This window comes from Stappia taiwanensis (assembly GCF_014635285.1).
In the GTDB taxonomy this organism is placed as follows: domain Bacteria; phylum Pseudomonadota; class Alphaproteobacteria; order Rhizobiales; family Stappiaceae; genus Stappia; species Stappia taiwanensis.
This window is the reverse complement of sequence record NZ_BMCR01000005.1, coordinates 57672-114138: the sequence shown is the minus strand read 5'-3', so window position 1 is coordinate 114138 and position 56467 is coordinate 57672. Positions and strand designations below refer to the sequence as shown.

Annotated in this window: 50 protein-coding genes and 1 pseudogene (2 of these 51 only partly in view); 34 read left to right on the top strand and 17 right to left on the bottom strand. The window is 66.1% G+C overall.

Annotated features, from left to right (window positions below):
• The 3 genes in view from IEV83_RS20255 to IEV83_RS13150 are tightly spaced (at most 60 nt apart) and all read right to left on the bottom strand, a layout consistent with a single transcriptional unit that may run on beyond the window.
• Window positions 1–2715: the 5' portion of an efflux RND transporter permease subunit gene (locus IEV83_RS20255; RefSeq protein ID WP_181759887.1), read on the bottom strand. Its footprint begins 858 nt before the window's first position; only the first 2715 of its 3573 coding nucleotides appear in the window; the start codon lies at window positions 2713–2715; the stop codon falls past the left edge of the window.
• A complete protein-coding gene (locus IEV83_RS13155; protein WP_181759888.1) occupies window positions 2712–3815 on the bottom strand; it encodes an efflux RND transporter periplasmic adaptor subunit in 1104 nt (367 codons plus the stop codon). The genes IEV83_RS20255 and IEV83_RS13155 overlap by 4 nt, the downstream gene beginning before the upstream one ends.
• 60 nt (window positions 3816–3875) lie before the next feature.
• Window positions 3876–4427, bottom strand: coding sequence for a PadR family transcriptional regulator (locus tag IEV83_RS13150; RefSeq protein WP_181759889.1), 552 nt, complete (start codon window positions 4425–4427; stop codon window positions 3876–3878).
• Between the two features lie 297 nt (window positions 4428–4724).
• Between IEV83_RS13150 and IEV83_RS13145 the strand changes: the two genes are divergently transcribed.
• The 7 genes from IEV83_RS13145 to paaE all read left to right on the top strand — a co-directional run bounded on the left by IEV83_RS13145 (window position 4725) and on the right by paaE (window position 10140).
• Window positions 4725–5138 carry a hypothetical protein gene (locus IEV83_RS13145; RefSeq protein WP_181759890.1) on the top strand — a complete coding sequence of 138 codons (414 nt, stop codon included), beginning with the start codon at window positions 4725–4727 and terminating at the stop codon, window positions 5136–5138.
• A 98-nt stretch (window positions 5139–5236) separates the two neighbouring features.
• Window positions 5237–6181, top strand: coding sequence for a PaaX family transcriptional regulator (locus IEV83_RS13140; RefSeq protein ID WP_181759891.1), 945 nt, complete (start codon window positions 5237–5239; stop codon window positions 6179–6181).
• Window positions 6182–6337: 156 nt separating this feature from the next.
• Window positions 6338–7339, top strand: coding sequence for a 1,2-phenylacetyl-CoA epoxidase subunit PaaA (gene paaA / locus IEV83_RS13135; RefSeq protein WP_181759892.1), 1002 nt, complete (start codon window positions 6338–6340; stop codon window positions 7337–7339).
• Window positions 7340–7430: 91 nt separating this feature from the next.
• Window positions 7431–7718: a 1,2-phenylacetyl-CoA epoxidase subunit PaaB gene (gene paaB, locus IEV83_RS13130; RefSeq protein WP_181759893.1), complete on the top strand. Its 288-nt coding sequence runs from the start codon at window positions 7431–7433 to the stop codon at window positions 7716–7718.
• 9 nt (window positions 7719–7727) lie between these two features.
• The gene (paaC, locus tag IEV83_RS13125) at window positions 7728–8480 is read left to right on the top strand and encodes a 1,2-phenylacetyl-CoA epoxidase subunit PaaC (protein WP_181759894.1); all 753 of its coding nucleotides are present in this window, start codon (window positions 7728–7730) and stop codon (window positions 8478–8480) included.
• Window positions 8481–8484: 4 nt separating this feature from the next.
• Window positions 8485–9012, top strand: a complete 528-nt coding sequence (gene paaD, locus IEV83_RS13120) for a 1,2-phenylacetyl-CoA epoxidase subunit PaaD (RefSeq protein WP_181759895.1) — start codon at window positions 8485–8487, stop codon at window positions 9010–9012.
• 48 nt (window positions 9013–9060) lie between these two features.
• Window positions 9061–10140, top strand: a complete 1080-nt coding sequence (paaE, locus tag IEV83_RS13115; RefSeq protein ID WP_181759896.1) for a 1,2-phenylacetyl-CoA epoxidase subunit PaaE — start codon at window positions 9061–9063, stop codon at window positions 10138–10140.
• A 206-nt stretch (window positions 10141–10346) separates the two neighbouring features.
• Here the strand turns inward: paaE and IEV83_RS13110 are convergent, their stop codons facing one another.
• From IEV83_RS13110 to paaN, 6 genes are all read right to left on the bottom strand, one after another.
• Complete coding sequence (locus IEV83_RS13110) at window positions 10347–11069, bottom strand: ABC transporter ATP-binding protein (protein WP_244628184.1); 723 nt, start codon at window positions 11067–11069, stop codon at window positions 10347–10349.
• Window positions 11056–11844, bottom strand: a complete 789-nt coding sequence (locus tag IEV83_RS13105; protein WP_181759898.1) for an ABC transporter ATP-binding protein — start codon at window positions 11842–11844, stop codon at window positions 11056–11058. Before IEV83_RS13105 ends, IEV83_RS13110 begins: the two co-directional genes overlap by 14 nt.
• The gene (locus IEV83_RS13100; protein ID WP_181759899.1) at window positions 11841–12785 is read right to left on the bottom strand and encodes a branched-chain amino acid ABC transporter permease; all 945 of its coding nucleotides are present in this window, start codon (window positions 12783–12785) and stop codon (window positions 11841–11843) included. The genes IEV83_RS13105 and IEV83_RS13100 overlap by 4 nt, the downstream gene beginning before the upstream one ends.
• 2 nt (window positions 12786–12787) lie before the next feature.
• Window positions 12788–13660: a branched-chain amino acid ABC transporter permease gene (locus IEV83_RS13095; protein WP_181759900.1), complete on the bottom strand. Its 873-nt coding sequence runs from the start codon at window positions 13658–13660 to the stop codon at window positions 12788–12790.
• Window positions 13661–13803: 143 nt separating this feature from the next.
• Window positions 13804–14937, bottom strand: coding sequence for an ABC transporter substrate-binding protein (locus IEV83_RS13090; protein WP_371873459.1), 1134 nt, complete (start codon window positions 14935–14937; stop codon window positions 13804–13806).
• Window positions 14938–15049: 112 nt separating this feature from the next.
• Window positions 15050–16711 carry a phenylacetic acid degradation protein PaaN gene (gene paaN / locus IEV83_RS13085; RefSeq protein WP_181759901.1) on the bottom strand — a complete coding sequence of 554 codons (1662 nt, stop codon included), beginning with the start codon at window positions 16709–16711 and terminating at the stop codon, window positions 15050–15052.
• Window positions 16712–16955: 244 nt separating this feature from the next.
• Between paaN and paaG the strand changes: the two genes are divergently transcribed.
• From paaG to IEV83_RS13050, 7 genes are all read left to right on the top strand, one after another.
• Entirely contained in the window at window positions 16956–17819 is an 864-nt protein-coding gene (gene paaG / locus IEV83_RS13080) for a 2-(1,2-epoxy-1,2-dihydrophenyl)acetyl-CoA isomerase PaaG (protein ID WP_371873451.1), read from the top strand.
• Between the two features lie 56 nt (window positions 17820–17875).
• Window positions 17876–18295, top strand: a complete 420-nt coding sequence (gene paaI, locus IEV83_RS13075) for a hydroxyphenylacetyl-CoA thioesterase PaaI (protein ID WP_181759983.1) — start codon at window positions 17876–17878, stop codon at window positions 18293–18295.
• Window positions 18296–18331: 36 nt separating this feature from the next.
• Window positions 18332–19642, top strand: coding sequence for a phenylacetate--CoA ligase PaaK (gene paaK / locus IEV83_RS13070; RefSeq protein WP_181759902.1), 1311 nt, complete (start codon window positions 18332–18334; stop codon window positions 19640–19642).
• Window positions 19643–19737: 95 nt separating this feature from the next.
• On the top strand, window positions 19738–20337 hold the full coding sequence (locus IEV83_RS13065) for a TetR/AcrR family transcriptional regulator (protein WP_181759903.1): 600 nt from the start codon (window positions 19738–19740) through the stop codon (window positions 20335–20337).
• A gap of 206 nt (window positions 20338–20543) precedes the next feature.
• A complete protein-coding gene (lhpI, locus tag IEV83_RS13060) occupies window positions 20544–21527 on the top strand; it encodes a bifunctional Delta(1)-pyrroline-2-carboxylate/Delta(1)-piperideine-2-carboxylate reductase (protein WP_181759904.1) in 984 nt (327 codons plus the stop codon).
• 122 nt (window positions 21528–21649) lie between these two features.
• Window positions 21650–22696, top strand: a complete 1047-nt coding sequence (locus tag IEV83_RS13055; protein ID WP_181759905.1) for a YeiH family protein — start codon at window positions 21650–21652, stop codon at window positions 22694–22696.
• A 25-nt stretch (window positions 22697–22721) separates the two neighbouring features.
• Complete coding sequence (locus IEV83_RS13050) at window positions 22722–23609, top strand: LysR substrate-binding domain-containing protein (RefSeq protein ID WP_181759906.1); 888 nt, start codon at window positions 22722–22724, stop codon at window positions 23607–23609.
• A 6-nt stretch (window positions 23610–23615) separates the two neighbouring features.
• Here IEV83_RS13050 and IEV83_RS13045 read toward each other — a convergent pair whose 3' ends face one another.
• Entirely contained in the window at window positions 23616–24617 is a 1002-nt protein-coding gene (locus IEV83_RS13045; protein WP_181759907.1) for a LysR family transcriptional regulator, read from the bottom strand.
• Between the two features lie 88 nt (window positions 24618–24705).
• On the opposite strand from IEV83_RS13045, the gene IEV83_RS13040 reads away from it, so the two are divergent.
• The 10 genes from IEV83_RS13040 (at window position 24706) to IEV83_RS12995 (ending at window position 34024) form a co-directional block, all read left to right on the top strand.
• Window positions 24706–25572: an ABC transporter permease gene (locus IEV83_RS13040; protein WP_181759908.1), complete on the top strand. Its 867-nt coding sequence runs from the start codon at window positions 24706–24708 to the stop codon at window positions 25570–25572.
• Window positions 25572–26357: an ABC transporter permease gene (locus IEV83_RS13035; protein ID WP_181759909.1), complete on the top strand. Its 786-nt coding sequence runs from the start codon at window positions 25572–25574 to the stop codon at window positions 26355–26357. Before IEV83_RS13040 ends, IEV83_RS13035 begins: the two co-directional genes overlap by 1 nt.
• A gap of 61 nt (window positions 26358–26418) precedes the next feature.
• Window positions 26419–27558, top strand: coding sequence for an extracellular solute-binding protein (locus IEV83_RS13030; protein WP_181759910.1), 1140 nt, complete (start codon window positions 26419–26421; stop codon window positions 27556–27558).
• Between the two features lie 87 nt (window positions 27559–27645).
• The gene (locus tag IEV83_RS13025) at window positions 27646–28746 is read left to right on the top strand and encodes an ABC transporter ATP-binding protein (protein ID WP_181759911.1); all 1101 of its coding nucleotides are present in this window, start codon (window positions 27646–27648) and stop codon (window positions 28744–28746) included.
• On the top strand, window positions 28743–30098 hold the full coding sequence (locus tag IEV83_RS13020) for an aminotransferase family protein (RefSeq protein ID WP_181759912.1): 1356 nt from the start codon (window positions 28743–28745) through the stop codon (window positions 30096–30098). The genes IEV83_RS13025 and IEV83_RS13020 overlap by 4 nt, the downstream gene beginning before the upstream one ends.
• 14 nt (window positions 30099–30112) lie before the next feature.
• A complete protein-coding gene (kce, locus tag IEV83_RS13015; protein WP_181759913.1) occupies window positions 30113–31039 on the top strand; it encodes a 3,5-dioxohexanoate:acetyl-CoA acetone transferase in 927 nt (308 codons plus the stop codon).
• Complete coding sequence (locus tag IEV83_RS13010; RefSeq protein ID WP_181759914.1) at window positions 31036–31527, top strand: GNAT family N-acetyltransferase; 492 nt, start codon at window positions 31036–31038, stop codon at window positions 31525–31527. The genes kce and IEV83_RS13010 overlap by 4 nt, the downstream gene beginning before the upstream one ends.
• The gene (locus IEV83_RS13005) at window positions 31524–32546 is read left to right on the top strand and encodes a histone deacetylase family protein (protein WP_181759915.1); all 1023 of its coding nucleotides are present in this window, start codon (window positions 31524–31526) and stop codon (window positions 32544–32546) included. Before IEV83_RS13010 ends, IEV83_RS13005 begins: the two co-directional genes overlap by 4 nt.
• Complete coding sequence (locus tag IEV83_RS13000; RefSeq protein ID WP_181759916.1) at window positions 32543–33649, top strand: NAD(P)/FAD-dependent oxidoreductase; 1107 nt, start codon at window positions 32543–32545, stop codon at window positions 33647–33649. Before IEV83_RS13005 ends, IEV83_RS13000 begins: the two co-directional genes overlap by 4 nt.
• A 21-nt stretch (window positions 33650–33670) precedes the next feature.
• Window positions 33671–34024, top strand: coding sequence for a RidA family protein (locus tag IEV83_RS12995; protein ID WP_181759917.1), 354 nt, complete (start codon window positions 33671–33673; stop codon window positions 34022–34024).
• A gap of 94 nt (window positions 34025–34118) precedes the next feature.
• Here IEV83_RS12995 and IEV83_RS12990 read toward each other — a convergent pair whose 3' ends face one another.
• The 3 genes and pseudogenes from IEV83_RS12990 to IEV83_RS20370 all read right to left on the bottom strand — a co-directional run.
• Window positions 34119–34706, bottom strand: a complete 588-nt coding sequence (locus IEV83_RS12990; RefSeq protein WP_280514002.1) for an acyl-CoA dehydrogenase family protein — start codon at window positions 34704–34706, stop codon at window positions 34119–34121.
• A gap of 56 nt (window positions 34707–34762) precedes the next feature.
• Window positions 34763–35479 carry a LysR substrate-binding domain-containing protein gene (locus IEV83_RS12985; protein WP_244628193.1) on the bottom strand — a complete coding sequence of 239 codons (717 nt, stop codon included), beginning with the start codon at window positions 35477–35479 and terminating at the stop codon, window positions 34763–34765.
• A 12-nt stretch (window positions 35480–35491) separates the two neighbouring features.
• Window positions 35492–35683, bottom strand: a pseudogene (locus tag IEV83_RS20370) (LysR family transcriptional regulator); the annotation flags it as partial.
• Window positions 35684–36020: 337 nt separating this feature from the next.
• On the opposite strand from IEV83_RS20370, the gene IEV83_RS12980 reads away from it, so the two are divergent.
• The gene (locus IEV83_RS12980) at window positions 36021–36314 is read left to right on the top strand and encodes a thioesterase family protein (RefSeq protein ID WP_181759920.1); all 294 of its coding nucleotides are present in this window, start codon (window positions 36021–36023) and stop codon (window positions 36312–36314) included.
• Window positions 36315–36393: 79 nt separating this feature from the next.
• Window positions 36394–37335 carry a DMT family transporter gene (locus tag IEV83_RS12975; protein WP_181759921.1) on the top strand — a complete coding sequence of 314 codons (942 nt, stop codon included), beginning with the start codon at window positions 36394–36396 and terminating at the stop codon, window positions 37333–37335.
• A gap of 302 nt (window positions 37336–37637) precedes the next feature.
• On the opposite strand, the gene IEV83_RS12970 is transcribed toward IEV83_RS12975, so the two are convergent.
• On the bottom strand, window positions 37638–38372 hold the full coding sequence (locus IEV83_RS12970) for an IclR family transcriptional regulator (RefSeq protein WP_244628183.1): 735 nt from the start codon (window positions 38370–38372) through the stop codon (window positions 37638–37640).
• Between the two features lie 211 nt (window positions 38373–38583).
• Here IEV83_RS12970 and IEV83_RS12965 point away from each other — a divergent pair, with 211 nt between their 5' ends.
• The 8 genes from IEV83_RS12965 (at window position 38584) to IEV83_RS12930 (ending at window position 49020) form a co-directional block, all read left to right on the top strand.
• Window positions 38584–40098, top strand: a complete 1515-nt coding sequence (locus IEV83_RS12965) for an ABC transporter substrate-binding protein (protein ID WP_181759923.1) — start codon at window positions 38584–38586, stop codon at window positions 40096–40098.
• 128 nt (window positions 40099–40226) lie between these two features.
• Entirely contained in the window at window positions 40227–41144 is a 918-nt protein-coding gene (locus tag IEV83_RS12960) for an ABC transporter permease (RefSeq protein WP_181759924.1), read from the top strand.
• 1 nt (window position 41145) lies between these two features.
• The gene (locus tag IEV83_RS12955) at window positions 41146–42042 is read left to right on the top strand and encodes an ABC transporter permease (RefSeq protein WP_244628182.1); all 897 of its coding nucleotides are present in this window, start codon (window positions 41146–41148) and stop codon (window positions 42040–42042) included.
• Window positions 42043–42055: 13 nt separating this feature from the next.
• On the top strand, window positions 42056–43057 hold the full coding sequence (locus tag IEV83_RS12950) for an ABC transporter ATP-binding protein (protein ID WP_181759926.1): 1002 nt from the start codon (window positions 42056–42058) through the stop codon (window positions 43055–43057).
• On the top strand, window positions 43054–44046 hold the full coding sequence (locus IEV83_RS12945) for an ABC transporter ATP-binding protein (RefSeq protein WP_181759927.1): 993 nt from the start codon (window positions 43054–43056) through the stop codon (window positions 44044–44046). Before IEV83_RS12950 ends, IEV83_RS12945 begins: the two co-directional genes overlap by 4 nt.
• Before the next feature lie 79 nt (window positions 44047–44125).
• Entirely contained in the window at window positions 44126–45673 is a 1548-nt protein-coding gene (locus IEV83_RS12940) for a gamma-glutamyltransferase (protein ID WP_244628181.1), read from the top strand.
• Between the two features lie 2 nt (window positions 45674–45675).
• On the top strand, window positions 45676–47067 hold the full coding sequence (locus IEV83_RS12935) for a M20 family metallopeptidase (protein ID WP_181759929.1): 1392 nt from the start codon (window positions 45676–45678) through the stop codon (window positions 47065–47067).
• 435 nt (window positions 47068–47502) lie between these two features.
• A complete protein-coding gene (locus IEV83_RS12930) occupies window positions 47503–49020 on the top strand; it encodes a GMC oxidoreductase (RefSeq protein WP_188478605.1) in 1518 nt (505 codons plus the stop codon).
• Between the two features lie 25 nt (window positions 49021–49045).
• On the opposite strand, the gene IEV83_RS12925 is transcribed toward IEV83_RS12930, so the two are convergent.
• The 3 genes in view from IEV83_RS12925 to IEV83_RS12915 are tightly spaced (each overlapping or abutting the next) and all read right to left on the bottom strand, a layout consistent with a single transcriptional unit that may run on beyond the window.
• The gene (locus IEV83_RS12925; protein ID WP_244628180.1) at window positions 49046–50716 is read right to left on the bottom strand and encodes a glucosamine inositolphosphorylceramide transferase family protein; all 1671 of its coding nucleotides are present in this window, start codon (window positions 50714–50716) and stop codon (window positions 49046–49048) included.
• Entirely contained in the window at window positions 50700–53507 is a 2808-nt protein-coding gene (locus tag IEV83_RS12920) for a condensation domain-containing protein (protein ID WP_244628179.1), read from the bottom strand. The genes IEV83_RS12925 and IEV83_RS12920 overlap by 17 nt, the downstream gene beginning before the upstream one ends.
• Window positions 53507–56467 carry the 3' end of a non-ribosomal peptide synthetase/type I polyketide synthase gene (locus IEV83_RS12915; RefSeq protein WP_181759931.1) on the bottom strand. 5145 nt of this gene lie beyond the right edge of the window, so 2961 of the gene's 8106 nt are visible here — the last part of the coding sequence; the start codon falls outside the window, past its right edge — the gene reads right to left on this strand; it ends in the stop codon at window positions 53507–53509. Before IEV83_RS12915 ends, IEV83_RS12920 begins: the two co-directional genes overlap by 1 nt.

Below are 56467 nucleotides of genomic sequence, written 5' to 3'. Positions count from 1 at the left end.
GGTGACCGTCTCCGTTTCAATGATGTTGGCCTTCACCTCCATGGAATAAAGCCCATCGCGGCGGGTGATCGACGACACCTTCTGCTGCGGTGCCCGGTCGATGAAGTTCGACAGGGGCACCTGTCCGAGCGGGGTCTGCAGGCGCAGGCTGTCGAACCGGTCAAGGGTGCGTTCCGCCTCCGGCAGGCGGACGCGGATATCCACCTCGTCCTCGCTGTCATCTGGGCGGTACTTGCCGATCAGCACGCCATTGGTGACGAGCTGCACCATGGAGCCGACCGAGCCGATGCCGGCCTGGAAGCGGCCCGCCTGTTCCCGGTCGATGCTGATCTGCCACTCGATGCCCGGCAGCGGCCGGCTGTCCTCGCGGTCGCGCAGGCCCTCCATCTCGTCCACATGGTCGCGCACCCGGGCCACCGCCGCCGTCAGGGTGTCGTAGTCGGTGGAGGTGACCTGCAGGCGCACATCCTTGCCGGTGGGCGGACCGCCCTCGATCTTGCGCACCTCCACCTTGATGCCGGGAAGCATGGCGGTGCGCTGCCGGATCTCGGTGAAGATCTCCTCGGCCTTGCGGCGGCAGCAATAATCGGCCAGCTCGATGTTCAACTCGCCGATCACGTCGGCGGGCTTGTCCTGGCCGCCGCCGATCAGACCACCGCCGGTCGAGCCGCCGGCGGAGGTGACGGCCATCACCACGTTCTCGATGCCGGGGACGGCGAGCACCTCCCGCTCCACCGCGCCGACGATCCCCAGTGCCTCATGCACGGAGAAATTGCCGCGTCCGGAGACAAGGACGATGGCCGCTTCCGGTTCGTCCTCGATGAAGAACTCTCTGCCCTGATTGTGCTGCAGAAAATAAACGGTGATGCCGGCGGCGATGATGGCGACGCTGGCCAGCGTGATCACGTTGCCGAGCGGCGTGCCAGCGCAGAAGCTGAGCATCCGCACATAGGCGCCGGTTGCGCCCTTGACCTTGGCGGGCTCGAAATGCTCGCCGGCGGACAGCAGTTGCGCCGCCTTGCGTTCCTCCTCCGCCATCTGGCGGGAGCGGGCGCGCAAGCGGGCGACCAGCGGGCGCAAGGGACGGTGAACCGCCGCGCCGATGAGCACAGCGGCCAGGAGCAACAGTGGCAGCTTCGCGATGATGGGCAGCGCGGCCAGTACCGGCAGAGCCGAGAGGGCGAGTGCGGCGCCGATGCCGACCAGGGCGCTCGTCACAAGACTGGCGTGACGCCCGAGCACGGTGATCAGGCTGGAGAGGGCGGCACCGGTCGCCGGCAGGAACACCAGCGCGGTCAAGAGCGAGGCGCTGAGCACGATGATCACCATGATCGGCAGGTAGCTCATGAACTCCCCGGCGACACCGGGCCACAACAGCATCGGCAGGAAGGCGGCGAGCGTCGTCGCCGTGGAGGAGACGATCGGCCAGAACATCAGCTTGGAGGCCCGGATATAGGCCTCCTGCGTGGGCATGCCCTCGGCGATCTTGCGGTCGGCGTATTCCACCATGACGATGGCGCCATCGACCAGCATGCCGACGGTCAGCACCAGGCCGAACATCACCATGGTGTTCACGGTCATGCCGATGGTCGAAAGGATCAGGAAGCCGACCATGAAGGAGGTGGGAATGGCGATGCCGACGAGCAGCGCCGACTTCGGTCCCAGTGCCCAGATGACAAGGATCATCACCAGGAAGATCGCCGTCATGATTGAGGATTGCAGCGAGCCGAGGATCTCGAAGATGCTGCGCGACTTGTCGAGCAGGTAGTCGATGCGGATCGGCGCCGGCCAGTTTGCGGTTGCCTCCTCGACCACCTGGCGCACCGCCGCGTTGTTCTCGACGATGTTGGTGCCCTTGCGCTTAACCACGTTGATGGTGATCGCCGGCTGGCCGTTGACTCGGGTGAAGGTCTCCGGGTCCTTGAAGGTGCGGCGGATCTCGGCGATGTCGCCGAGGGTGACCACCCCTTCGCCGCTCTGCTTGACCGGCAGGTTGTAGACATCCACCGCGTTTTCGACGAGGCCGGGCACCTTGACGTTGAACCGGCCCTGGCCGTTGTCGAGGAAGCCGGCGGGCACCAGCTGGTTGTTCTGGGTCAGCGAGGTCAGGAGTTCCTGCTGGGTCACCTGATAGGATTCCAGCTTCATGGAATCGATGATGACTTCGAGCATCTCCTCCCGGTGGCCGGAGAGATTGGCCTCCAGCACGGTCGGGATCGCCTCGATCTGGTCCTTCAGCCGCCGCGCATGGCGGTAGAGCGTGCGTTCGGGCACCGCGCCGGACAGAGCGACATAGATGGTCGGCTGCAGGGATAAGTTGGTCTCGATGATGGTCGGTTCCTCGGCTTCGTCCGGCAGTTTCGCCTTGGCCTGGTCGACCTTGTCGCGCACATCGGCGAGCGCCTTGTCCTTGTCGAAGCTGATGTCGAATTCCAGCAAGACGCTGACATGGCTTTCCGCCGAGATGGTGGTGATTTCCTTCAGCCCGTCGAGACCGCGCAGGGCGGTTTCCATCGGCCGGGCGAGCAGCCGTTCCGCGTCTTCCGGCGAAATGCCCTGCTGGGTGATGGAGACGTAGAACACCGGAATGTCGATGTCCGGGTCGGCCTCCTTGGGGATGGCGATGTAGGACAGCACCCCGGCCACCACCATCACCAGCATCAATGTGAGGACGGTGCGCGGCCGGCGCAGCGCGGATTCAAGCATGGAGATCATTGGGTGGCCTCCGCCATCTTCACGACCGGTTCGACGGTCTGCCCCTCAATCACATAGTCCTGACCGACGACAATCACGCGAAGGGTCTCGGGCAGACCGCCCACCCAGATGCCGTCCGTGTCGCCGCCGAGAATTTGGGTCGGATAGAAGCTGACCGTGTTGTCCGGCCCGACCGCGCGCACGCCGACGGTGCCCGCGTCGTTGAGGGTCAGGATGCCGGAGCTGATGCGGTGGGCGCGCTGTTCGAGCAGCGGCACGCGGGCGGTGGCGGTGATGCCGTCACGCACGCGGCCGTCAGTGTTCGGGACCTCGATCTCCACCCGGAAGGTGCGGGTCGCCGGATCGGCCGCCGGGGCGATATAGCGGACCTTGCCGGACACGCTGCCGCCGGTGGCCAGCTCCACCTCGGCCTGCTGACCGATGCGCAGGGCGTTGATGTCGCGTTCTGACACCTGGCCGATGGCGAGGATCGGGTCGGCGTCGATCAGGGTGGCGCAGACTTGCCCGGTGGCGAGGATCGTGCCGGTTTCCGCCATTGGGCTTTCGACGACGCCGGTGATCGGCGCGTGGATGATCGTGCGCGACAGCTCCAGCTCCTGCTCCTCCAGCTTGGCGGCGGCGGCATCCATCGCCGCCTTGAGCGCGGCAACCCGGGTCTGGGCGGCAAAGCCCTTTTCGTTGAGCTGGGTGACGGCGGTGTGATCGAGCCGGGCCTGGGCGAGCAGGGCTCTTGCCTCGGCCACCTTGGCCTCGCGCGCGCCTTTGTCGAGCACGCAGAGCACATCGCCGGCCTTGGCCAACTGGCCTTCGCTGACGCGCCGTTCGGCAACCCGGCCGCTGGTCTCCGCGCGCACGGGAACCCGGGCTTCCGCCTCGGTCCGGCCGCGAATGATCAGCACCGAGCGGCGCGGCTCGGCGGAAATCTCGCGCACCTCGACGCGAAACAAGGCGGCATCGGCCGCCTGGCTGCGTTCGGCCGGGGGCGGGGTGCTGCCCTCGTTCTCGCCCAGTCCGCCCTCGATATAGGTTCCGGTCCACATCCAGCCGGCGACACCGGCGAGGATGCCGATGGCGAGGAAGTAGGAAAAGCGCAGTTTCATCGTGTCGGTGCTCCGGATTGAGCGCTGCCTGGGGCGTTGGCCGGTGGGTTGCGCATCTGGCTACTCGGCTGCCTGGGGCAGATCTCTGGTCGGGCTGGCGGCAATTTCCTCCAGCCGCGCCCTGTTGCTTTCGAGAAAGGCAATGTCATGGGCGACACAGGTGCGCCCATAGTCGAGGGTGAAGCGGGTCGCCTCGTTCGGGCAGTCCCCTTGCATGCTCTCCATCAGGTCGAGTTCCTCGCGCAGGTACCCGAGCCGCGCGTCTATGGCATTGCGGATGACGTCCACGCCGACCTGATCGGCGCACATGGCCACCAGCAGAAAGGGGGAACGAAAGGTGTCGCGCGCCACCGGTTCGCCGAGGGCGGCAATGAAGGCGGCCCGGCCCGCCGGCGTGATCGAATAGACCTTGCGGGAGGGTTTGCCGCTTTGCGCTTCCTCGCGCACGGTGACCAGCCCTTCCGCTTCCAGCCGCGCCAGCGTCGGGTAGATCGAGCCGTAGCTGGCGTCGAAAAAATAACGATACTTGCCCTCCGTCGACTGTTTGCGGATCTCGTATCCGGTCGCGTCCTCGAAGTTGAGAATGGCGAGGCACAGGGTTCTGACGCTCATGATCGCTCTTGTCTCCGCCACTTGACCGCCACCCCTGCCGGGCGCGGGTGCTGGCTTTGATTTGTATGTTCGTAAATCTCTATATATCGGTTTGATATATTGCTGGCCAATATAAGCGCGCCATATGTCATCTGCAAGACTTGACGTTGGGGAATTTCAAGTTTGCAACCGGCTGGGGTCCTGGCTGGGCGCTGGCCTGCGCCGATCCGACGCGTGGACAAGAGCCGCCGGAGCGGTCATTCTGGAGGAGGTCGCGGCCCTGGTCCGTGGCCCCCGGCAAAAATGGGCGGAGAGCGCATGAGCATTGATAATTCGCGCAAGGACGACACGGTGTTCGAGGCAGGCTCTGGAGTGCGGGGCCTGTGGCGCCTGCCGTTGTTCCGCATGCTGGCGATCAACTGGCTGATCGGCGCCTTCGTCTCGGTAATGGTGCTGGGCGGCCTGCTGTGGTTCGACACCGGCAACCTGCGCAGCCTGATTCTCAATTCCCAGGAGCCGCTGGTGCCGATTCTCGTTCTGCTGTTCGGGCTGATGATCACCTTGTGTTCGGCGGCAATGGGCGCGGCGGTCATGGCGCTGCCGACTGCCAAGGATGACGATGCAGGCGGGTCGAAGCGCCGGCAGGGGTCGCTGCGCTGGCTGATGCCGCGTCAGGCGCTGGTTCCGGCGCGGGTTGCCGCCGGTGGCCGCAAGCCGGATGGGGACAGGTAGCGGCGTTCCGGATCGAGGGGCGTTTTTGCTGTTTCAAGGCTTGTGTCAATCTGCTTAATGGGCCGGAGATCCTTTTGCCGGCAACGGGAAGCAGTGGCATGAGCGAGAGCCAGTCGGGCGAGGCGGCCGCGCCCTCTTGCGCGGAGCGGGGTAGCGACCACGGGGCGGCGGAAGCTGCGCTCGCGGTGCTGCTCGACCGGCTGCATGACGCCCAGCCGCTGCGGGTCTGGTCGCTCATCATCACCTTCTTCGGAGATGCTATCGCCCCGCGCGGCGGCGAGGTCTGGGCCGGCACGGTCTCGGAACTGCTCGGCGCCATGGGGGTCGACGCGGCCGCCGTGCGGGCGGCGCTGTCGCGGCTGGCGCGCGATGGCTGGCTGGAGCGCACTCGGGTCGGGCGGCTCAGCTACTACGCGCTGTCGGGGGCCGGGCGCGAGGCGTTCGGCCCGGCGATTGCCCGGGTCTATGCCACTCCGAGGCAGTCCTCGGCCTCGCGGCTGCGCATCGTCTGCCTGCCCGATGGCGATCCGCGCGGGGGCTTGCGCGATGCGGCGCTCAAATCCGGCTATGGCCAGCTTGCGCCCGGCGTGCTGCTGGGAACCGATGTCAGCCCGCCGCTTGCCGGGGAGGGGGCGGCGCGCTGCACGGTGCTGGCCGCCGATATCCTCAGCGGGCCGCGCCGGGAGCTGGTGGAGCGGGCCTTCGATCTGGCGCCGCTGGCCCGGCGCTATCATCAGTTCATCGAGGGCTTCACACCGCTGGCCGAGGCGCTGGAAAGCGCGCCGCCGGTGGTGGGCGAACAGGCGATGGTGGCGCGGCTTCTCCTGATCCATGCCTATCGGCGGCTGATCCTGCGCGATCCCGCGCTGTCGCCGGAGCTTCTGCCGGGGGACTGGCCGGGGCTGGCCGCCAATGCGCTGTGTGCCCGGCTCTACCGGCTGCTGTTGCCGGCCTCCGATGAGTGGCTGTCCCAGCGGGCACTGTGCCGCGATGGCGCCCTGCCGGCGCCGGACGCCAGCTACTTCGACCGATTTCCCGACTGAAGCTCCTTTTGTCTTCAAGCGCTTGCCGCATTGCGGCGCAATGTGTGACAAAAAATGCTTGAAGAATAAAATTATCGTCACTTATAATCATTCCAGACACCGCCCGGCAGGCGGGGAGCGACCGTGGTGAGGCGGGGTCGAGGAGGAAGAGCCAAGATGTACACCCAGGCACTCAATGCGCGTGAGACCGAGACATCCGCACCGGAGGATGCGGAGCGTCTTGCCGCGTTTCAGGCGCGGATCGATGCGGAAGAGAAGATCGAGCCGAACGACTGGATGCCGGCGGCCTATCGCAAGACATTGGTGCGGCAGATTTCCCAGCATGCCCATTCGGAGATCGTCGGCATGTTGCCGGAGGGTAACTGGATCACCCGCGCACCGACCCTGAAGCGCAAGGCGGCGCTGCTGGCCAAGGTGCAGGACGAGGGCGGGCACGGGCTCTATCTCTATTCGGCGGCCGAAACCCTTGGCGTCTCGCGCGAGGAGCTGACCGAGCAGCTCCTGTCGGGGCGGGCGAAATACTCCTCCATCTTCAACTATCCGACCCTGACCTGGGCCGATATCGGGGCCATTGGCTGGCTGGTCGACGGCGCGGCGATCATGAACCAGATCCCTCTGTGCCGCTGTTCCTTCGGGCCGTATGCGCGGGCGATGATCCGGGTGTGCAAGGAGGAGAGCTTCCACCAGCGCCAGGGCTACGAGCTGCTTTTGGAGATGTGCCGCTCCTCCGAGGAGCAGAAGGCGATGGTGCAGGACGCGCTTGACCGCTGGTGGTGGCCGTCGCTGATGATGTTCGGTCCCTCCGACACCCACTCCACCCATTCCGCGCAGTCGATGGCCTGGAAGATCAAGCGCTTCACCAATGACGAGCTGCGGCAGAAATTCGTCGATGCCACCGTGCCGCAGGCGCATTTCCTCGGGCTGACGATCCCGGACGACAAGCTCGCCTTCGATGCGGAGAGCGGCCACTGGACCTTCGGCGAGATCGACTGGGACGAGTTCTCCCGGGTGATCGCCGGCGATGGCCCGTGCAACCGGGAACGGCTGAGCGCGCGGCAGAAGGCGCATGAGGCCGGGGCCTGGGTGCGCGAGGCGGCGCTGGCCCATGCGGAAAAGCGGGCCGCCCGGCGCGCGGCGGCGCAGGTCGCCGCCGAATAGGTTCGTCCGGCGCCAGAGGCAATTCAGCAATTCCGGCGCGGAGGGCGCCGCAGGTGAATTTACGGCGCGGAGGCGCCGCAGGGAGAGCAACATGACCGAGAAAACCACCCCGCTTTGGGAAGTCTTCATTCGTTCGCGTACGGGCATGGCCCACCGCCATTGCGGCTCTGTGCATGCGGCGGATGCGGAAATGGCGCTGCAGGCGGCGCGCGATGTCTACACCCGGCGCGGCGAGGGGCTGTCGATCTGGGTCGTGCCCTCGGCGGAGATCATCGCCTCCGACCCGTCCGAGAAGGGGATGCTGTTCGAGCCGACCGCCTCGAAGATCTACCGGCATCCGACCTTCTACGAGATCCCCGAAGACGTCGGCAACATGTGAGGACGGGCCATGACGGATGCGCTTTTCACCTATGTGCTGCGGCTCGCCGATGACGCGGCGATCCTCGGCCAGCGCCTTGGCGAGTGGTGCGGCCACGCGCCGACGCTGGAGGAGGATATCGGCCTTGCCAATGTGGCGCTCGACCATGTGGGCCAGGCGCGGGCGCTCTACAGCTACGCCGCCGAGGTGGAAGGCAAGGGCCGGGACGAGGATCAGCTCTGCTTCCTGCGGGTCGAGCGGGCCTTCCGCAACTGCCTGCTGGTGGAACAGCCCAATGGCGATTTCGCCCAGACCATCGCCCGCCAGTTGTTCTTCTCCGCCTTCATGCTGCCCTTCTGGGAGAAGCTGACCGGCTCCAGCGACGCGACCCTGTCGGCGATTGCCGCCAAGGCGGAAAAGGAGGCGGCCTATCACCTGCGCCATGCCAGCGAATGGACGATCCGGCTCGGTGATGGCACGGCGGAAAGCCACCGGCGGATGCAGGAGGCGATCGACCTTCTGTGGCCCTATACCGGCGAGCTGTTTGAGGCGGATGACACGGTTTCGGAGCTGGTGGCGGCCGGCATTGCGGTCGATCCGCAGGGCTTGCGCGCGGGCTGGCTTGCGACCCTCAGCCGGGTGCTGGAGGAAGCGACGTTGACCCTGCCGGCACAAGGCTGGATGCAGACCGGCGGCCGCGACGGGCGCCATTCGGAGAGCTTCGGCCACCTTTTGTCGGAGATGCAATACATGCAGCGGGCCTATCCCGGGCATACGTGGTGAGAGCATGAGCGCGGCAGGGGATACCGACACGGTGCAGGCGCTGCCGCTGGGGGAGCAGCGGCGGCGGGCGCTGGAGGTGGCCGGCCGGGTACCCGATCCGGAGGTGCCGGTGCTGACCATCGCCGACCTTGGCGTCCTGCGCGATGTGCGAGTGCAGGAAGGCGGCGTTGTCGAGGTCGACATCACCCCGACCTACACCGGCTGTCCGGCGATGGCGGTGTTCACCATGGACATCGAGACGGCGCTCTTGGCGGCCGGGTTCTCCTCTGTGCGCATCAATACGGTGCTGTCGCCGGCCTGGACCACCGACTGGCTGAGCGCGGAGGCGCGCGAGAAGCTGAGGGCCTATGGCATCGCCCCACCGGCGGGCAAGGCCTCGCGCCGGGCGCTGTTCGGCGACGATCAGGTCGCCTGTCCGCGCTGCGGTTCGCTGGAGACGGAGAAGGTCTCCGAATTCGGCTCGACCGCCTGCAAGGCGCTGTGGCGCTGCCGCGCCTGCGCCGAACCGTTCGATTATTTCAAGTGTCACTGATATCGGCCCGGACCGCCCGTGTCCGCCGACCGAGGGAGGAGCCTCAGCATGTCGCCGCGATTTCATGCGTTGAAGGTCAGGGAAGTGAAGCGGGAGACCGCCGATGCCGTCTCGATTTCGTTCGAGGTGCCGGAGAGTTTGCGCGAAAGCTACCGCTTTTCCGCCGGCCAGTATCTGACCCTGCGCGCCACCATCGATGGGGCCGACGTGCGCCGCTCCTATTCGATCTGTGCGGGCGAGGATGATGGCGAGTTGCGGGTTGCGGTGAAGAAGGTGGAGGGCGGCGCGTTTTCCGCCTATGCCAACGAGAACATCCGCGCGGGCGACGAGATCGACGTGATGACCCCGTCGGGCCGCTTCCTGCTGCCGGCGTATGAGGGCGGCGGGCGCATGCTGGTGGCGATTGCCGCCGGCTCCGGCATCACCCCGGTGCTCGGGATGATCCGCACGGTGCTGGCCCGCGAGCCGGAGAGCGAGTTTTTCCTGCTCTATGGCAACAAGACGGCGCAAAGCATTATCTTCAAAGAGGAAATCGAGGATCTGAAGGACCTGTTCCCGGGCCGTTTTGGCATCTTCCATGTGCTGTCGCGCGAGACCCAGGATGTGGAGATGTTGTCCGGCCGGCTCGATGCGGACAAGCTCACGCCGCTGCTGACCCACGTGGTTCCGGCGGTGGAGGCCGATGGGGTGTTCCTGTGCGGCCCGGGCGAGATGATCGAGACCGCCGGCGCGGTGCTTGCCGGGCTCGGGGTCGATCCGGCCCGCATTCACCGGGAGTTCTTCACCCCCGCCGACGGGTCGCCGGCCCATGCCCCCAAGCCCGCTCACGCGGATGCGGATATCGACCATGCGGCCAGCGCCGAACTGGTGATCGACGGGGCGCGGGTCAGCGTGCCGGTGGCCGCCGGCGAGACCATCGTCGATGCGGCGATCCGCGCTGGGGTGGAGGCGCCGTTTTCCTGCAAGGGCGGCATGTGCTGCACCTGCCGGGCCAAGGTCGTCACCGGCGAGGTGGACATGGCGGTGAACTATTCGCTGGAGCCCTGGGAGGTGGAGGCCGGTTTCGTGCTGACCTGCCAGTCGCGCCCGGTCACCGACAAGGTGGTGCTCGACTACGACGCCATGTAAGGCGAGGGGCGGGCGTTTCCAAACCGGGCACCCTTGCCCCACACCTGTTCCTCTGCAGGGGGCGTCCTCCCGGACGGAGCGTCAGCGCGACCCGGGAGGCACCGCCTGTCGGCTTATCCTCCGCCGGAGCTGTTCATTCTTCGGTGCACGCGTGACCGGAACCGGAGTCGCATCAATGGCTTCGACCGGTTTGTTCGTAAGGTGATTCAGACCCCGAGATAGGCCTCGCGTACCCGCTCATCGGTGAGGAGCTCACGGCCGCTGCCGGTCATGGCGATCTCACCGGTCTCGATGACATAGCCCCGGTCGGCAATCGACAGGGCGGCAAAGGCGTTCTGTTCCACCAGGAACACCGTCACCGCCTCTTCCTCGCGCAGGCGGGCGATGATGGCGAACACCTGATCGACCAGCACCGGCGCCAGCCCCATGGAGGGCTCGTCGAGCAACAGGAGCTTCGGCCGGCTCATCATGGCCCGGCCGATGGCCAGCATCTGTTGCTGGCCGCCGGAGAGGCCGCCGGCCGGGTTCCTGCGCCGCTCCTTCAGCACCGGGAACAGGTCGTAGACCCGCTCAAGATCGGCGGCGATTTCCGCATCCTTGCGCAGGTAGGCACCGAGCCGCAGATTGTCCTCGATCGACAGCGGCGAGAAGATCTGCCGCCCCTCCGGCACCTGGGCGATGCCGGCCTTGACCCGGGCATGGGCGCTGGCGCGGGTGAGATCCGTGCCGGAGAACCGGACCCCGCCGGCGGTGACCGGCTGCACGCCGGAGATGGCGCGCAGCAAGGTGGTCTTGCCGGCGCCATTGCCGCCGACCAGCGCCACCACCTCGCCGGGGCGCACCTCCAGCGAGACCCCGTGCAGGGCTTCGATCCGGCCATAGCCAGAGCGCAGCCCCTCGATTTTCAAAAGGGGATCATCCGAGCGCAAGGGAGGCCTCCCGGGTGCCATGGGTGCCGAGATAGGCCTCGATCACCTTGGGGTTGGCGCGAACCTCGTCCGCGCGTCCTTCCGTCAGGGTCTGGCCCTGTTCGAGCACATGCACCCGGTCGGAAATCCGCATCACCAGCTTCATGTCATGTTCCACCAGCACCACCGTCATGCCTTCATCGGCAATCCTGCGGATCAGGGTTTCGATCTCTTCCGTCTCCACCGGGTTGCAGCCGGCGGCCGGCTCATCGAGCAGCAGCACCTGCGGCTCGGCGGCCAGGGCGCGGGCGATCTCCAGCCGTTTCAGCGCGCCATAGGGCATGGCGCTGGCCGGGGTCTCTGCATACTCGGCGAGCCCGACACGCTCCAGTAACTGCCGGGCGATCTCCGCGCTTTCCCGGTTCTGCCGGGCGGTGGAGGGCAGCGCCAGAAGATGTGCCAGCAGCCCGCGCCGTTCCTTCAGGTGGCGGCCGACCATGACGTTTTCCAGCGCAGTCATGCGGAAGAACACCTGCAGGTTCTGGAAGGTGCGCGACAGGCCGCAGCGGGCGAGCCGGTTCGGCTCCAGGCCGGTGACGTCCTCGCCTTGCAGGATCACCCGGCCCCGCCGAGGGCGGTAGACGCCGGAGACGAGGTTGAACAGGGTGGTCTTGCCGGCACCGTTCGGGCCGATGATCGAGAACACCGTGCCGGCCTCGACCGAAAAGGAGACATTGTCGACCGCCTTGACGCCGCCGAAGGCAATGCCGATCTCCTCGACCTTGAGAATGCTCATGGCCGGGTCCTCCGGATCAGGGCGGCAAGGCTGGGCACGATGCCGCTGCGCAGCACGATCATGATGACCATCATCATCAGGCCGAGCAGCAGGTGTTCATAGTCGTGGAAGGTGGTGAGCACCTGCGGCAGCACGACGAGGATCGCCGCGCCAACCAGCGAGCCGAACACCGAGCCCATGCCGCCGAGCACCACCATGGTCACCAGCTCGATGGAGTGGATGAAATTGGCACTGTCCGGGGTGACGAAGCCGTTGACCAGCGCCAGCGCCGAGCCGGCGACCGAGGCGTAGACGGCGGAAATGACGAAGACGATCAGCTTGTAATGGGCGACGTCGACGCCGGCGACCCGGGCCGCCACTTCGGAATCGTGCAGTGCCCGCAGCGCCCGCCCGGTCGGGCTGGCCACCAGATTGACTGCCAGCCAGGCGCCGAGCACCAGCAGCGCGCCGGTGATCCAGTACCAGGTGCTTGCCCCGCGCACGCGCCAGCCGAACAGGGTCAGGCGCGACACCGGCATGCCGTCGGGGCCGCCGGTGAGCCAGCTTTCATTGGCAATCGCCATGGCGATCAGGATGCCGAAACCGAGGGTGGCGACCGCGAGGTAATGGCCCTTGAGGCGCAGGATCGGCCGGCCGACGACAAAGGCGATCAGGCCGCAAACCAGCGCCCCGGCCAAGAGCGCCAGCAGAGGATGCAGCGAAAACTGCGCCGGCAGCACGGCGACCGCATAGGCGCCGAGACCGAAGAACCCGGCATGGCCGAGGCTGACCTGGCCGGCGAAGCCCATCAAAAGGTTGAGACCGATCACCGCCAGGGCGGAGATCCACACCAGCGCGGCGACCCGCAGGTAGAAGTTGGAGGGCAGGACGAAGGCGAGGGCGACGACGATCAGCGCGATGGCGACCGGCGCGGCGAGACGGTGGGCAAGAAGCGCGCGCATGGTCAGACCCGCTCCGTGCTGGCGCGGCCGAAGAAGCCGCCGGGCAGGACGAACAGCACCGCGAGAATGACGATGAAGGCGATTGCATCCTTGTAGGTGGAGGAGATGTAGCCGGCGCCGAGCGCTTCCAGCAGGCCGACGGCAAGACCGCCGACGATGGCGCCGAGCGGGTTGCCCATGCCGCCGAGCATCGCCGCAGCGAAGCCCTTGAGCGCCAGCAGGGCGCCGATGTCGTAGCTGGTCAGGGTGATCGGCGCGACGAGAATGCCGGCAATGGCGCCGATGGCCGCCGAGAGCACGAAGGAAAAGCCGACGACGAAGGAGGTGTTGATGCCGACCAGCCGGGCCGCCAGCCGGTTGGCGGCGGTGGCCAGCACCGCCTTGCCGAGGAGAGTGCGGTTGAAGAAGAACCACAACAGGGCGACGATCACCGCCGCGCCGCCCAGCACCCAGAAGCTTTGCGGCAGCACCGCCGCGCCGCCGATCATCACCGGCGTGTCACCGGAGAAGGCGGGCAGCGAATGGAACTGCTTGTCGAAGACGATCTGGGCACCGCCGCGCAGGAAGATCGAGGCGCCGATGGTGATGATGATCAAGGTGACGGCGGAGGCGCCGCGCGCCGGCTCGATGGCCAGCCGGTGCAGCAACAGGCCGATCACCATGGCGGCGAGGATCGCCGCTGGAATGGCGAAGTGCAGCGGCACGCCGGCGGCGGTGATGAACACCGTGGTCATGCCGCCGATCATGACGAACTCGCCTTGGGCGAAATTCACCACGTCCGAGGCGTTGTAGATGATGGTGAAGCCGAGCGCGACCAGCGCGTAGACCGCGCCGACGGTCAGGCCGGAGACACAAAACTGCAGAAAATCGGGCATGGGTTTCTTCGCCGATCATGCGGCGGCGGCGATAGCGCGCCGGTGCCGCGAAAGGGACCATCCAGGAGGGCGGCTCCCGCACCCGGCGCCGCCCGGATCAGCTCCGGACGGCGTCGGCAATGCGCGGAGGAAGCCCCGGGAGCTTAGTCGGCCAGGACCCAGTCGCCGTCGCGGATTTCCAGCATCCGGAAGGCGGTGAGGTCGAGACCGAGATGGTCGCTCGGCGACATGTTGACCACGCCGGCGGTGCCCATGAAGCCGCTGGTCTTCTCCAGCTCATCACGGATCGCCTGAGGATCCTCCGAGCCGGCGCGCTGCATCGCTTCCACCAGCATCATCAGCCCGTCATAGGCATGGCCGCCGAAGGTGGAGACCGGCTGGCCGGTGGCTTCCTCATAGGCCGCCTTGTAGCCGGTCACGACCGCCTTCTGCGGGTCGCTGTCCGGCAGCTTTTCGGCAACCAGCAGGGCGGAGGCGGGCAGACGCACCCCCTCGGCCGCATCGCCGGCCAGCTCGATGAAGGACTTCGAGGCCACGCCATGGCTCTGGTAGAGCGGCACGTCAAAGCCGAGCTGCTTGAAGTTGCGGGTGACGATGGCCGGCCCCTGGCCGAAGCCCGGGTTGACCACCGCCTGCAGGCCCGGCGCGCTCTTGATGTTGGTGAGCTGCGGCGTCATGTCCGAATCCTTCGGACCATAGGTCTCGTCGGCGACGATCTCGATGCCGTAGTTGCCGGCAACGCCAAGGCACTGACCGTGCATGGACTTGCCGAAGCCGCCGGTGCCGGAAATCATGCCGACCTTGGCAATGCCCTTGGCCTTCATGTCCTCGAAGATCTTCTCGCAGGCCATCTTGTCGGTATGCGGGGTCTTGAACACGAAGGGCTTGACCGGGTCGACGATCACCACCGCGCCGGCGAGCGAGATGAACGGAATGCCCGCGTCCTCGAACACCGGGATCATCGCCATGGTCGCGCCGGTGCTCGATCCGCCGATCATCGCCACGATGCCGTCGTCCTCCACGAGGCGGGTGGCGAAGGTCCGGGCCTTGTTGGCGTTGGCACCGTCGTCATAGACGACGAGTTCAAGCTGCTTGCCGTTGACGCCGCCGGCCTCGTTGATCTTCTTGACGTAAAGCTCCAGCGTCTTGGCTTCCGGATCGCCCAGGAACGAGGCGGGGCCGGTGATCGCCAGCGAAGAGCCGATCTTGATCGTGTCGGCGGCGCTCGCCGGGCTCGCCATCGCGGCGGCGCCGGCGACCAGCGCCGCCAGTCCCATCCGTTTCATCAGGGTCGTCATGGTTTCTCCTCCCATTTTCCCAGTCTTGTTGCCTGTTTTGTTGCCAGTCCCGTTGTAAGTCTCGTTGCAAGTCTTGCCCGCCGGCTCCGAGTCAGGCCGCCGCCGGGCGGCGCACGGTGGCCACCCGGAAGCGATTGGCGACAAAGGCGCTGTCGCACAGGCAGGCGTTGCCCGCCGGATTGGCGCCGGTCACGTGGTAGTCGGAAAAGGCCGCGCTCTGGTTGACGAAGACGCCGCCGGTCAGGTTGACCGAGAGGCTGACACCGGCCTCGGCGAAGGCATCCGCCGCCCGATCGATCACCGCTTCGTCGGTGGCATAGAGCGCGGCGGTGATGGCGCCCCGGTTGCGGGCCGAGGCAGCGGCACGGGTAATCGCGTCCTCCGCCCCATCGGTGGCTATGACGAAGCTCACCGGGCCGAAGCGCTCCTCCAGATAGGCGCTTTCGTCGGCGGCATCGACGGCCAGGATCAGCGGCGTGGCGGAGCGGGCATCCTCCATGCCCTCCACCGGTCCGCTGTCGCGCAGCACCTTGCCGAGCCCGCGCGCATTGGCGACACGGGCCAGGGTTGCCTCGTTCTGCACCGCGCCGAGCACGCCGGCGGCGCGCTGCGGGTCGGACAGCAGCTTGTCGACGGCACTGGCCAGCGCGCCGGCGATCTCGTCGAAGGACTTGTGGCCCTCATCGGTGTCGATGCCGCCGCGCGGCACGTAGATGTTCTGCGGCGCGGTGCACATCTGCCCGGAATAGAGCGACAGGGAAAAGGCGATGTTGCCGACCATGCCGCGCAAGGAATCCGTGCCGGTGACGACGATGGAGTTGACCCCGGCCTCCTCGGTATAGACCGGCCGGCCGCTGGCGTTTTCCCGGATCCAGGAGCCGAAGGCGGGCGAGCCGGTGTAGTCGATGATGGCGATGCCGGAATGGGTGACCAGCTCCTTGGTGATCGGTGCTTCGACCGTGTCGGCGGCGAGCAGCAGCACGTTCGGATCGAACCCGGCCTCAAGCAGCACCTCACGGCCGATCCGTACGGTCAGCGCCAGCGGCAGGATCGCGCCGGGATGCGGCTTGACGATCACCGGATTGCCGGTGGCGAGGCTGGCGAACAGGCCCGGATAGCTGTTCCAGGTCGGGAAGGTGGCGCAGCCGATCACCAGCGCCGGTCCGCGCGGAATGATGCGGAAGCGCTTGTCGAGAACGATCGGGTCCTTCGGGCCTTGCGGCTTTTCCCAGCGCACCGCGCCCGGCACCCGGCTCATCTCGTCATAGGCATAGGCAATGGCCTCAAGGCCCCGGTCCTGGGCGTGCGGGCCGCCGGCCTGGAAGGCCATCATGAAGGCCTGGCCGGAGGTGTGCATCACCGCATTGGCAAAGAGGAAGCTCTGGGCGTTGATGCGGGCAAGGATCTCCAGGCAGAGGCCGACCCGCTCCTCGGGGCTGGCCGCGCTCCAGCCGGTCATTGCCGTGCGGGCGGCCTCCACCAGCATGTCCGGAGTTGCCTCGGGATAGGTGATGGCGAGATCGGGGCCGAAGGGGCTGATCTCATGACCGACGCGCCCGCCGGTGGAGGGCTGGTCCAGCTCGAACGGCTTGCCGAGCAGCGCCTTGAAGGCTGCCTCGCCATCGGCCTTTGCGGTCTCGCCATAGATCTTGCCCGACGGCATTTCCGGATAGGCCGACCAGAAGCCCCGTTCCCGGATCGCCGCCACGGCCTTGTCGAGGGTTCCCCTGTGCTTGTCGAAAAAGCCGGTCATATCGTTCTCCCCGCGCTGCCGCGCCATCCGCCGGTCCCGGTTGGGCCGGGTGATTTGTGTGTCGCGCCGCGATTGACAGCGCCTGATTGACGATCATAATAATTAACCGACCGGTTGGTCAGTCAAGTAAAAAATGCAGCCGGCACTGGCCGGATGCGCCGGCCGCAGGCGGAGGGCGAGGAGGCTTTCCGGCGTGGCCGTGGAAAAAAGGGGCCGGCGTGGCCGAGGCAAAAGGGGAGTGGGTATGAGTGATGGGAACGCGGGCGCCATGGCGGCGCCGGTGCTGGTGGAGCGCGATGGCGGGGTTCTGGTCATCACCCTCAACCGGCCGGACAAGCTGAATTCCTTCAACGACGCGATGCAGGAGGCGCTGCGCGGTGCGCTGACCATCGCCGAGACCGAAGCGGAGATCCGTGCGGTGCTCCTGACCGGCGCCGGGCGCGGCTTTTGCGCCGGCCAGGATCTTGGCGACCGGAACATGTCCGGCGACGGTCCGCCGCCCGATCTGCGCGAGACCATCGGCACCCACTACAATCCGCTGATCCGGCGTCTGAAGGCGCTGCCCAAGCCGGTGATCGCCGCCGTCAACGGGGTTGCCGCCGGGGCGGGCGCCAATATCGCCCTGGCCTGCGACATCGTGCTGGCAGCGGAAAGCGCGAAGTTCATTCAGGCGTTTTCCAAGATCGGGCTCGTGCCGGATTGCGGCGGCACCTGGAGCCTGCCGCATCTGGTCGGCCTTGCCCGGGCCAAGGCGCTGGCGATGCTCGCCGTTCCGGTGCCGGCGGCGCAGGCCGAGGAATGGGGCATGATCTGGAAGGCGGTGCCGGATGCGGAGCTGATGGATCAGGCGCGCACGCTCGCCGCCGAGATGGCGGCGGCGCCGACCTTCGGCCTCGGGCTGATCAAGCAGGCGATTGAGGCGGCCGGCGACAACACGCTGGATCAGCAGCTCGACCTTGAGCGGGAGATGCAGGGGCGGGCCGGGCGTTCGCCCGACTATGCGGAAGGGGTTTCGGCCTTCATGGCCAAGCGTCGGCCAGCGTTCAGCGGACTTCCGCCGCAAGAGGAGACGCGGCAAGGGGAGACGACGCAAGGGGATGAGGCGTGAGCGGGCCCGGAGCCGCCGGCGATCCGGCGGCACTCGCCCGGGCCTGCGCCAATGCCATGTGGGCGGAGGACAAGGCGAGCCAGGGGCTTGGCATGGAGATTGTCGAGGTCGGCCCCGGCCATGCAGTGCTGGCGATGACGGTGACCGACACCATGGTCAACGGTCATGGCATCTGCCACGGCGGCTTCGTCTTCACGCTGGCCGACAGCGCCTTCGCCTTTGCCTGCAACAGCCACAACCAGAACACCGTGGCCAGTCATTGCGCCGTCTCGTTCCTGCGGCCGGCGCGGTTGGGCGACCGGCTGACCGCGACCGCGCATGAACGCTGGCGGGAGGGGCGCTCCGGGATCACCGACGTGACCGTGGCCAACCGAGAGGGCGAGACCATCGCCGAGTTTCGCGGCAATTCGCGCACCATCGCCGGCACCCTGGTGCCGGAGGCGGCGATGGCAGCGGCCGTTCAGGATTCGAAATAGGCCGCTCAGGCCAAGTTTTTTACCGGGAGGATACCTATGCTCAACCTGTCGCCGCGTCCGGGCGATCTCGACCCGATCGAAACCGCCTCGCGCGAGGAAATCGCCGATCTGCAGCTCGCCCGGCTGAAATGGTCGCTGCGCCATGCCTATGACAATGTCGCCCACTACCGCCAGAGCTTCGATGCGGCGGGCGTTCATCCGGACGACCTCAAGACGCTTTCGGATCTGTCGAAGTTCCCCTTCGCCACCAAGCAGACCCTGCGCGACAACTATCCCTTCGGCCTGTTCGCCGTGCCGCAGGAGCAGGTGGCGCGGGTTCACGCCTCTTCCGGCACCACCGGCAAGCCGACGGTGGTGGGGTATACCCGCAGCGACATCAAGGTCTGGGCGAGTGTGGTGGCCCGCTCGATCCGCGCCGCCGGCGGGCGTCCGGGTATGAAATGCCATGTGGCCTATGGCTATGGCCTGTTCACCGGCGGTCTCGGCGCCCATTACGGCGCGGAGGAACTCGGGCTGACGGTCATCCCCATGTCCGGCGGCATGACCGAGCGGCAGGTCACGCTGATTGAGGATTTCCGCCCGGACATCATCATGGTGACCCCGTCCTACATGCTGGCGATTCTCGATGAATACCGCTCGCGCGGTCTCGATCCGCGCAAGTCGCCGCTAAAGGTGGGGGTCTTCGGCGCCGAGCCCTGGACCAACTCCATGCGCGAGGAGATCGAGGAAGCGTTCGACATGCACGCCGTCGATATCTACGGCCTGTCGGAGGTGATGGGGCCGGGGGTCGCCAGCGAATGCGTGGAGACCAAGGACGGCTTGCATATCTGGGAGGATCATTTCTACCCGGAGATCATCGATCCGGACACCGGCGAGGTGCTGCCCGATGGCGAGGTGGGCGAGCTGGTCTTTACCTCGCTGACCAAGGAGGCCATGCCGGTTATCCGCTACCGCACCCGCGACCTGACCCGGCTGCTGCCGGGCACCGCGCGCAGCATGCGCCGCATGGAAAAGGTGACCGGCCGGTCGGACGACATGATGATCCTGCGCGGCGTCAATGTGTTCCCGACGCAGATCGAGGAACAACTTCTGCGGGTTCCGGCGCTGGCGCCCCATTATCTCGTGGAATTGACACGCGAGGGGCGGATGGACGAAATGACCGTCCACGTCGAAGCGCTTCCCTCCCATGCCGATGAGGCGCACCGGGCCGCCGCCGCCGCCGAGCTGCGGGCGCATCTGAAAAACGTGATCGGCATCAGCGCCCGCGTGCATGTCGCCGATCCGGGCGGAGTGGAACGGTCGATGGGCAAGGCGCGGCGCGTGATCGACAACCGGCCGAAGAGCTAGGCCGGTCCGGCCCTCATCCGTGCGCGTCGTGGCACGAGACTGACCCAGGGCGGGTGCGGCGCTGTCCGTTCCCGCTTTCCTTGACGGAGACGAACATGGCGCGACCGCGCGCGGACGACTACGACGACAAGCGCAAGGCGATCCTGAAGACCTCGGCGGCGCTGTTCGCCGAGCATGGGTTCGATCGCGCGTCGATGAACCAGATCGCGCAAGGGTGCGGTGTTTCCAAGGCGTTGCTGTACCACTACTACGCCAACAAGGACGCCCTGCTGTTCGACATCATCCGCGATCATCTCGACGAGCTGAACGCGGCGGTGGAGGAGGCGTCCGCGCCGGCGGCGCCCGGTGAGGCGCGGCTGGAAGCCTGCGTCGGCGCGCTGCTCGACGCCTATCGCGACGCCAATGCCGAACACAAGATCCAGATCAACGAGATGAAGCGGCTGCCGCCGGAGCAGCAGGAAGAGCTGAAGGAGCGCGAGCGGCAACTGGTCAAGGTATTTGCCGCCGCGCTGGCCGATGCGGTGCCGGCGCTGGGCGGCGGATCGGAGCTGTTGAAGCCGGTGACCATGAGCCTCTTCGGCATGGTCAACTGGCATTACATGTGGTTCCGCGAGGGCGGTCCGGTCAGCCGCGAGGACTATGCGCGCATCGCCACCCGGCTGATTCTCGACGGCGCCCGCAGCCTCGCCGGGTAAGGCGAGGGCCCACGGATCGGGTGCGCAAACGGTTTTCCGCCAAAAAATCCGGATCGCGCCCTGCGCCGGGTGCCTCTCGCCAGAGTTGAGGCCGACTGGGCTGGGTGACCGGACTGGATGACTGGGCTGCGTGACTGGACCGGGGCGGTGCCTGCGGTCATGATCGCTGCCGCCTTCCGATCCCGAATCCCTTGAAAGGACATGTCATGCTGCAACTCGACAAGGATGCCACGCGAGACGCGCTCGATTGGCCGCCGCTGATCGAGGCCCTGCGGACCATGTTTCGCGATGGCTGCGAAATGCCCGTGCGCCATCACCATGACTTCGAGGTGCCGGGGGAGGCGGACGGAACCCTTCTCCTGATGCCGGCCTGGGTGCCGGGGCGCTATCTCGGCGTCAAGCTCGCCACCGTCGTTCCCGGCAATGGGGGCCGCGATCTGCCGGCGGTGATGGCGAGCTACTGCCTGTCCGATGCCCGCACCGGGCAGATGCTGGCGCTGGTCGACGGCGGCGAGCTGACCGCCCGGCGCACCGCCGCCGCCTCGGCGCTGGCCGCCGACTATTTGGCGCGGGCGGACGCGCGGCATCTGGTGATCGTCGGCACCGGCCGGCTCTCGGCCAATCTGGCGGCGGCCCATGCGGCGGTGCGGCCCTTGTCGCGGATCTCGGTCTGGGGCCGGGACCTGGAAAAGGCCAAGGCGGCGGCCGCGGAGATTTCCGAAGCCCTCGACATCTATTGCGTGGCCGCGCCGGATCTTGAGGCGGCGGTGCGCGAGGCCGATATCGTCAGCGCCGCGACCTTGTCGGAAACGCCGCTGATTCATGGCGACTGGCTGCCCGACGGCTGCCACGTGGATCTGGTCGGGGCGTTCAAGCCGAGCATGCGCGAGAGCGACGATGCCGCTGTTGCCCGCGCCCGCGTCTTTGTCGACACAAGGGCCGGGGCGATGAAGGAGGGCGGGGATATCGTCCAGGCGCTGATGTCCGGGACGTTGCACGAGAGTGACATTCAGGCCGACCTTTTCGACCTGTGCCAGAACACCGCGCCGGGACGGCAGAGCGACAGCGAAATCACCCTGTTCAAGTCGGTCGGCGCCGCGCTGGAGGATCTTGCCGGGGCGATCCTGGCCTATGAGACCGCTTCAGCAAAGAACGCCGCCGAGATCACCCCGGTGATGCCGGTGATGTAACCGGCGGCAGCGCTGTCGCCTCATTCATTCATCGTTCCATGCGAATGAATTGAGCGAAATAATCCGTTTGTTCGAACGTTTCCTGCCTGCCATGTTGCCTTTCGGTACAACGAGAGGTCGACATGAGCAGGACGGATTCGATCGCCGAACGCGGGCGGATGGCGCAAATCTTCGAAAAATTGTTCGCGTTATTGCCCGGATTGTCGCTGGTTGCGGCAATTTCCGCCGCTGCCTATGCAGCCCGGCATCTGCCCGGTTTATCCTCCTTCAGTCCCATGATCATCGCCATTGCCCTGGCCATGGTCATCCGCAACACCGTCGGCCTTCCGGCACGGGCCGGACCGGGGGTGGTGTTCGCCATGCGCCGGGTGCTGCGCTTCGCGGTTATCCTCCTGGGGCTGCAGTTGACCCTGGCCGATGTGCTCGGTCTCGGCGGTGCCGGCTTTCTGGTGGTGGCGCTGTCGCTGGTCGCGACTTTCGCCTTCACTGTTTGGCTCGGTGCCCGCATCGGCGTCGACCGGAGCCTGGCCGAACTGATTGCCAGCGGCACCTCGATCTGCGGCGCCTCGGCGGTGGTGGCGGCCAATTCGGTCAGCCGCGCATCCCAGGCGGATGTTGCCTATGCCATTGCCTGCGTGACGGTTTTCGGCTCCATCGCGATGTTCGTCTATCCCTTGCTGCCGGTCGTTCTCGGCCTTGACGCGGACGGCTATGGCATCTGGGCCGGTGCCTCGATCCATGAAATCGCGCAAGTGGCCGCCGCCGGGTTCCAGGTGGGGCCGGAGGCGGGCGAGGCGGCAACGGTGGCCAAGCTGTCGCGGGTGATGCTGCTGGCGCCGATGGTGCTCGGGCTGGGGCTGATGGTTCGCCGTCGCGCGCGGAAAAACGGCGGCAGCGCGGAAACCGGCGGTGTGCCGATCCCGTGGTTCGTCGCCGGGTTCGTGGCGATGGTGGTGGTGGCGAGTATCATCGATATCCCCGTTCTCGTCCGCGAGGGCGCCAATCTGGTCACCACGGCCTTGCTGACGCTGGCGCTGGCGGCGATGGGGCTGGAAACGGATATCGCCAGCCTGCGGGCCCGGGGACCAAGGCCCTTTATCCTCGGCGCGGCGGCTTCCCTGTTCATTGCCGTGGTTAGCCTGTTGCTGGTCCATCTGGTGGCGGGCTAGGGTCCGGGCCAAACGGGGACAGGCCATGACACTGGAGCAGTTGCGGATCTTCGTCGCGGTCGCCGAACGGGAGCATGTCACCCGGGCGGCGGAGGCGCTCAACCTGACCCAGTCGACCATCTCGGCGGCGGTGTCGGCACTGGAGGCGCGCCACGATGTGGCCCTGTTCGACCGGGTCGGCCGGGGCATTCGCCTCACCGAGGCGGGCACGGTATTCCTCGATGAGGCGCGGGCGGTGCTCGCCCGTGCCGGGGCGGCGGAGGAGGCGCTGGCCGATCTCGCCGGGCTGAAGCGCGGGACCTTGCAGCTCGCCGCCAGTCAGACGGTTGCCAACTACTGGCTGCCGCAGCGGCTTTGCCGGTTCCGCGCCGCCTATCCCCGCATCGACATCGGTCTGACCATCGGCAACACCGAGCAGGTGCGCGGTTGGGTTTCGGAGGGGCGGGCGGCGCTCGGCTTCGTCGAGGGGCCGGTGGCCGATCCCCGGCTTTTGCCCGAACGGGTCGGCGAGGATCGGCTCGTGCTGGTGATGGCGCCGGATCATCCGCTCGCCCGGATGCCGGCCGTCGATGCAGCGGCGCTGATGTCTCTGACCTTCGTCACCCGGGAGCCTGGCTCCGGCACAAGGGTGATGCTCGACCGGCTGGCGGCCAGCGTCGGACTGGCGCTCGCCGACCTTCAGATCGCCCTGGAATTGCCGTCGAACGAGGCGGTGCGTGCCGCCGTCGAAGCTGGCGCGGGGGCTGCGGTTCTGTCGCGGCTGGTGGCCGATGCGGCGATCCGGCTCGGCACGCTGGCGGCAATCGAATTGCCGCTGGCGCCGCGGCCGTTCTTCCTTCTGCGCCATGCCACCCGCCGCCCCAGCCACACCGTCCGGGCCTTCATGGAGGGGATTGACGCGCCGCTTCCCTAGGGTTTTCTAGGCGTAGGTGCGCTCGGCGATGGGGGTTTCGTCGATCCGCCGCAGCAGTTCCTCCAGAAGCGCGGCCTCTGCCCGGTTCATCACCGCCTTCGGGTTCCAGACCACATGCACGTCAATGGCCGGCATGGCGTCATAGGGCGGCAGTGGCCACAACAGGCCGTCCTCGATGTCGCGCCGGACCACATGCACCGGCAGCGGGCCGATGCCGAGACCGGCGATGATCATCCGGCGCACCTCCTCAAGATGGGCGGAGGTGCCCACCACCTGATCCTCCAACTGGGCGTCGGCGCGCATCAGGGTGACCGGCCGCAAGGCATCGCTCATCTGGTCGGTGACGAAACTGACCGAGGAATGGCCGACAAGATCGGCTTTGGTCAGCCCTTCGCGGCCGAACAGCGGATGACTCGGGCCGCAGAACAGGCCGAAGAACTCCCGGTAAAGCCGGCGGTATTCCAGCTTCGGGCTCTTGTCATGAACAAGGCAGACGCCGATGGACGCGCGCCGGGCAAGCACTGCAGCTATCCCCTCCCGGCTGGCGGAAATGTCAATCGACAGGGTCGCGTGCGGGTGGGCGGTGTGAAAGGCGTTCAGCGCCGCGTCGAACAGCGGGCAGATCACATGGCTGGCCATGGCGATGCGCACATGGCCGCGCACCTCGTCGGCTACATCGCGGATCAGGGTGCCGAGCCGCAGCACCGCGCCGTGAATGTCGACCACCTCCTTGTGCAGCAGCTGGCCGGCCCGGGTGAGCTGGAAATGCCCGGGAGAGCGGTCGATCAGCCGCTTGCCGAGCCGGTCTTCCAGCCGCTTCAGCGCGCTGGAGACGGTCGGCTGCTTCAGCCCCAGCCGGTCGGCGGCATCGGTGATGCTGGCCGCCTCGGCGAGGACCAGAAAGGTGCGCAGCAGGTTCCAGTCGAGATCGCGGGCCAGCCGCTCCGGCGGCTGCTCGGCGATGCGGCGGGTGGCGGCGGGCGAAAGGGGCGGGGATGATTGAGTCATTGATGAAAACGATATCCATGATTGGGATTATCTATTTGAACAATGGTAGCGCGGGTGTCACCTTCCTTTCAAGAAACGGGGAGGTTGTATGTCACTGGAGGAACGCGAGGCGCGGCAGCCGGTTCTGCTGCTCACGCCGGCGATCACGGCGGTGGCGCTGCTGTTGGTGGTGCCGCTGGGCTTTATCCTGGTCTATTCCTTCTGGCTGCGCACCGCGACCGGCGCCGACCAGGCCGGCTTCTTCCTCGATAACTGGCGCGAAGCGCTGTTCGATCCGTTCTACCGGGACATTCTGCTCAACACGCTGAAGATCGCGGCGGTGACCACCATCGTCTGCGCGCTGACCGGCTATCCGGCGGCCTATTTCATCGCCCGCTCGCGCGGCAACAAGGCGCTTCTGCTCCTGTTGCTGATGCTGCCGTTCTGGATCAGTTACATCATCCGCACCATGTCGTGGATCAACATTCTCGGCGCGTCCGGGGCGGTCAATTCCGGCCTGATGGCGCTCGGGCTGATCAGCGAGCCGCTGCCGATGCTCTACAATGAGGCGACTGTCGTCCTCGGGCTGGTGCATTTCCTGCTGCCCTTCATGGTGCTGAACGTGTTCGTCAGCCTCGATGGTATCGACGCGACGCTGGAGGACGCGGCCTGTTCGCTCGGGGCGACGCGCTGGCGCTCGTTCCTGGAGGTGACCTTGCCGCTGTCACTGCCGGGGCTGGCCGCCGGCGGGCTGCTGTGCTTCGTGCTGGCGGCGGGCACCTACATCACGCCGATCGTTCTTGGCGGGCCGAGCGATGCCATGTTCGCCAATCTGGTGTTCGAGGCGATCATCACCCAGCTCGACTGGCCGATGGGCTCCGCCCTTTCGCTGATGCTGCTGGCGGTGCTCGGTGCGCTGGTGCTGCTCTACAACCATTTCCTTGGCATGGCGCAACTGATGAAAGGCTTGAGCTGATGGGCTGGGCACTGATCCGCGGCTGGACCGTGCTGGTCTATCTGTTCATGTTCCTGCCGATTGCGGTGGTCGTGCTTCTGAGCTTCAACGCCAGTCAGTTCGGCAGCTTTCCGATGACGGGCCTGTCGCTGCGCTGGTTCGCGGAACTGGCCGGCAACGAGGCGATCCTGCGTGCCTTTCGCACCTCCATCGTGCTGGGGCTGCTGACGGCGGTGATCTCCACCACCATCGGCGTTCTGGCGAGTCTTGCGCTGGTGCGCTACCGGGTGCCGGGCCGCAACATGATCTCCACGCTGCTGATCGCGCCGATCCTGGTGCCGGAGGTGGTGCTGGCGGTGGCGCTGCTGTTGTTCCTCAATGCACTCGCCGTCAACAAGAGCTTTGCGCTGCTCTTGGCCGGTCATGTGATCTTCACGCTGCCCTTCGTCATCCTGGTGGTGCAGGCCCGCCTCGTCGGCATCCGCCGGGATGTGGAGGAAGCGGCAATGAGCCTTGGCGCCAGCCCGGTGCAGACTTTCTTCCAGATCACGCTGCCGCTGCTGTCGCCGGCGGTGCTCGCCGGCATGTTGTTCGCCTTCACCATCAGTTTCGACGACATCACCGGAACGCTGTTCTGGAAGCCTGGTGGCGTGGAAACCGTGCCCACCCAGATTTTCGCGATGCTGCGCAACTCGATCTCGCCGGAGATCAACGCGCTCGGCACCGTGATGATCGTGCTGACCGCCGGCCTGCCGCTTCTCGGTATTGCCATTGCCCGGCGGATGGCCATGAAGCGCGGCGGATAGAACCGCGCCGGTCAAAGGGGCAACCGCCGAGAAGCGATCCCATTCCAGAGAGGGAAAAACCATGGACAATACAAAACGCTACGAACGCTTGCGCGAAAGGTACATGAACGGCGGCATCGACCGGCGTTCCTTCCTGGGGCTGATCGGCGCCGCCGGTCTGGCCTATGGCGTGCAGACGCCCTTCGCCCGCCATGCGCTGGCGGCCACCGAGCAGGTGCGCTTCGACGGCTGGGGCGGGGTGGTCTCCGAGGCGTTCCGCAAGCACGCCTTCGACCCCTACACCAAGGCCAGCGGCATCAAGGTGGTGGATGGCACCTTCGGCGGCGGCGATGAGTTCCTGTCGCGGGTCAAGGCGAGCCAGCCGGGCGAATACAACATCGCCCATCTGTCCGGGGTGTTCGACTATGCCCGCTACCACGGGCTCGGCCTCAGCTCGACGCTGAACGAAAAGAATATCCCGAACCTTGCCAATGTGATCCCCAAGCTGGTGGATGTGTTCCGCAAGGTGACCGACGGCTCGCTCTCCTGCGTGCCCTATGACTATGGCACCACCGGGCTTGCCTATAACCGCAAGTACATCTCCGACGACGAGATGAAGGAGAAGGGCGTGAAGATCCTGCTCGACGAGCGCTTCAAGGGCAAGATCGCCGGCTGGAGCGACTGGCGCACGCGCATCTGGTACGCCTCGCTGCAGACCGGGCAGGACCCGAACGGGGCCACCGACATGGATGCGATCTGGGACGCGCTGCGCGCCCACCGCGATCTCCTGTTGAAATACTGGAGCTCCGGTGCGGAGCTGATGAGCCTTCTGGCGGAAGAGGAAATCTACGTTACCGAAGCCTGGTCCGGCCGGGTGCATGCCCTGCAGCAGCAGGGGCATGACATTGGCTACATGGACCCGCCGAACGGCTTTGGCTGGCAGGAATGCCTGTTCGTCATCAAGGGCTCGCCGATGGAGCCCTGCGAAGAACTGCTCAACTTCATGCTGGCGAAGGAGACCTCGATCGCCGTTGCCGAGGGGCAAAGCTATCCGCCGGCGCTCGATCCCAACAAGGTCGAGCTGGGCAAGATCATCCCGACCCTGCCGGCCTTCGATCCGACCGGTACGCTCGACGGGCTGACCTTCGCCGATCCGGCTTACTGGAACGGCAACGAACAGAAATGGTCGAAGGCCTTCAGCCGCATCCAGAAGGGCTACTGACGCCATCGCATCACCAACGGTGTTCCCGCGTGCCGCTGCGCACGTGGGGACACCGGCTGACCTCAAGGACCGGATCGGAGATCGCCCGTGGGCGCCGTCAGTCTCACCAATATCGTCAAGAATTTCGGAAGTTTCACCGCGGTTCAGCGCATGTCGCTGGACATCCCGGAAGGAGCGTTCGTCAGCCTGCTCGGCCCTTCGGGCTGCGGCAAGACCACCACCTTGCGGATGATCGCCGGCCTGCTCGATCCGAGCGAGGGGGATATCACCATCGCCGGCCGGCGCGTCAACGATGTGCCGATCCACAAGCGCAATCTCGGGCTGGTGTTCCAGAACTATGCGCTGTTTCCGCACAAGACCATCGCCGAGAACGTTGCCTTCGGCCTGAAGTTTCGCGGGGTCTCCCGCGACGACCGGGAGAGGCGGGTGCGCGAGGCGCTGGAGCTGGTGCAGCTTCCCGATGTCGGGTCGCGTTATCCGGGCCAGCTTTCCGGCGGCCAGCAACAGCGCATCGCACTGGCGCGGGCGATTGTCATCGAACCGGACGTGCTTCTGCTCGATGAGCCGCTGTCGGCGCTGGATGCGAACCTGCGTGAGGATATGCGGGTGGAGCTGAAGCGGATCCAGCAGCGGGTCGGCATCACCACCGTGTTCGTCACCCACGACCAGTCCGAGGCGCTGGCCCTGTCCGACCATATCGTGGTGATGAGCAAGGGGCGGGTGGAGCAGACCGGCGCGCCGGAAGACGTTTACACGACGCCGGCGACCGAGTTCGTTGCCCGCTTTCTCGGCGCCTCGAACATTGTCGAGGCCCGTTGCCTCGCCGTCGATGGCGACGGGGTGACGGTGGAAGGGCCCGGTGTCGGCCGTCTGACCCTGCCGCGCGAGCGGGCGCCGCAGGTTGCGGGGCCGGGGCCGGTGAAGCTCGCCGTGCGGGCGGAAAAGCTGAAGCTGGAGCCTGCCGGAACGGCGGGCACGGCTCCGGATGACGCCGACGATCTGATCCTCGACGGGCTGGTCGAGACGGTCGACTATCAGGGGCTCGCGGCCCGCTATTTCCTGCGCGTCGGCGACGTGCAGCTTCAGGCGATCAACATGATCGACAGCCATCCATTCGCGGAAGGGGAGCGGGTCTCGCTCCGCCTGCGCCCGCGTGATTGCACCCTCCTTGCCGGATCCACGCAATGACGACCCAAGCCAAGAGCCATCTGTTCTACCAGAGCCGCAACCGCCGACCGGTGCTTGATCGCGCCCGGGGTATCTACATGTGGGATGTGGAGGGCCGGCGCTACATCGACGGCTCCTCCGGCGCCATGGTCTGCAACATCGGTCATTCCAATCCGCGGGTGCTGGAGGCGATGCGCCGGCAGATGGAAAAATCCACCTTCGGCTACCGGCTGCATTTCGAAACCGAACCGGCGGAGCGGCTGGCCGCGCGCACGGCGATGCTGGCGCCGGAGGGGCTGGAGAAGGTGTTCTTCGTCTCCGGCGGCTCGGAGGCGGTGGAAAGCGCCATCAAGCTGGCGCGGCAATACGCGGTGGCGATCGGCCAGGCGCAGCGCAGCAAGGTGATCTCGCGCGAGCCGAGCTACCATGGCTGTACCCTCGGGGCGCTGGCGCTCACCGGCTATGCGCCGCTGGTCGCACCCTTCGAGCCGATGATGCGGCCGATGCCGAAGATCCCGGCGCCGCGCGCCTATCTCGACGGGCTCGATCCGGACAGTGAGGCGACCGGCCATCACTATGCGGACATGCTGGAAGCGCGGATTCTGGCGGAAGGGCCGGAAACCGTGCTGGCCTTCCTCGTCGAGCCGGTGGGCGGGGCCTCGACCGGTGCCTTGGTGCCGCCGGCCGGCTACATGCGGCGTATCCGCGAGATCTGCGACCGCTATGGCGTGCTTCTGATCCATGATGAGGTGATGTCCGGCGGCGGGCGCACCGGACGGTTCTTCGCCGGTGAGCATTTCGGCGCGGATCCGGACATTCTGGTCGTCTCCAAGGGGTTTGCCGCCGGCTATGCGCCGCTCGGGGCGATGATCGCCCATGACCGGATCGTCGAGCCGGTGCTGGATGGCGGCGGCTTCCTGCACGGTTTCACCTACGCGGGGAATCCGCTGGCCTGCGCCGCCGGGCTCGCGGTGCTGGAGGAAATCGAGACGGAGCAGCTTTCCGGTAACGCGGCCGTGGTTGGCGAACTGCTGAAAAGCCGTCTGGAGGAGCTGGCCGCCCGCTATCCGATCATCGGCGATGTGCGCGGCAAGGGGCTGCTGCTCGCCTTCGAACTGGTGGCCGACCGGGGCACCATGGCGCCATTGCCGCCGGAGCTGAAAGCCTATGACCGGCTGGTGGAGCTGGCCTACGAAAACGGGCTGATCATCTATTCCCGGCGCACCCGGGGCGGGTACTCGGGCGATCATTTCCTCGTCTGTCCGCCGATGATCACCACCCCGGCGCAGGTGGAAGAGATCGTCGCGGTGCTGACCCTGACGCTCGACCAGTTCGTCGCCGAGGTGGCGCCGCACCTGACCGATGCGGCCTGAAGGACCTGAGCCCCATGAGCAAGACAATCATCACCTGCGCGGTGACCGGGTCGATCCACACGCCGACCATGTCGCCGCATCTGCCGGTGACCGGCACGGAGATTGCCGATCAGGCGATTGCTGCCGCCGAGGCCGGGGCGGCGATCCTGCACCTGCATGCCCGCGATCCGCAAACCGGGGCCCCGTCCGCCCGGACGGAGGATTTCATGGGCTTCCTGCCCCGCATCCACCGGGAGAGCGCGGCGGTGATCAACCTGAGCACCGGCGGCAGCGCGGTGATGACGCTGGATGACCGGCTGGCGGCGCCGCGTGCGGTGGCGCCGGAAATGTGTTCGCTGAACATGGGCACGATGAATTTCGCGCTCTATCCGATGGCCGCCCGTTACACGGAGTGGAAGCACGACTGGGAACAACCGTTCCTGGAGGGCTCGGACGATCTGGTGTTCAAGAACACGCCGCGCGACATCGCCCGGGTGCTCGACGAGCTGGGCGCGCAGCGCGGTGCCCGGTTCGAGTTCGAGTGCTACGACGTGGGGCATCTTTACATGCTGCGCCACTTCGCCGACCGGGGGCTGGTCAAGCCACCGTTCTTCATCCAGTTCGTGTTCGGCGTTCTCGGCGGCATCGGCGCGGATCCGGACAATCTGGCGCATATGAAGAAGATGGCGGACAAGTTGTTCGGCGACAGCTACATCTTCTCCGTGCTTGCCGCCGGTCGCCAGCAGATGCCCTTCGCGGCCATGTCGGCGGCCATGGGCGGGCATGTGCGGGTCGGACTGGAGGACAGCCTGTTCATCGGTCGCGGCGAGCTGGCGCGGGAAAACGCCGATCAGGTTCGCAAGATCCGCACAATCGTGGAGGAACTCGGCCGGACGGTGGCGAGCCCTGCGGAGGCGCGCGCCATGCTCGGCCTGAAAGGTGCGGACAAGATTTCCCTATGACATGCAATGGCATTTCCATCCGGCTGGCGGCCAAGGCCGATGCCGGCCGGTTCAACGACGCGCTGGCGCAGCTCTCGCACGACCTTGGCGACCCGCATGGAACCCGGCCGGAGGACCTTGTGCGCCACGGCTTCGGCACCTCGCCGATCCTGCGCGGCCTCCTGGCGGAAACGGAGGCGGGCGCCGTGGTCGGGGCGCTGCTGTGCTCGCCGATGTTCTCCACCGTGTCGGGCGGGGCGGGGCTCTATGTGTCCGATCTCTGGGTGTCCGACGCGGCGCGCGGTGCGGGGCTCGGGCCGCGCCTTCTCGCCGCTGCCATCAAGACGGCGCCGGCGGACTGGAACGTGAAGTTCCTGAAACTGTCGGTCTATGACAACAGTCCGCGTGCCCGGGCGTTCTACGACCGGCTCGGCTTCGCGCCGACGACCGGCGAGACGGTGATGCGTCTCGATCATCTTCACTTCGACGGACTGACGGGGGAGCCATGAAAGCGATATTCGACCAGCGCCAGGAACAGCACGATCCCAAGCACTTCATGGCCAATGGCGCGCTGCTCGCCAATCCGGAGCAGCCGGCGCGGATCTCCGCGCTTCTTTCGGGCGCGCAGGCGGCCGGCTGCGACATCGCCGCGCCGGCGGATCACGGGATGGGGCCGATTGCCGCCATCCATTCGCCAGAATACCTGGTGTTCCTGCAAACGATCCACACCCGCTGGAGCCGCATTGCGGGCGCGTCGGAGGAGGTGATCCCCAACATCCATCCGGACCGGCGCACCGCCAGCTACCCGCGCTCGGCGGCGGGCCAGGCAGGCTTCCATCAGGCCGATACTTCCTGTCCGATTTCCGCCGGAACCTGGGAGGCAGCCTACTGGTCGGCGCAAACCGCGATCACCGGCGCCGATCTGATGCGCGGCGGCGCCCGCTCCGCCTATGCCCTGTGCCGGCCACCGGGGCACCATGCCTTTGCCGATCTGGCCGGCGGGTTCTGCTTTCTCAACAATTCAGCGATTGCCGCCGAACGGCTGCGCGCCCATGGGCTGCGGCCGGCGATCCTCGATATCGACGTGCATCACGGCAACGGCACGCAAGGCATCTTCTATGAGCGCGGCGATGTGCTGACCGTGTCGATCCATGCCGATCCGGTGCGGTTCTACCCGTTCTTCTGGGGCCATGCCTCGGAGCGGGGCGAAGGCGCCGGGCGCGGCGCCAACCTCAACCTGCCTTTGGTGCGCGGCACCGGTGATGACGCCTATCTGGAGACGCTGGAAACGGCGTTCGCGCATATTCGCGCTTTCGGCACGGACGTTCTGATTGTCGCGCTGGGCCTTGATGCCTATGAGAATGATCCGCTGAAGGGGCTGGCGATCACCACCGGGGGATTCGGGCGGATCGGCGCAGCCATTGGCGGGCTTGGATTGCCGACGCTGCTGGTGCAGGAAGGCGGTTATCTTGCGCCGGAGCTTGGCGACAACCTGGCGAGTTTCCTGAAGGGGTTCGAAGCGGAATGACGACGACAGCGGATATCCTGGTGATTGGTGGCGGGATCGCCGGAATCGGCGTGGCGGCGCGCCTGTCCGGATCGGCCAGCGTGGTGGTGCTGGAGAGCGAGGACGTGATCGGCCGGCATGCGACCGGCCGTTCGGCGGCGATCTTCATCAAGAACTACGGAAACGCCACATTGCGGGCGCTGAACGCGGCCTCCGAACCGCTGCTGGCGACCGGTGGAGACCTCTCCGACACGCCCTTCCTGACCCCGCGCGGGGAACTGGTGGTCGCCACCGCCGGCGAGGAAGGTGATCTGGAGAGCTACCTTGATGGCTCCGACGGGCTGGAGCGGCTGACCCCCGCCGAGGCGGTGGCGATGTTCCCGATCCTGAACCCTGAGTATGTGGTGGCTGCCGCGCTGGAGCGGGCGGCGCAGGATATCGACGTCGACCGGCTGTTGCAGGCCTACGCGCGGATGGCGCGGCACAACGGCGCGCGGGTCGTCGCTTCCGCTCCGGCCATGAACATCACCCGCACCGGCGGTGTCTGGCAGGTGGAGGCGGGCGGGGAGACCTATGCCGCGCCGATCCTCGTCAACGCGGCGGGTGCCTGGGCGGACACCGTCGCCGAACGTGCCGGGGTGCGCCCGGCCGGGCTGGTGCCGCTGCGCCGCTCTGCAGCGATCCTGCCGGCGCCGGAAGGCTGCGACGTGACCGGCTGGCCGGCGCTCGTCAGTGCCAGCGAGACCTGGTACGCCAAGCCGGAGGCGGGCAAGCTGATGGTCTCGCCGGCGGATGAGGATCCGGTGGAGCCGCATGACGCCTGGCCGGAAGACATGGTGCTGGCCGAGGGGCTGCACCGCTACGAACAGGCGATGACCGTGCCGGTAACCCGGGTGGAGCGGAGCTGGGCCGGCCTTCGTACCTTCACCGCCGACCGCACGCCCGTGGTCGGCTTCGACCCGGAGGCGGACGGCTTCTTCTGGCTTGCCGGGCAAGGGGGGTACGGTATCCAGACCTCGCCGGTGCTGTCGGAACTGGCCGCCGCGCTGTGCCTGTCGCAAACCCCTGATCTGCCAGCGTCCTTGCTGGCGGCGCTTTCCCCTGCACGTCTTGCACGTGCCTGACCTCAAGAAGGATTGAAACTGATGTCCGATATCACCCGCATCGAACCGGGCGCCCGTATGAGCCAGGCCGTGGTTCACAATGGTGTCGCGTGGCTGGCCGGTCAGGTCGGCAAGCCCGGCGCCAGCGTGACCGAGCAGACCGAGGCCATTCTGGCGCGGATCGATGCGCTGCTGGCGGAGGTGAACTCCGACAAGTCGCGGCTGCTGCAGGCAACCATCTGGCTGGCGTCGATGGATGATTTCGCCGAGATGAACGCGGTCTGGGATGCCTGGGTCGACCCGGCCAATCCGCCGGCCCGCGCTTGCGGCGAATCCCGGCTGGCAACGCCGGATTACAAGGTGGAGATCCTGATCACCGCCGCCGTGAAGGGCTGACGCCCTCCGGCGCGCTATCAGGCCTCTAGATGACAGAGGGCCCGCCCGTCGGCTGTGACGGTGCGGGCCTTTCGCTTTTTGAGGTGGCGGCGGCTTATTCGGCCGCGGCCATATGCACCGGTGCGGCGTTGGCGTTGAGATGGTGCTGGTGGCGCATCTGATTGAAGATGTTGATGCGCTGGATGTCGCTGGTGCCGCCGGCAATGCGCATGCCCACCGCGTCGCGCAATTGGCGGCTGAGGTGGTTGTTCATGAAACCGAGATGGCCGTGCAACTGCACCAGGTGCTCGGCGGCCTCCAGCAGCTTTTCGCCCGCCAGGAACTTGCCGACCGAGCAGACGATGGACGCATCCTCGGTGTTGGCGGCCAGTTTCTCCAGCCCGGCATAGGTCATCAGCCGGCAGACCACCGAGGCGATCTTCATGTCGCTCATCCGGCCCTGAACATACTGATAATCGGCCAGCGGGCGGCGGAAGGCCTTGCGGCTTTCCACCCGCTGCATCGACTTTTCGAGCATGTTCTCGATCAGGCCGGAGGCCATGATGCCATAGAGAGCCCGTTCCGGCGCTGCCTTCCTCCCTAAGTGGCGCGTTCGAAGTTGCCGTCCGTGTCGTGACGCTGTGCGTTGGCGGCGGCCTGTTGGCCGATCCCGGCGTCGCGGGTGAACAGGTTCTGCTCGTATTCGCTGAGTTCGAAATCAATGCAGCTTGCCGCTGCGGAGCGCGGCCAGTCTACATCCTAGTCCGGATGATCGCCCAGTCCTGCAACGGTGGCATCTCCCTGCAGCGCTGGCGGTGTGGAAACCCCGACCTGAAAGGCGTGGGACAGGAAGGTCGCCAGCCGGACGATGCTGGCCGGGGCCTGCTGATTGACCTTCACCAGCAGCTCGGAGCTGTGCAGGTTGGGCAGGCCGTATTCCGGGCCGATGCGGATCAGGTCCTTGGGCACCGCCCGGTCGGGCAGGACACCGATGGCCTGGCGTTCCAGGATTGCCGTCTTCAGCGAGGAGAAGTTGTTGGAGCAATAGGCGATATGCCAGCGCTTGCCGATGGCGTTCAGCGCCTCGATGGCATTGCGCCGTACGCCGCACCCTTCGGGGAACAGGGCGAGGGGCAGGGGCGTGTCCATCGCCACCCGGGAATCCGGGACAGTGACCCAGCTCAGCCGCTCATCCAGCAGCTTCAGCCCGTCGATCCCCTCGTGCCGGGTCACGAAGGCGATATCGAGATCGCCCTGATCGATCATCTTCGACAGGGTGGTCGACAGATCGGTGACGATCTGCATCTCCGTCATTTCGTTGCGCTTGGAGAACTCGTTGATCACCCGGGGCAGCAGCAACTGGGCGTAATCGTCCGGCATGCCGATCCGCAGGGCCGTGACCGCGCTGGAGGTCTGGATTTCCTGAATCAGCGCATCGTTGAGACGCAAGATCTCGTTCGCATAGCTCTTGATCATCTCACCGTATTTCGTGAGACGAATTTCCTTCCCGTTGCCGCGGTCGAAAATTTTTTCCCCAACGATACTTTCAAGTCGTTTGATCTGAAGGCTGATGGCGGATTGGGTTCTGTGAATTTTCTCGCCCGCCGCCGTGAAATTCTTCATCTCCGAGACGACAACAAGCGTCCTCAGCAGGTCGACATCTACATTGATCAATCCCATGACGTTTCCTCATGCGATCTATTTTTCGAACTCATTTCAAAGGTCCGGTCAGGCTCGATAGGGTGAAATCAATCTGAAAGAGAAGCGGACGAACGTGCAACCATTAATTCAGGATTTTCGGGCCCTGGCCCGGCCAAATTTGCGCTGATCGGGAGGTTTGTCATGAACCCTGCGCTGCGTGTGATTTCGACAGGGGGATGCCTTCCTGAGCGGATCGTCGCAAATGACGAGATCCACTGCGAACGGAACGCGGCCACCGCCGCGACGATGGGGCGAGAATACCCCTGGGTATCTGCCAGCGCGTTCTTCGGCGATCGGATGCTGTTCGCAACCGCCGGTGCTCCTCTGGCTGGCGGAACTGGCCTGCATGCGGGCCATCGAGGGCACGCTGGAGGAAGGTCGGATGACCCTGGGCTTTGCCCATGACGTTCAGCATCTGGCGCCGACCCCGCTTGGCTGGACGATCCGTCTTGAGGCGGCGCTGGAGAAGATCGATGGCAAGTTGTTGACGTTCCTGATCGAGGGCAATGACGGGTCCGAGCGGATCCTGGCCGGGCGACATACCCGGGCCATCGTCGATCGGGACCGGTTCCTGAGCCGGTTCGAGGAAAAGAGTTGCAGCCATGTCTGAGCCCCTCGCATCCGCCGCACCCACTCACACACCGGCCCGGAGCAGCGGTTCGCTCCGGGCCATACGGGACCGGTTCGCCATGTTGACATCGCACCAGAACTTTCGCGCCTATGCCATGCTCGTCACCGGCGGGGTGTGCCTTGGCATGTCGCCGGTGGTGGTCAAGGCCCTGCCGATCTCCGCCGATCTCTCCGCGTTCTACCGGGTGGCCTTTTCCGCGCCGCTGTTCATGCTGTGGGCGCTCTGGGACCGGCCCAATGCCGCGCGCTGCGCCGAAGCGGGCGAGGGGGAGCCAGCGGCGCCTGCGGCGGCAAAGCGCATGCTTTACATGCTCTACGGGCTGGCGGCGCTGCTGTTCGCGGCGGATCTGGTGGCCATGCATGTGGCCATTCGCCTGACCAATGCCTCGATTGCCACCCTCTTCACCAATTGTGCGCCGTTCTTCGTCGGGGTCTACGGTATTCTCGGGCTCACCGACCGGCCGAAGCGCGCCTTCTGGCAGGCGCTGCCGGTGGCGCTTGTGGGCGCGACGCTGCTGGTTGGGGTGTCGGCCCTGACCTCCGGCGGCGATCTTTGGGGCGATGCCATTGCCTTGCTCGCCGGGGCCTTCTACGCCGCCTATCTGGTGACCGTTCGGCAACTGAAGCTGGCGGGGGCCTCCTCCGTCTCGATCATGGTGATCGTCACCGCCGGCAGCGCCCTGTGCCTTCTGCCGCTGGTGTTCCTCGGTGGCGGTTTCGTCTCCGCCTCGCTGCCGACCTGGGGACTGATCGCCGTTCTGGTGCTGATCGGGCAGGTGGCCGGACAGGGACTGGTGACCGGGGCGCTGAAGCATCTGCCGGTGACCTCCAGTTCCATCGTGCTCCTGATCCAGCCGGTGGTGGCGGCACCGCTGTCCTGGATCTTCCTGTCGGAGACCCTGAGCCTTTTGCAGATCACCGGTATGGGGCTGGTGCTGTTTTCCATCGCCGTGGTGGTGCGGCCGCAGCGACGCGAGGTGGCGGCGGAGGCGGCCAGCTAGCTGTGGCGGTCTGAACGTTGCCCATTCGGACCGAACCGAGGAGACTGGGGTTGCCAAGCTTCAGCAGTCATTGGACGGCCCGAATGGACATCCGCAGGAAAGTCGGGCTGACGCCTTTTCGTCGAGTGTACGGATCGCTGTCGGGTGTCGAAGGCCGGCTTTCCCAAGCCCATGCGGCGGGGCCTGGGCGGCGCTCGGCGCGTCTTCGCTGCTGACCCTTGCCGGGCTTGCTCTCTACCTGTGGATGCGGCCGGCTCCGCTGGAGGACGGCTGAGGTCCTTGCCGGATGGGTGGAAAGCGGGTCAGCGGACGCTCGGCGTGATGCTGTTGGCGGTGTCGAGCAGGAAGGGCACGATGTCCTGTTCGACCTTCTCCCGGGTCCAGTGATAGGCGGAGACCGAGCAATGCACGGCGGCCACCGGCCGGCCATCCGCGCCGATGATCGGTGCGGCAACGCCGATTTCCTTGAGAATCAGCTCATTGCGGGAAAATGAGTAGCCCAGGTGGGCCGCTTCCTCGACAAGCTCGGAGATCCTGTCGCGATCCTGGGTCGTTTCCGGGGTGAAGCGGGTCAGGGGCCAGTTTTCAATGCAGGCACGGCGCTCGGTTTCTGGCAGTGTCGCCAGGATCGCGCGCCCCCCCGAGGTGTTGAGGGCGGGTACCCGGCGGCCGACCAGCGTGGCCGCGAAAGTGGTCCGCTGGCAGGGGATTCGCGCGACATAGACAATGTCGGAGCCGGAGAGTTCCGCCATGTTGATCGTCTCGCCAAGTCGGCCGGACAGTTCGATCAGCTTGGGCATCGCCAGTTGCACCACCGGGTCGGACCACAGGTAGGCATAGGCCATTTCCGCGAATTTATGCGAGGGGCGAAAGCGCCGGGTTGCCTCATCCTTCATCAGATAGCCGGTCTGGTGAAGGGTGTTGGCGAAGCGCTGGGTCGCGCTTTTGTCCAGGCCGGTACGCTTTGCCAGCTCACTCAGGCCGAGGCTGTGATGCTCTTCGTCAAAAGCTTCCAGAAGCCGGAGTCCCTTGGCCAAGGAATTGACAAATAAGGTGTCTTGCTTCCGATCCGCCGTGGACATCGTGCTTCTCCCTCACGCTGAACCGTTTTTCTACCTGGCGGCTCTTGACGAATTTATCTGAAGTAATGTGAAATACCACTATCAAATACATTGTATCGCAATATGATACAATGAAAATGATCACGCCGGCGTTCGGGAGCGCCGCGGCAGCCCAAGTGGAGGATTCATGAAATCGCTTTCCCTGAAATGCGGCGTAGCCGCTCTTGCGTTGATGGTCGCGGGTGCGGCTCATGCGGGCAAGTCGGACGACACGCTGAATGTCGCCTTCACCAAGGAGCTGGAAAACGTCGACAGCTACTTCAACTCCTCGCGTGAGGGTGTGGTGATGCAGCGCGCGGTCTGGGACGGGCTCGTCTACCGCGATCCGGTGACCAACGAGTACAAGGGCAACCTGGCCACCTCCTGGGAGTGGATCGACGACCTGACGCTGGAGTTCAAGCTGCGCGAGGGCGTCAAGTTCCACAATGGCGAGGAATTCGACGCCGACGATGTGGTCTACACCGTCAACTACGTCGCCGACGAAAAGAATGGCGCGAAGACCCAGCGTAACGTCAACTGGATGAAGTCGGCGGAGAAGGTCGATAAGTACACGGTGCGGATCTCGCTCAAGAAGCCGTTCCCGGCGGCGATCGAGTTCCTGTCCGGCCCGGTGTCCATGTACCCGAACGAGTATTATGCCGAGGCCGGCCCGACGGGCATGGGTCTGAAGCCGGTGGGCACCGGTCCCTACAAGGTGACCGAGGTGGAGCCGGGCAAGCATTTCGTGCTGGAAAAGTATGAGGGCTATCACGACAGCCCGAAGGGCCAGCCGGAGATCGGCAAGATCGACATTCGCACGATCCCCGATGTCAACACGCAGATGGCGGAGCTGTTCAGCGGTTCGCTCGATCTGATCTGGCAGGTGCCGGCCGACCAGGCGGGCAAGCTGGCGACCATGGACCAGTTCACCGTCGCCAATGAAAGCACCATGCGCATCGGCTACCTGACGCTCGACGCGGCGGGTCGAACCGGAGAGAAGAACCCCTTCACCGACGTGCGGGTTCGCCGGGCGGTCGCCCATGCGGTTAACCGGGAAGCGCTGGTCGCGGCTCTCCTGAAGGGCAAGTCCAAGGTCATCAGCACGGCTTGTTTCCCCAGCCAGTTCGGCTGCTTCCAGGACGTTGCGAGCTATGACTACGATCCGGAAAAGGCCAAGGCGCTGCTCGCCGAGGCCGGCTATCCGGACGGCTTCGAGACGGACTTCTACGCCTATCGGGACCGGGAGTATGCCGAGGCGATCTCCAGCTTCCTGAATGCGGTCGGCATCAAGACCAACTTCCACATGCTGCAATACTCCGCCTTGCGCGAGTTGCGGATGAAGGGTGGCACGCCGGTGTCGTTCCAGACCTGGGGCTCCTACTCGATCAACGATGCCTCGGCGATCACCAGCCAGTTCTTCAAGTTCGGCTCGCTGGACGATTCTCGCGACGAGGAGGTGCGCGACTGGCTCGACGTGGCCGACAGCGCCACCGATCCGGAGAAGCGCAAGGAGTACTACGCCAAGGCTCTGACCAAGATCGCGGATCAGGCCTACTGGGTGCCGATGTTCTCCTACAACACCAACTACGTGTTCACCAACGAGGTGTCCTACACCCCGACGCCGGACGAGGTCCTGCGTTTCGTGGACATGTCCTGGAACTAGGCTGAACGGCTCTTCCGGCCGGGATCTGAAGGAAAGGTCCCGGCCGGTCGTCGTTCCTGGCCACGGATGGCGCCGGCCTCGGGTGGGTCGGTGCGGCCGTTGGCGTGCCCAACCCGCGGGATACTCCCTTGCTAAACTTCATCCTGAAACGGCTCGGCCTTGCCGTGCTCGTCGCGCTGACCGTATCGGCGATCAGCTTCAGCCTGCTGTTCATGGCGGGTGATCCGGCCGCGGCGCTCGCCGGCGAACAGGCCACCGATGTCGATATCGAAGCCATCCGCCGGCTCTACGGCTTCGACCGGCCCATGATCGTCCAGTATTGGGAATGGCTGTCGCGGGCGCTGCAGGGCGACTTCGGCGAAAGCTACTATTTCCGTCTGCCGGTCTCCGATCTGATCATGGAGCGGCTGTCGATCACCATGACGCTCGGCGTGTGCGGCATTTCCTTCGCGCTCTTGACGGCGGTGCCGCTGGGTGTCGTCGCCGCGATCCGTCCGAACTCGCTGATCGACCGTTTCGCGCTGTTCCTGTCGGTGATGGGCCAGGCGATGCCGAGCTTCTGGTTCGGCCTGATGATGATCGTCGTCTTCTCGATTCAGCTCAACTGGCTGCCGCCGTCCGGCACCAAGACCTGGGTGCACTTCATCATGCCGACCATCGTGCTGGGCTACTACGCCATGCCGGCGATCATGCGGCTGACGCGCGCGGGCATGCTCGATGTGCTCGGCTCGGACTATATCCGGACCGCGCGGGCCAAGGGCGCGGGCGAGGGGCGGGTGCTGTTCAAGCATGCCCTGCGCAACGCGATCATCCCGGTGGTGTCGTTGGCGGCGGTGCAGATGGGCTTCATGCTCGGTGGTTCCATCGTGGTGGAATCGATCTTCGCCCTGCACGGGGCGGGGTATCTGGCCTGGGAGTCCATCGGCCGCAACGACCTGCCGACAGTGCAGGCGCTGATCCTGATCTTCTCGATGTTCTACATCGTCTTCACATTCCTGTCGGACGTGCTGAATGCCTGGCTCGATCCGCGTATTCGGGTGGCTTGAGATGGCGCGCACAGCCGATACCCTCCTGGAGGACATCCAGGGCCCAACGCCCGGCCAGATGCTGCGCAAGCGGATCTTCGGTCATCAGGGACTCCTGTTCGGCGTGGCCGTTCTCGGCCTGCTGCTCTTGGTGGCGATCTTCGCCCCGCTGCTGGCGCCGCATGACCCTTACGCCCAGGACCTGCTCGCCCGGATGCAGCCGCCGGTGTTTCTCGGCGGTAGCTGGGAGCATCCGCTGGGCACCGACCATCTTGGCCGCGACTATCTCTCGCGGCTGATCTACGGCGCGCGGATTTCGCTGCTGATCGGCGGCTTCGCGGCGCTGATTTCCGGCTTGATCGGCACGGCCATGGGCGTTGCCGCCGGCTATTTCGGTGGCCGGGTCGACATGGCGGTGACCTTCCTCATCAACGTGCGGCTGGCCATGCCGGTGGTGCTGGTGGCGCTGGCCATCGTCGCCGTCTTCGGCGGCTCGCTGCAGGTGGTGATCCTGGTGCTCGGCTTCCTGCTGTGGGACCGGTTCGCCGTGGTGATGCGCTCCTCCACCTTGCAGGTGCGCTCGCGCGAATACGTCACCGCCGCCCAGGCGATTGGCTGTTCGACCTCGCGGGTGATCCTCAGCGAGATCATGCCGAACATCGTCAACAACCTGATCGTCGTGGTCACGCTGGAGATGGCTCACGCGATCTTGCTCGAAGCGGCGCTGTCGTTCCTTGGGCTGGGCGTCCAGCCGCCGACGCCCTCCTGGGGCCTGATGGTCTCGGAAGGCAAGCAGATGATGCTGTTCGAGCCCTGGCTGGTGGCCATTCCCGGCATCACCCTGTTCGTCCTGGTGCTGGCGATCAACCTGCTCGGCGACGGGCTGCGCGATGTCACCGCTCCCGAAAACCGCAGCTAAGGAGGAAAGCCCCATGAGTGAGCCTGTCCTCAGCGTCCGCAACCTGCGTCTCGACATCCCCACCGGAGCGGGCACGCTGCACGCGGTGCGCGGCATCGACTTCGATCTGGAACGCGGCGAAACCCTGTGCATCGTCGGCGAAAGCGGGTCGGGCAAGTCCCTGACCTCGCTGGCGATCATGGATCTGCTCAGCAAGCGCATCGAGCGCAAGGCCGACAAGCTGGTGTTCGACGGCACCGACCTCACCAAGGCCGGTGCCAAGAAGATGCGGGCGCTGCGCGGCGACCGCATGGCGATGATCTTCCAGGAGCCGATGACCTCGCTGAACCCGGCCTACACCATTGGCGATCAGTTGATGGAAGCCCTGCTGTTGCATCGCAAGGTCGGCAAGGCGGAGGCCCGCCGGCGTGCGGTGGAGCTTCTGGAAAAGGTCGGTATCACCGGTGCGGAGCGGCGTCTGTCGCAGTATCCGCACCAGCTCTCCGGCGGCCTGCGCCAGCGGGTGATGATCGCCATGGCGCTGATGTGCGAGCCGGAGCTCATCATCGCCGACGAGCCGACCACCGCGCTCGACGTGACCATTCAGGCGCAGATCCTGCGGCTTCTGGTCGATCTCACCCGGGAAATGAACGTGGCGATGATCCTGATCACCCACGATCTCGGCGTGGTGGCCCGTGTCGCCGACAAGGTGGCGGTGATGTATGCGGGCGAGCTGGTGGAGACCGGCACGGCGAAGAAGGTGTTCGACGCGCCGATGCATCCCTACACCCGTGGTCTGCTGCGCTGCATTCCGGTGCCGGGCAAGACCGAGCGCGGATCGGAGCTGGGCTCAATCCCGGGCATCGTTCCCTCCCTCGTGGGCAAGGTCAGCGGCTGCGTCTTCCGCACCCGCTGCGAGGAGGCCACCGAGGCGTGCCGTGGCGAGATTCCCTACCGGGAAAGCGCCGAGGGTCGTCACAATTTCCGCTGCGTGCATGAAACCGGCCGCCGGGCCGGTGTGGAGGAGCCGGCATGAGCGAAGGCAACGCATCCCCCCCGGTCCTGGAGCTGAGGAACGTCTCCAAGACCTATCAGATCAAGCAGGGCATGTTCGGCGAGCGCAAGCCGCTCAAGGCCGTCAATGACGTGTCCCTGTCCCTGCAGCGCGGCGACGTGCTCGGTCTTGTCGGTGAAAGCGGTTGCGGCAAGTCGACCCTTGCCAAGATCCTGCTCGGCCTTGAGGCGCCGACCAGCGGCGAGGTGCTGGTGGATGGCGAGCCGATCGGCGCCCAGAACCGGCGGTTGCTGGCCCGCCGGATCCAGCCGATCTTCCAGGATCCCTATTCCTCGCTGAACCCGCGCAAGTCGATCCGCGACATCATCTCGCTGCCCTTGCGGGTGCACGGGATCGGCGACAGCGCCTCGCAGGACAAGGCGGTGCGCGAGATCCTCGATGTGGTCGGTCTGCCATCGCGGGTGATGAACTCCTACCCGAGCCAGATGTCCGGCGGTCAGCGTCAGCGTGTGGCGATTGCCCGGGCGCTGATCATGAAGCCGGAGGTGGTCGTTTGCGACGAGCCGACCTCGGCGCTCGATGTGTCGGTGCAGTCGCAGATCCTCAACCTTCTGGGTGAGCTGCGCCGCGAGTTCGGCCTGACCTACCTGTTCATCAGCCACAATCTGGCGGTGGTGGAACATCTCGCGACCCGGGTGGCGGTGATGTATCTCGGCCGCATCGTCGAGGAGGCCCCGGTCGGGGCGCTGTTCGACGAGCCGCGCCATCCCTACACCGAGGCGCTGCTTGCTTCGGTGCTGACGCCGGAGCCGGACCTGGGTGTGCCGGATACCCATCTGGGCGCGACCTATCCGAACCCGATCGAGCCGCCCACCGGATGCCACTTCCATCCGCGCTGCGCCCGGGTGATGGAGCGTTGCAAGGGCGTTGCCCCGCAGATCACCTGCGATGGCGAGCACAGCGTCGAGTGCCATCTCTATGGCCGGGAGAGCGGTCAGGCGGTGGCCTGATCCGGGGCCTCCGAGATTGGGGGCAGTGGAACAAGAAAGACCCATTGTGAGCAGCAGTAATTTTTCGAAAACGCAGAGCGTGCGCAAATCCGTCCTGCGCACGCGGCATGGAGTGGTGGCCGCCCAGCATCGGCGCGCGGCGGAGGTTGGCGCCGAGGTGTTGGCCGCCGGCGGCGATGCGGTGGATGCGGCGGTGGCCGTGTCCTTCGCCATCGGTGTTGTGGAGCCGTGGATGAGCGGCCCGGGCGGCGGCGGCGCGATGATGCTGTGGCGCCAGGACGAGGGCCGGGCCTATGCGGTCAACTACGGCATGCGGGCGCCGAAGGCGCTCGATCCGGCGGACTATCCGCTTGAGGAAAACGGCACGGCGGGTGACCTCTTCCCGTGGAAGGCGGTGACCGGCAACCGCAACGTGGAAGGCGCAACGGCGATTGCCGTGCCGGGCACGGTCGAGGGGGCGGGCCAGGTGCATGAGCGGTTCGGCAAGCTGCCCTGGGCGGACCTGCTGCAACCGGCGGTCGGGCTCGCCAATGAGGGATTGCTGGTCGACTGGTACGCGGCGCTGATCATCGCCTCGGCGACCCGTTCGCTCGCTCGTGACCCTGATGCCGCCGCCCAGTATCTGGAGGATGGTCAGTGGCCGACCATCGCCGGCTGGACGGCGCTGGCGACCAAGCGCATCGACATGAGCGGCATGGCCGCGACCCTCGACCGGCTGGCCACGGCCGGCTACCGCGATTTCTATGATGGCGATATCGCCGCGATGCTGGTCAAGGACGTTCAGGCCAAGGGCAGCTCCCTTGGCCGCGATGACCTTGCCGCGTATCGGGCGGTGATCGAGGCGCCGCTGAAGCTGGCCTATCGCGATGCCCATATCCATGCGCTGCCGGGGCTGACGGCCGGACCGACGCTGGCGGAGGTGCTGGCCTCCCTGCAAGCGGAGCTTGCGCCGGGCGACCAGCCCGATGGCGCGGCGTTCGCCGCCTATGCACGGGCGCTGAAGGGCGCCTATCGCAGCCGGCTTGCGGGGATGGGCGATGGCGAGGCGCCGAGCGCGCCAGGGTGCACCACGCATTTTTCCATCGTCGACCGGCACGGCAACATGGTGGCGATGACCCAGACGCTGCTGTCGATCTTCGGCTCGCGGGTGGTATCGCCCTCGACCGGGTTGATGATGAACAATGGCATCATGTGGTTCGATCCAGAACCGGGCAAGCCCAACTCGCTGGGGGCAGGCAAGCGCTGCCTGATGAATGTCTGCCCGGTGATCGGCGAGAAGGGCGCGCGGCGTTTCGCGCTCGGCGCATCGGGAGGGCGCAAGATCGTCTCCGCCGTCAGCCAGCTTTCGTCGTTCCTCACCGATTTCGACATGAGCCTGGAAGAGGCGTTCCACGCGCCGCGCATCGATGTGTCCGGCGGCGAGACGGTGATTGCCGACGAGACGCTGCCGGGCGCGGTGATCGAGGCGCTGGCCGCCGATCAGCCAGTGACCACGACAAAACGCACCACGTTTCCCTATGCCTTCGCCTGCCCGACGGCGGTCTTGCGCGAGGGGGGCGAGAACATGGGCGCCACCGAGATCATGTCGCCCTGGGGCGATGCAGCACTTGAAAGGGAGGAAAGCTGATCATGGCATCGAGAGAGGGGGCGATTGCCCGGGCCGGAGCCTATTTCGATGAGGGCACGTTTCAGGAGGACCTTACCCGCCTCGTCGCCTTCGAGACGGAAAGCCAGAATCCGGACCAGAAGCCGGAGCTGCGCCGCTACCTGGACGAGGCGATGCTGCCTTGGCTGACCGAGCTGGGCTTCACCTGCCGGATCTTCGACAATCCGGATCCGCGCGGCGGGCCGCTGCTGGTTGGCGAGCGCATCGAGGATCCGGCTTTCGAGACGGTGCTGACCTATGGCCATGGCGATGTGATCCGCGCCCAGAGCGATCAGTGGCGCGAGGGCCTCGCGCCCTTCGCGCTGGTGGAGGAGGGCGATCGACTCTATGGGCGCGGCACCGCCGACAACAAGGGGCAGCATCTCATCAACATCGCCGCGCTGGCCCATGTGCTGGCCGAGCGCGGCAGCCTTGGCTTCAACGTCAAGGTGCTGATCGAGATGTCGGAAGAGACCGGCTCCGCCGGGCTCGCGGCGTTCTGTGCCGCCGAGCGCGAGTTGCTTTCCGCCGATGTGTTGATCGCCTCCGACGGCCCCCGGCTGCAGCCGGACACGCCGACCATGTTCATGGGCTCGCGGGGCGGGGTCAATTTCGACCTGATCGTCAATTTCCGCGAGGGCGCGCATCACTCGGGCAACTGGGGCGGGCTCCTGGCCGATCCGGCAACGGTGCTGGCCCATGCGATTGCCTCGATCGTCGACGCGCGCGGTCAGATCCGGATCCCGGAGTGGCGGCCGACCAGCCTGACGCCGGACATCCGCGCCGCGCTGCGCGACCTGCCGATCCTCAGCGAGGAGGGCAGCGGGCCTGACATCGACGAGGATTGGGGCGAGGAAGAGCTGTCGCCGGCCGAGCGGGTGTTCGGATGGAATTCCTTTGCCGTTCTGGCCATGAAGAGCGGTGTGCCGGAAGCACCGGTCAATGCCATCTCCGGCTGGGCGAAGGCGCATTGCCAGTTGCGCTATGTGGTGGGGACCGACACCGACGACATCCTGCCGGCCTTGCGCCGTCATCTCGATGCCCATGGCTTCCAGATGGTCGAGATCACCCCGGCGGACCGGGTGTTCTTCCGCGCCACCCGGCTCGATCCGAGCGACCCCTGGGTGACTTTCGTCGCCACCTCGCTTGAGGAGAGCGCCGGCAAGCCGCCGCATATCCTGCCGAACCTGGCCGGCTCGCTGCCCAACGACACGTTCAGCGAGATCCTCGGCCTGCCGACCGTGTGGGTGCCGCATTCCTATCGCGGCTGTTCGCAGCATGCGCCCAACGAGCATGTGGTGAAATCCACCTGCCGCGAGGCCTTGAGCCTGATGGCTGGCCTGTTCTGGGATATCGGCGCGCGCAAACCCGCCTGACGGGTCCAGACGCATCAATGGTGATATCGGAAAGGCGGTGGGGTCTCCCTGCCGCCTTTTTCGCTTTTTCTTCGATGCCCTGAAGGGGCTGGTTGTTGCCGCCGGTGTCATGAGGCGAGCCGGAATCCTTGAGTCATGCGAGGGGGTTTCGGGATTCCTTTGATGAAGTGATTCAATTGCCCCTCAGGCTTTGGATGAAGAAGGGGAAGGCGTGCTACCTCTTTTGGTCGGGTACTCCCGGTTGGACAGGTCATGGAAAATGTCCCGTTCCGTGCAACGACCGCGTCAGCGGGCCAGGAGGGGTGGAGGATCCGCGTGAGGGTTGAGACGATCGGGCCAGACCTGGCGGCCAATCCAGGTGTATGCGTGATCGGGGCAGGGCCGGTGGGCATCGCGCTCGCCATCCGTCTGGGGCAATCGCGGGGAAGGGTGCTGTTGATTGACGCGGGTCCGGCGGTGCCGAGAGCCGACGTCAGTGGCGCCTTTGACCTTGAGCTTGCGGACACGCTCACCCATGCCACTGCCGAGGAGGCAACGCGGCAGGGCTTTGGCGGAACGTCCAGCGCATGGGGTGCGCGCTGCTCTCCCTACGAGGCGGTGGATTTCAAGACGCGGGCTCACGTGCCTCATTCGGGCGCGCCGGTGGGGGCGGAGGACCTTGCCCCCTATGTCACGCCGACCGCGCGGTTTTTCGGGGTGGATGATCGCTTCGACAGCGGAGAGGGGGACGCGGCGGAGACACCGGTGCGGATCGACCGCTACATGCGCGTCAGCCCTTGCGCGGATATGGGGCGACGCTACGGCACTGATCTGGATGCGTCGGAGCGGGTCCTGTTGCTGCTGGAGACCCGGGTTCTGAAGCTTCACTTCGATCCCGCTTGCGGGGCCGTGACCCGGATTGACGCGCTGCGGCGCGGCGAACGCTACACCCTGACGCCCCGGGCCATCGTGCTGTGTTGCGGCGGTATCCAGAATGCCCGGTTGCTGCTCGACATGCAGCGCGCCCATCCGCGTTTTCTGGGCGGTGATGCAGGCCCGGTCGGGCGCTACTACATGGGGCACCTCTCCGGGAGCGTGGCGCGGATCGCCTTCCATCCGCCGGCCGCCGCGCGCCCGTTTCAGTTCAGCGCCAATCCGGACGGCAGTTTCGTCCGGCGCATCTTCACTTTTTCGCCCGCCCTTCTGGAGCAGGAAAAGCTGCTGAACATTTATTTCGCGCCGGTCAGCTATCCGCTGGGGGACCCGGGCTATCGCAGTTCCACGCTGTCGGCGCTTCATCTGGGGCTGTCGCTAAGGTTTCTCTCCACCGGGTACATGGGAAAGTTCCGCCCCGGTCACAAAGCGACGCCGTTCGATTTCCGGCTGGGCGTGCGTGCGCATGCGGGAAACATCCTGCGGCAGCCGGTCGCCGCCGTGACGGGGCTCTACCGGATTGGCCGGGAACGTCTGGGCTATACGCAGAGATTACCGCTGTTCCAATACGAGAACCCGGCCGGCATCTACGCCTTGCGCTATCATGCCGAACATGCGCCGAACCCGGAGAGCCGGGTAACGCTCTCAAACCGCTCGGACAGCGCGGGCATGCCGCTCCCGCGTGTGGATTTTCGCTATGCACCGATGGACATGGTGTCCGTGGAACGGGCGCATGAGGTGTTCGGGCGCTGGCTGGCCCAGTGCGGGGTGGCCCGGGTGCACTGGCTCCAGCCGGAAGACGACCGGCTGGCGCATATCCAGGTTCAGGCCAGCGACGGGTTTCACCAGATCGGTCTGACGCGCATGTCGGCGAGCCCGCGAAGCGGTGTGGTCGATGGCGACCTGAAGGTGCATGGGACGACCAATCTGTTCGTCTCCGGGGCCAGCGTTCTGCCCACCAGCAGCTATGCGCATCCCACCTTCACGGCGGTCAGTCTGGCCTTGCGGCTGGCGGATTTCCTGGCCGCCGGCTTTGTCTGAACGGTGAGGCCCGCCTGGGATCGGGTCAGAGGCTCAGGCGGGCATCGAGCACGAACCGTCCGCCGGCCGCATCGAAATGGTGGCAGCCGAGCAGCTCCGGTTGGAAGTCCGGCAAGATGGTGCGCACACAGCGCTCCCGGTAGGTCAGAAGGTCGAGCTGTTCGATCTCCATGATGTTCAGCCCGTAGCCGTAGATCCCGTGCGAATTCTGTTGCGAGGGGCGGTAGATCCGGCCGCCGATGTCGAAGATCCGGCCGGCATTGCGCGCGAACAGGCTGCCCATCACCACCGGATTGCGCCGGTGCGGCACGAGACGGCCGAGCCGGGGGCCGTCGACCTGGAACACATGCAACTCGCAGCAATGGTCCTCATAGGCGTGGAAGGTCGACAGGTTGGTGAACAGCCACCACTTTTCCTGCAACCGCACCAGCACGCTGTCAGCGGCCGACTGGCCTTCCAGGGCGGTCGCATAAAGCTCCCACTTATGTGGGAAATCGGTACACCGCCAGATCTCGATCCGCCGCGCGGCATGGGTCTCGGGCATCATGAAGATGTCCTGGCCATCCCGGAAGACGAAGGGATAGGACAGGTGGTAGGGGCAGCGCAGCGCCTCGCCCAGCGGCGTCAGCCCATCCGCATCCAACCGGCCGACAGCAATGTGCGCCCTGGTGTCGCCATGGCTGTAGGTCTCGTAGAACAGGTAGCAGGCGCCATCGTGCTCGAACAGGAACGGATCGGCCTTGATGCTGGTCTCCGTCGCCGTGGGGGTCGGGGGAACCTGTCGGGCTTGTTGCGGGTCGAAGGTGTCGATCGCGCCTTGGCCGAGATAGAGTGTCCACATGGCCGGGTCGCGCCCCATTCGTTCAAGGACCGCTTTTCGGGCGCGGCTCCCCAGGTGTCGGGCGAGAGTGGCGGCATAGCGGGGCAGGGCGGCCGTTGGCGGCGGTGCGGCGGCGCTTGCCAAATCCGCTGGCGCGGTCGGGGCCTCCACCTGATCGGCGACGCGCCGCAATTCGCGCAGGAACAGCGCAGCGGCGCGCTCCTTGATGTAGGCGTTGTTGCGCGCGCCGCTGAACTTGGTGTTGAAGGCGGTGCTGACGATACAGCGCGGCTCCTCGCCTTCGTGGCGGACGTATAGTGCGAGCGGTGTGGTCGGCTCCTGCCGCATCGCCGGGGCGTAGCCATACCAGTCCGCGTTGGCGCCCCATTCGTCGGAAAAGTTGAAGGCCCATTCCCCGTGCGGCAGAGCGGTGAGGGCAAGGTTGGGCAGGCCTTCCGGCGTGGTGCGCAAAACGAGATCCGCTCCGGTCTCCTCGATCAGCCGCCGGGCGGCCTCCGGATCGATGTGCCCGGTTTCGCGGTCGAGCGGCATTGGGTCATGCCGCAACTTCCTGAGATCGAATGCCCGGGGCTGGAACCGGGGGGAGCGGGCGAGCATGCGGCGTTCCAGCCGGCTGACCGTGCTGAAGCCGAAGCTCGCCCGTCTGCTGCCGAAAGGGGTCGGATGGACAAGCACGGCGGCAAGCGTCAGCCGGGGGTCCCGACTGATCTCCTCCATGGCCATCAGGTGCCAGTTTTCGAACCGGTCCGATCCCGCGATGAGGATAGCGATCTTCAGCGGAGGCCTGTCGCGGCCGGCCCCGAATGGTTCGCCATCGGAGCCGGAATGGGGTTGGCCGTTATGGGCGGTCGGCATCGAGGGTCTCGCGCAATATGGTTGCAAGCCGGCGAATGCCGCTGTCGGTCAGCGCATATTCATGCCAACCTTCCAGATTGTGAACGGTGCCTTTGACACCGTCTTCCAGCATATAGCCGAAGTGGACCTTCGCGGCGAGCGGATGCACCGCCTGGCTGCGGAAGAGGTGGACGGAGGCATCGAGCGGCGGCGCGGTGCCGTGGTCGCGGGCAGCGTCCACCAGCAGGTTCGTTACGTCACGGTTCGCGCGTTCCTCTGGCGTCAGTTCACCGGTCTTGATGCCGAGCTTGCTCATCAGGGCCAGCGTCAGCCGGAAGTGCTTCAGGAAGGCGATGAGCGGGATCTCTCCTGTGAGCAGGCGGGTTGCGAAATAGCTGACGCGGCGGAAACGCTTGCCGGAGCGCACCCGTGCGCGCACATCCAGCGGCACCGTGCTGCCGTAGTTCGGCGCCCAGCTATCGACGACGCCGACGAAGGAAACCTCATGTCCTCGCTCGCGCAGGATCCGGGCCATCTCGACGGCAAGGGTTCCGTTCACGCAGAGCCCGAGCAGGGCAATCGGCCCGGTGGTCTCGGTGATCCGCATGGCGTCGACCGCACTCGACGCGATGTCGAGGAAGGAGCGCGCGCGCAATTCGTCGTCGATCTCGGTCTCGAACATGTTGAGATTATAGACCGAGGCTTCCGCCGGCAGGTCGTGGGTCATTCGATAGTAGATGAAGGGATGATTGATGGTGTAGATCGCGGCGGGACCGGTGCCGCTCCGATAGGTTGTCAGTTTCCAGGGATTGGTCCTTGTGGTCTCCTGCGGCGCGCTGGGTACGCTGGGGGTGGACGTGGGGGCGAAGGCTGCGGCCGCAAAGCTTTGCAGTTGCGGCGCCTGAAACAGCATCGCCAGATCCGGCTTGATGTCGAACCGCTGACGGACACGGGCGAGCATCCGCAGGGCCAGCAGGGAATGGCCGCCGAGGGCGAAGAAATCATCCTCCGGGGTCACCGTGCCGACCTCCAGCACGTCCCGCCAGATCTCTGCCAGGGCATCGATATGTGCCGGGTCGGGCGTGAAGGAGGCGGGCGCTCGCGGCGTTGTTCCCGCGTCTTCCGTCGGTTCAGCGAGGGGGGGAGGAGCGGCGGCGACCGCCGTCAGGCCCTTGCGGTCGACGGCGCCTGACGCGAGGCGTGGCAGGTTCAGAAGAACGCTGATGTCCGGCATCCGGCCAATGGCGGCGATCTGCCCCCGCAAGTCCCGCTGCAGGGTCTGCGGCAGTTGGTCGATCGGTTCGGGGTAGTCGCCCCGGGGAACGACGAAGGCGCGCGGCGGTCCGGCCTCGGCCTCGATCACGCAGGCTTCCGATACGCCGGGGTGCGCTTCCAGCAGTCGTTTCAGCCCTGCATCGGTGCCAGCTTGCGTGGCGGCCTGGCGGCTCGCGGTGGGCAGGGACGCGAGCGGGGCTGCCGGTTCGGACAGGACGCGGTCATAGGTCTGTTGCCAGAGATCGAGAAGGGTTTCGACGGTCTGCCGCTCAAACAGATCGGTGTTGTACTCAAGCGACATGCGCCAGCCATCCGGACGGCCGACCATGAAGAAGTTCAGGTCGTAGATGGCGCCGGGAGAGAGCGATGGGGCGCCGGTAAGGTCGAACGTGCCATAGGTCCGGTCTTCCAGAAATGCCTTCTGCAGGTTGAAATTGACCGACACCAGCGGATTGCGAGAGGCATCGCGCGGCGGATTGAGGGTTTCGACCAGCTTGTTGAAGGGCATCTTCTGGTGATCGATCGCTGCCGCGACGGTCTCGTGGACCGCGGCGACATGATCGCTGAAGGCGCCTTGTACCGGCGGCTCGATGCGCAGGATCAGATTGTTGATGAACACGCCGATGAGGTTTTCCAGGTCGACGTCGTCACGCCCGGCGATCTGGGCACCAACAAGGATGGTCTCCTCGCCGGTGAAGCGATGCAGAAGGGCGCTGAGAACGGCGATGCCGAGAACGAACTGGGAGACCTGAAGATCGCGCGCGGCGGCCTCCATGCGGGTGCCGAAGTCCAGCGGCTTGCGGATGGAGACCACCTCGCCGTGGTTGGTCCTGAGAGCCGGACGCGGCTTGTCGGGGGGCACTTCGAAATAATGGCCATCGCCCAGTTTGTCGCGCCAAAACGCGGTCTCGGCGTGAAACTTCCGGCTTTTGAGATACTCCTCCTGCCACAGGGTGTAGTCGCCGTATTGCAATGGCAGTTCGGGCAGCTCCGGTTCCCGCCCGGCATCGAGGGCGGAGGCGATTTCGCCGATTTCCCGGCCCAGAACCCGGATTGACCAGCCGTCGAAGACGATATGATGCACGGTGGTCAGGAGCACCGCATGGTCATTGTCGAGCAGGAGCAGCGAGGCGCGGATCAGCCCCGGCAGGTTCAGATCGAACGGGGCCTTGGCCATGAAGGCGCTGATGGATTTCATCCGCTTGTCGCGCTGTTCTTCCGTGACCCGCCTGAGGTCGATCACCGACATCTTGAAGGGGACCTTGTCGACCACCTCCTGCATCGGCCGGCCATTGGCATCGGTGAACCGGGTTCGCAGGATTTCGTGGCGTTCGATCACCCAGGCGAAGGCGGCCTCGATGGAGCCGGCGTTGAAGGCCCCCCTCAGCGTCCAGCAAATGGCGATGTTATAGGCCGGGTTTCCTGGTTCCAGCTGATCGAGGATCCACCAGCGCAACTGCGACTGCGAGCAGGGGAAACGGGCGACGACCTTGTGCGGGGTCCCGGTGCGGGACGGGGAGACGAGCATCGTTGTCATCATGCGGCTCCGAGGCTGGTGTTGCGCCGGCGCTGCCCTCGGAAGTCCCGCAAGGACGGGGCTGGCGCGTCGGTATCGTTCGAACCTTGAAGGTCATGGGTTTCAGCGAAGGCGGCGAGCTCGGCGATGGAGGGGTGGCGCAGGATATGCTTGGCCTCCAGGCCGAGGCCGGCCTCCAAAAGGCGCGCGGCGATCCGGAAGATGCTCAAGGAGTCCGCGCCAAGGCTGTAGATGTTGTCGTCCACGCCGATCTCGGGAACCGCCAGTATTTCCTGCCAGATTTTCGCGATCTGCCCCTCCAGCGGCGTGCGCGGCGCGGTTCGCTCCACGGCGACCTTTGAGTGGGGCAGTCCGCGCTTTGACAGCGCCTTGCGGTCGAGTTTGCCATTGCCGGTCTGCGGCAGCGCCTCCACGATGGTCCAGAAGGCCGGCACCATATGAGCCGGAAGCCGTTCCCTGGCATGGGCGGCAAGATCGTCGGAGGCGGGAGGTGTTGCCGGGCTCTCCGGCACCACGTAGCCGACCAGTTGGGTGTCGCCCTTCGGGCTGCGGGCGGTGACCACCGCGCAGTGGCGCACTCCCGGGGCGCTTGCCATCACGGCTTCGATTTCTCCCGGTTCGATCCGGAAGCCGCGCAGCTTGATCTGGGCGTCGATGCGCCCCTGCAAGAGCAGTGCGCCATCGGCAAGGCGCTTGCCCACATCTCCGGTGCGGTAGAGCCGTTCGCGTTGACCTGTGCCCAGGTCGAGGTGAACGAAAGCCTTTTCCGTCAGGTCCGGCCGGTCGAAATAGCCGTTGGCGAGGCCATCGCCACCGATCAACAGCTCGCCGGGCACACCGATCGGGGCAATCCGGTTGGCACGATCAACGATGTAGAGCCGGGTGTTGGCGATCGGCTGGCCGATGGTCACCGGTGCCTGGGCATCGTCGATCCGTTTTGCCGACGACCAGATGGTGGTCTCGGTCGGGCCGTACATGTTCCACAACTCGCTGCCGAGGCCGAAGAGCGTCATGGCCAGGTCCTGGGGGAGCGGTTCGCCGCCGCACAGGATCTTCAGCCCGGGCCGGGCCGGCATGCCCGCCTCGACCAGCATGCGCCACAGGGTCGGCGTCGCCTGCATCACGGTCGCGCCGCAGGCCTCGGCCAGATCCACCAGGGCGAAGCCGTCCTGCACCTGCTCACGGTCGGCGAGGACGACCGTTCCCCCGGCGATGAGCGGCAGGTAGAGCTCCAGCGCGGCGATGTCGAAGGACACGGTGGTCACTGCCAGAAGGATGTCCGAGGCGGAAAAGCCGGGCTCGCGCGCCATGGACTGCATGAAGTTGGTCAGTGCCCGGTGCGAGACCTCCACCCCCTTGGGGGTGCCTGTCGAGCCGGAGGTGAAGATGATGTACGCCGGGGCGGCGGAGGAGGCCTCCGTCGCGGCCAGCGCGGCGCGGTTCTGCCGGTCGATGGCCGGCCGGTCGGTATCGAGGCGGATCACCGTTGTCTCTGCCCCGGCCAGTGCTGCGCCCTTCTCGCTGTCGCAGAGAAGGCAGGCAACGCGGGCCGCCTCCAGCGTCTGCGCCAGTCTGGGTTTCGGGTGCTCCGGGTCGAGCGGTACATAGGTATGACCGGCCTTCATCACCGCCAGCAGCGCAATCAGCATCGCCGGCGAGCGGTCGAGCAGAAGGGCGATGCGTGCCGGCCGGCCGGGGAGTGCCTCCTTGAGGTGGCGGGCGAGCTGGTTCGAGCGGGCCTCCAGATCGCCATAGGTCAGCGCGTCGCCGTCATGGACGACCGCCGGCTTGCCGGGATGCGCCGCCGCCTGGCGCGAGACCAGCGTGTGGACGAAGGCGTCCTCCTCATAAGTGTGGTCGCTCTGGTTCAGATCCTCGCGCAGCCATTGCAGTTCGGCCGGACGGATCAGGGCGAGGTCGTTGATCGGGGTTTCGATATTCGCGGCGATTTCCGAGACCAGTGCGGCGAAATGGCCGATCCAGCGGTCGACGGTGGCCGGGTCGAGAACGTCGGCATTGTAGTCGACGTCGATGCGGATGCCCTCGGCGCTCTCGATCATGTTGAAGAACATGTCGAAATTCGAGAAGGCCTTGCCATTGGGCTCGATGGTCGCGCGCAAGCCGGTGAATTCGGTCATGCCGCTGAGGCGCTCCAGGTTGAACTGGATCTCCGTCAGCGGCAGCCGGCTGGGATCGCGCTCGACACCGAGTTTCCGCACCAGCGTGCCATAGGTGTAGTCCTGATGCTCGAACGCCTGAAGGACGATCTGCTGGGTCTCCTTCAGATGGGCCGCGAAGGAGGTTTCTCCGGCCACCGACTGGCGCAGCGGCAACAGGTTCACGCAATGGCCGACGAGGGTCTGGTCGCCGACGAGGCTCTGGCCGGCGGAAGGAACGGCGATGACGATATCGTCGCTGCCGGAAAGGCGCGCCACCATGACCTGCAAGGTGGCCAGCAGGGTGGAAAACAAGGTGGCGCCGGAGCGTCCGCCCGCCTTTTTCAGTGCCTTGTAGCTGTCCTTGTCGATGAAGCCGGTGCGGGTGCCGCCGGCGAAGCTGCGCCGTTCGGGGTGATCCCGGTCGAGCGGCAGGTCGGGCAGCGGCGGAACGGTGCGGTACTGGTCGAGCCAGAAGGTCTCTGTTGCTGCGCTGGGCTGGGCGCCGGGGGCAAGTTCGCGGGCGTAGGTGGCGTAGGACAGGGCGGCGGGCAGCTCGGTGGCCTCACCGCTCATCAGGCCGCTGTAGACCGCCGCCAACTCCTCGATGATCACGTTGATCGACCAGCCGTCGCAGATGATGTGATGGGCGGTCATCACCAGCACATGGCGGTCCGCCGCCAGCCGCAACAGGGCGCCGCGCACCAGCGGCCCATTGGTCAGGTCGAACGGAATGTGTGCTTCCCGGGCGACCAGATCGAGCCGGGCGACCTCCGGATCCTCTTCGCCGGACAGATCGACCAG

What these genes read in the sequence shown, in the direction of transcription:
- IEV83_RS13030 (WP_181759910.1), top strand. Translation starts at nt 26,419, where the DNA reads ATGGACAATACAAAACGCTACGAACGCTTGCGCGAAAGGTACATGAAC.
- IEV83_RS12985 (WP_244628193.1), bottom strand. Translation starts at nt 35,479, where the DNA reads ATGATCAAGAGCTATGCGAACGAGATCTTGCGTCTCAACGATGCGCTG.
- IEV83_RS13045 (WP_181759907.1), bottom strand. Translation starts at nt 24,617, where the DNA reads ATGACTCAATCATCCCCGCCCCTTTCGCCCGCCGCCACCCGCCGCATC.
- paaK (WP_181759902.1), top strand. Translation starts at nt 18,332, where the DNA reads ATGCTCAACCTGTCGCCGCGTCCGGGCGATCTCGACCCGATCGAAACC.
- IEV83_RS12935 (WP_181759929.1), top strand. Translation starts at nt 45,676, where the DNA reads ATGGCATCGAGAGAGGGGGCGATTGCCCGGGCCGGAGCCTATTTCGAT.
- paaC (WP_181759894.1), top strand. Translation starts at nt 7,728, where the DNA reads ATGACGGATGCGCTTTTCACCTATGTGCTGCGGCTCGCCGATGACGCG.
- IEV83_RS13040 (WP_181759908.1), top strand. Translation starts at nt 24,706, where the DNA reads ATGTCACTGGAGGAACGCGAGGCGCGGCAGCCGGTTCTGCTGCTCACG.
- IEV83_RS13090 (WP_371873459.1), bottom strand. Translation starts at nt 14,937, where the DNA reads ATGGGACTGGCGGCGCTGGTCGCCGGCGCCGCCGCGATGGCGAGCCCG.
- IEV83_RS12925 (WP_244628180.1), bottom strand. Translation starts at nt 50,716, where the DNA reads ATGCCGACCGCCCATAACGGCCAACCCCATTCCGGCTCCGATGGCGAA.
- IEV83_RS13010 (WP_181759914.1), top strand. Translation starts at nt 31,036, where the DNA reads ATGACATGCAATGGCATTTCCATCCGGCTGGCGGCCAAGGCCGATGCC.
- IEV83_RS13155 (WP_181759888.1), bottom strand. Translation starts at nt 3,815, where the DNA reads ATGAAACTGCGCTTTTCCTACTTCCTCGCCATCGGCATCCTCGCCGGT.
- IEV83_RS13105 (WP_181759898.1), bottom strand. Translation starts at nt 11,844, where the DNA reads ATGAGCATTCTCAAGGTCGAGGAGATCGGCATTGCCTTCGGCGGCGTC.
- IEV83_RS12950 (WP_181759926.1), top strand. Translation starts at nt 42,056, where the DNA reads ATGAGTGAGCCTGTCCTCAGCGTCCGCAACCTGCGTCTCGACATCCCC.
- IEV83_RS13050 (WP_181759906.1), top strand. Translation starts at nt 22,722, where the DNA reads ATGACACTGGAGCAGTTGCGGATCTTCGTCGCGGTCGCCGAACGGGAG.
- IEV83_RS13020 (WP_181759912.1), top strand. Translation starts at nt 28,743, where the DNA reads ATGACGACCCAAGCCAAGAGCCATCTGTTCTACCAGAGCCGCAACCGC.
- paaN (WP_181759901.1), bottom strand. Translation starts at nt 16,711, where the DNA reads ATGACCGGCTTTTTCGACAAGCACAGGGGAACCCTCGACAAGGCCGTG.
- IEV83_RS13035 (WP_181759909.1), top strand. Translation starts at nt 25,572, where the DNA reads ATGGGCTGGGCACTGATCCGCGGCTGGACCGTGCTGGTCTATCTGTTC.
- IEV83_RS12955 (WP_244628182.1), top strand. Translation starts at nt 41,146, where the DNA reads ATGGCGCGCACAGCCGATACCCTCCTGGAGGACATCCAGGGCCCAACG.
- paaA (WP_181759892.1), top strand. Translation starts at nt 6,338, where the DNA reads ATGTACACCCAGGCACTCAATGCGCGTGAGACCGAGACATCCGCACCG.
- kce (WP_181759913.1), top strand. Translation starts at nt 30,113, where the DNA reads ATGAGCAAGACAATCATCACCTGCGCGGTGACCGGGTCGATCCACACG.
- IEV83_RS12965 (WP_181759923.1), top strand. Translation starts at nt 38,584, where the DNA reads ATGAAATCGCTTTCCCTGAAATGCGGCGTAGCCGCTCTTGCGTTGATG.
- IEV83_RS13000 (WP_181759916.1), top strand. Translation starts at nt 32,543, where the DNA reads ATGACGACGACAGCGGATATCCTGGTGATTGGTGGCGGGATCGCCGGA.
- paaG (WP_371873451.1), top strand. Translation starts at nt 16,956, where the DNA reads ATGAGTGATGGGAACGCGGGCGCCATGGCGGCGCCGGTGCTGGTGGAG.
- IEV83_RS12920 (WP_244628179.1), bottom strand. Translation starts at nt 53,507, where the DNA reads ATGACAACGATGCTCGTCTCCCCGTCCCGCACCGGGACCCCGCACAAG.
- paaE (WP_181759896.1), top strand. Translation starts at nt 9,061, where the DNA reads ATGTCGCCGCGATTTCATGCGTTGAAGGTCAGGGAAGTGAAGCGGGAG.
- IEV83_RS13140 (WP_181759891.1), top strand. Translation starts at nt 5,237, where the DNA reads ATGAGCGAGAGCCAGTCGGGCGAGGCGGCCGCGCCCTCTTGCGCGGAG.
- lhpI (WP_181759904.1), top strand. Translation starts at nt 20,544, where the DNA reads ATGCTGCAACTCGACAAGGATGCCACGCGAGACGCGCTCGATTGGCCG.
- IEV83_RS13055 (WP_181759905.1), top strand. Translation starts at nt 21,650, where the DNA reads ATGAGCAGGACGGATTCGATCGCCGAACGCGGGCGGATGGCGCAAATC.
- IEV83_RS12945 (WP_181759927.1), top strand. Translation starts at nt 43,054, where the DNA reads ATGAGCGAAGGCAACGCATCCCCCCCGGTCCTGGAGCTGAGGAACGTC.
- paaI (WP_181759983.1), top strand. Translation starts at nt 17,876, where the DNA reads ATGTGGGCGGAGGACAAGGCGAGCCAGGGGCTTGGCATGGAGATTGTC.
- IEV83_RS13145 (WP_181759890.1), top strand. Translation starts at nt 4,725, where the DNA reads ATGAGCATTGATAATTCGCGCAAGGACGACACGGTGTTCGAGGCAGGC.
- paaB (WP_181759893.1), top strand. Translation starts at nt 7,431, where the DNA reads ATGACCGAGAAAACCACCCCGCTTTGGGAAGTCTTCATTCGTTCGCGT.
- IEV83_RS12975 (WP_181759921.1), top strand. Translation starts at nt 36,394, where the DNA reads ATGTTGACATCGCACCAGAACTTTCGCGCCTATGCCATGCTCGTCACC.
- paaD (WP_181759895.1), top strand. Translation starts at nt 8,485, where the DNA reads ATGAGCGCGGCAGGGGATACCGACACGGTGCAGGCGCTGCCGCTGGGG.
- IEV83_RS13005 (WP_181759915.1), top strand. Translation starts at nt 31,524, where the DNA reads ATGAAAGCGATATTCGACCAGCGCCAGGAACAGCACGATCCCAAGCAC.
- IEV83_RS12995 (WP_181759917.1), top strand. Translation starts at nt 33,671, where the DNA reads ATGTCCGATATCACCCGCATCGAACCGGGCGCCCGTATGAGCCAGGCC.
- IEV83_RS13150 (WP_181759889.1), bottom strand. Translation starts at nt 4,427, where the DNA reads ATGAGCGTCAGAACCCTGTGCCTCGCCATTCTCAACTTCGAGGACGCG.
- IEV83_RS13065 (WP_181759903.1), top strand. Translation starts at nt 19,738, where the DNA reads ATGGCGCGACCGCGCGCGGACGACTACGACGACAAGCGCAAGGCGATC.
- IEV83_RS13100 (WP_181759899.1), bottom strand. Translation starts at nt 12,785, where the DNA reads ATGCGCGCGCTTCTTGCCCACCGTCTCGCCGCGCCGGTCGCCATCGCG.
- IEV83_RS13095 (WP_181759900.1), bottom strand. Translation starts at nt 13,660, where the DNA reads ATGCCCGATTTTCTGCAGTTTTGTGTCTCCGGCCTGACCGTCGGCGCG.